At 56.4% G+C, this 55,118-nt stretch carries 61 protein-coding genes and 4 tRNA genes (1 of these 65 running past the window's edge); 57 read left to right on the forward strand and 8 right to left on the reverse strand.

Annotated features, from left to right (window positions below):
- Window positions 1–412: 412 nt before the first annotated feature.
- Window positions 413–1,780, reverse strand: coding sequence for an MFS transporter (locus C8D72_RS10990; RefSeq protein ID WP_115854507.1), 1,368 nt, complete (start codon window positions 1,778–1,780; stop codon window positions 413–415).
- 413 nt (window positions 1,781–2,193) lie between these two features.
- Between C8D72_RS10990 and C8D72_RS10995 the strand changes: the two genes are divergently transcribed.
- From C8D72_RS10995 to C8D72_RS11260, 54 genes are all read left to right on the forward strand, one after another.
- Window positions 2,194–2,469, forward strand: a complete 276-nt coding sequence (locus tag C8D72_RS10995) for a hypothetical protein (protein ID WP_115854508.1) — start codon at window positions 2,194–2,196, stop codon at window positions 2,467–2,469.
- A complete protein-coding gene (cyoA, locus tag C8D72_RS11000; RefSeq protein WP_115854509.1) occupies window positions 2,466–3,347 on the forward strand; it encodes a ubiquinol oxidase subunit II in 882 nt (293 codons plus the stop codon). Before C8D72_RS10995 ends, cyoA begins: the two co-directional genes overlap by 4 nt.
- Before the next feature lie 2 nt (window positions 3,348–3,349).
- Window positions 3,350–5,326, forward strand: a complete 1,977-nt coding sequence (cyoB, locus tag C8D72_RS11005) for a cytochrome o ubiquinol oxidase subunit I (protein ID WP_115854510.1) — start codon at window positions 3,350–3,352, stop codon at window positions 5,324–5,326.
- A 3-nt stretch (window positions 5,327–5,329) separates the two neighbouring features.
- The gene (cyoC, locus tag C8D72_RS11010) at window positions 5,330–5,959 is read left to right on the forward strand and encodes a cytochrome o ubiquinol oxidase subunit III (protein ID WP_115854511.1); all 630 of its coding nucleotides are present in this window, start codon (window positions 5,330–5,332) and stop codon (window positions 5,957–5,959) included.
- Window positions 5,959–6,294 carry a cytochrome o ubiquinol oxidase subunit IV gene (gene cyoD / locus C8D72_RS11015; RefSeq protein WP_115854512.1) on the forward strand — a complete coding sequence of 112 codons (336 nt, stop codon included), beginning with the start codon at window positions 5,959–5,961 and terminating at the stop codon, window positions 6,292–6,294. The genes cyoC and cyoD overlap by 1 nt, the downstream gene beginning before the upstream one ends.
- A gap of 13 nt (window positions 6,295–6,307) precedes the next feature.
- Window positions 6,308–7,216: a heme o synthase gene (gene cyoE, locus C8D72_RS11020; RefSeq protein WP_115854513.1), complete on the forward strand. Its 909-nt coding sequence runs from the start codon at window positions 6,308–6,310 to the stop codon at window positions 7,214–7,216.
- 195 nt (window positions 7,217–7,411) lie between these two features.
- The gene (locus tag C8D72_RS11025; protein WP_115854514.1) at window positions 7,412–8,818 is read left to right on the forward strand and encodes a cytochrome ubiquinol oxidase subunit I; all 1,407 of its coding nucleotides are present in this window, start codon (window positions 7,412–7,414) and stop codon (window positions 8,816–8,818) included.
- Window positions 8,819–8,832: 14 nt separating this feature from the next.
- On the forward strand, window positions 8,833–9,837 hold the full coding sequence (gene cydB, locus C8D72_RS11030) for a cytochrome d ubiquinol oxidase subunit II (RefSeq protein ID WP_115855094.1): 1,005 nt from the start codon (window positions 8,833–8,835) through the stop codon (window positions 9,835–9,837).
- Between the two features lie 142 nt (window positions 9,838–9,979).
- Window positions 9,980–10,960 (forward strand): biotin--[acetyl-CoA-carboxylase] ligase, encoded by a 981-nt coding sequence (locus C8D72_RS11035; protein WP_115854515.1) that lies wholly within the window; start codon window positions 9,980–9,982, stop codon window positions 10,958–10,960.
- Window positions 10,957–11,796 (forward strand): type III pantothenate kinase, encoded by an 840-nt coding sequence (locus tag C8D72_RS11040; RefSeq protein WP_115854516.1) that lies wholly within the window; start codon window positions 10,957–10,959, stop codon window positions 11,794–11,796. The genes C8D72_RS11035 and C8D72_RS11040 overlap by 4 nt, the downstream gene beginning before the upstream one ends.
- Window positions 11,797–11,910: 114 nt before the next feature.
- A tRNA-Tyr gene (locus C8D72_RS11045) sits at window positions 11,911–11,994 on the forward strand.
- 40 nt (window positions 11,995–12,034) lie between these two features.
- Window positions 12,035–12,108: transfer RNA gene (locus tag C8D72_RS11050), tRNA-Gly, on the forward strand.
- A 17-nt stretch (window positions 12,109–12,125) separates the two neighbouring features.
- Window positions 12,126–12,200: transfer RNA gene (locus C8D72_RS11055), tRNA-Thr, on the forward strand.
- Between the two features lie 115 nt (window positions 12,201–12,315).
- A tRNA-Trp gene (locus tag C8D72_RS11060) sits at window positions 12,316–12,391 on the forward strand.
- Window positions 12,392–12,458: 67 nt separating this feature from the next.
- The gene (gene secE, locus C8D72_RS11065; protein WP_115854517.1) at window positions 12,459–12,827 is read left to right on the forward strand and encodes a preprotein translocase subunit SecE; all 369 of its coding nucleotides are present in this window, start codon (window positions 12,459–12,461) and stop codon (window positions 12,825–12,827) included.
- An 8-nt stretch (window positions 12,828–12,835) separates the two neighbouring features.
- Window positions 12,836–13,369, forward strand: a complete 534-nt coding sequence (gene nusG, locus C8D72_RS11070; protein ID WP_115854518.1) for a transcription termination/antitermination protein NusG — start codon at window positions 12,836–12,838, stop codon at window positions 13,367–13,369.
- 82 nt (window positions 13,370–13,451) lie between these two features.
- Window positions 13,452–13,883, forward strand: coding sequence for a 50S ribosomal protein L11 (gene rplK, locus C8D72_RS11075; RefSeq protein ID WP_115854519.1), 432 nt, complete (start codon window positions 13,452–13,454; stop codon window positions 13,881–13,883).
- Between the two features lie 2 nt (window positions 13,884–13,885).
- Window positions 13,886–14,578 carry a 50S ribosomal protein L1 gene (gene rplA / locus C8D72_RS11080; protein WP_115854520.1) on the forward strand — a complete coding sequence of 231 codons (693 nt, stop codon included), beginning with the start codon at window positions 13,886–13,888 and terminating at the stop codon, window positions 14,576–14,578.
- Between the two features lie 234 nt (window positions 14,579–14,812).
- Complete coding sequence (rplJ, locus tag C8D72_RS11085; RefSeq protein WP_115854521.1) at window positions 14,813–15,322, forward strand: 50S ribosomal protein L10; 510 nt, start codon at window positions 14,813–14,815, stop codon at window positions 15,320–15,322.
- 66 nt (window positions 15,323–15,388) lie between these two features.
- On the forward strand, window positions 15,389–15,763 hold the full coding sequence (rplL, locus tag C8D72_RS11090) for a 50S ribosomal protein L7/L12 (RefSeq protein ID WP_115854522.1): 375 nt from the start codon (window positions 15,389–15,391) through the stop codon (window positions 15,761–15,763).
- Between the two features lie 252 nt (window positions 15,764–16,015).
- Window positions 16,016–20,092, forward strand: coding sequence for a DNA-directed RNA polymerase subunit beta (gene rpoB, locus C8D72_RS11095; protein WP_115854523.1), 4,077 nt, complete (start codon window positions 16,016–16,018; stop codon window positions 20,090–20,092).
- Window positions 20,093–20,175: 83 nt separating this feature from the next.
- Window positions 20,176–24,390 (forward strand): DNA-directed RNA polymerase subunit beta', encoded by a 4,215-nt coding sequence (rpoC, locus tag C8D72_RS11100; RefSeq protein ID WP_115854524.1) that lies wholly within the window; start codon window positions 20,176–20,178, stop codon window positions 24,388–24,390.
- A gap of 141 nt (window positions 24,391–24,531) precedes the next feature.
- Window positions 24,532–24,906: a 30S ribosomal protein S12 gene (gene rpsL / locus C8D72_RS11105; RefSeq protein WP_115854525.1), complete on the forward strand. Its 375-nt coding sequence runs from the start codon at window positions 24,532–24,534 to the stop codon at window positions 24,904–24,906.
- A 109-nt stretch (window positions 24,907–25,015) separates the two neighbouring features.
- Window positions 25,016–25,486 (forward strand): 30S ribosomal protein S7, encoded by a 471-nt coding sequence (gene rpsG, locus C8D72_RS11110; protein WP_086620797.1) that lies wholly within the window; start codon window positions 25,016–25,018, stop codon window positions 25,484–25,486.
- Window positions 25,487–25,534: 48 nt separating this feature from the next.
- Window positions 25,535–27,652, forward strand: a complete 2,118-nt coding sequence (gene fusA, locus C8D72_RS11115; protein ID WP_115854526.1) for an elongation factor G — start codon at window positions 25,535–25,537, stop codon at window positions 27,650–27,652.
- Window positions 27,653–27,682: 30 nt separating this feature from the next.
- On the forward strand, window positions 27,683–28,876 hold the full coding sequence (gene tuf / locus C8D72_RS11120) for an elongation factor Tu (RefSeq protein ID WP_115854527.1): 1,194 nt from the start codon (window positions 27,683–27,685) through the stop codon (window positions 28,874–28,876).
- A 171-nt stretch (window positions 28,877–29,047) separates the two neighbouring features.
- Window positions 29,048–29,359: a 30S ribosomal protein S10 gene (gene rpsJ, locus C8D72_RS11125; RefSeq protein ID WP_090130883.1), complete on the forward strand. Its 312-nt coding sequence runs from the start codon at window positions 29,048–29,050 to the stop codon at window positions 29,357–29,359.
- A gap of 142 nt (window positions 29,360–29,501) precedes the next feature.
- Entirely contained in the window at window positions 29,502–30,140 is a 639-nt protein-coding gene (gene rplC / locus C8D72_RS11130; RefSeq protein WP_115854528.1) for a 50S ribosomal protein L3, read from the forward strand.
- A 13-nt stretch (window positions 30,141–30,153) separates the two neighbouring features.
- Window positions 30,154–30,762: a 50S ribosomal protein L4 gene (rplD, locus tag C8D72_RS11135; protein ID WP_115854529.1), complete on the forward strand. Its 609-nt coding sequence runs from the start codon at window positions 30,154–30,156 to the stop codon at window positions 30,760–30,762.
- A complete protein-coding gene (rplW, locus tag C8D72_RS11140; protein WP_086620792.1) occupies window positions 30,759–31,055 on the forward strand; it encodes a 50S ribosomal protein L23 in 297 nt (98 codons plus the stop codon). Before rplD ends, rplW begins: the two co-directional genes overlap by 4 nt.
- A 16-nt stretch (window positions 31,056–31,071) precedes the next feature.
- Window positions 31,072–31,899: a 50S ribosomal protein L2 gene (rplB, locus tag C8D72_RS11145; RefSeq protein WP_115854530.1), complete on the forward strand. Its 828-nt coding sequence runs from the start codon at window positions 31,072–31,074 to the stop codon at window positions 31,897–31,899.
- 44 nt (window positions 31,900–31,943) lie between these two features.
- Window positions 31,944–32,219: a 30S ribosomal protein S19 gene (gene rpsS, locus C8D72_RS11150; RefSeq protein WP_008959165.1), complete on the forward strand. Its 276-nt coding sequence runs from the start codon at window positions 31,944–31,946 to the stop codon at window positions 32,217–32,219.
- Between the two features lie 14 nt (window positions 32,220–32,233).
- Window positions 32,234–32,569: a 50S ribosomal protein L22 gene (rplV, locus tag C8D72_RS11155; RefSeq protein ID WP_086620791.1), complete on the forward strand. Its 336-nt coding sequence runs from the start codon at window positions 32,234–32,236 to the stop codon at window positions 32,567–32,569.
- An 11-nt stretch (window positions 32,570–32,580) separates the two neighbouring features.
- Window positions 32,581–33,282: a 30S ribosomal protein S3 gene (gene rpsC, locus C8D72_RS11160; protein WP_115854531.1), complete on the forward strand. Its 702-nt coding sequence runs from the start codon at window positions 32,581–32,583 to the stop codon at window positions 33,280–33,282.
- Window positions 33,283–33,293: 11 nt separating this feature from the next.
- The gene (gene rplP / locus C8D72_RS11165; protein WP_115854532.1) at window positions 33,294–33,707 is read left to right on the forward strand and encodes a 50S ribosomal protein L16; all 414 of its coding nucleotides are present in this window, start codon (window positions 33,294–33,296) and stop codon (window positions 33,705–33,707) included.
- A complete protein-coding gene (gene rpmC / locus C8D72_RS11170; protein ID WP_086620788.1) occupies window positions 33,707–33,895 on the forward strand; it encodes a 50S ribosomal protein L29 in 189 nt (62 codons plus the stop codon). Before rplP ends, rpmC begins: the two co-directional genes overlap by 1 nt.
- Before the next feature lies 1 nt (window position 33,896).
- Window positions 33,897–34,163: a 30S ribosomal protein S17 gene (rpsQ, locus tag C8D72_RS11175; protein WP_115854533.1), complete on the forward strand. Its 267-nt coding sequence runs from the start codon at window positions 33,897–33,899 to the stop codon at window positions 34,161–34,163.
- A 46-nt stretch (window positions 34,164–34,209) separates the two neighbouring features.
- On the forward strand, window positions 34,210–34,581 hold the full coding sequence (rplN, locus tag C8D72_RS11180) for a 50S ribosomal protein L14 (protein WP_086620786.1): 372 nt from the start codon (window positions 34,210–34,212) through the stop codon (window positions 34,579–34,581).
- A 16-nt stretch (window positions 34,582–34,597) separates the two neighbouring features.
- The gene (gene rplX / locus C8D72_RS11185; protein ID WP_115854534.1) at window positions 34,598–34,915 is read left to right on the forward strand and encodes a 50S ribosomal protein L24; all 318 of its coding nucleotides are present in this window, start codon (window positions 34,598–34,600) and stop codon (window positions 34,913–34,915) included.
- 18 nt (window positions 34,916–34,933) lie between these two features.
- Window positions 34,934–35,473 (forward strand): 50S ribosomal protein L5, encoded by a 540-nt coding sequence (gene rplE, locus C8D72_RS11190; protein ID WP_115854535.1) that lies wholly within the window; start codon window positions 34,934–34,936, stop codon window positions 35,471–35,473.
- Between the two features lie 10 nt (window positions 35,474–35,483).
- Complete coding sequence (gene rpsN / locus C8D72_RS11195) at window positions 35,484–35,789, forward strand: 30S ribosomal protein S14 (RefSeq protein WP_115854536.1); 306 nt, start codon at window positions 35,484–35,486, stop codon at window positions 35,787–35,789.
- 20 nt (window positions 35,790–35,809) lie between these two features.
- Window positions 35,810–36,202: a 30S ribosomal protein S8 gene (gene rpsH / locus C8D72_RS11200; protein WP_086620782.1), complete on the forward strand. Its 393-nt coding sequence runs from the start codon at window positions 35,810–35,812 to the stop codon at window positions 36,200–36,202.
- A gap of 9 nt (window positions 36,203–36,211) precedes the next feature.
- Window positions 36,212–36,742 carry a 50S ribosomal protein L6 gene (gene rplF, locus C8D72_RS11205; protein ID WP_115854537.1) on the forward strand — a complete coding sequence of 177 codons (531 nt, stop codon included), beginning with the start codon at window positions 36,212–36,214 and terminating at the stop codon, window positions 36,740–36,742.
- A 9-nt stretch (window positions 36,743–36,751) separates the two neighbouring features.
- A complete protein-coding gene (gene rplR / locus C8D72_RS11210; protein WP_115854538.1) occupies window positions 36,752–37,102 on the forward strand; it encodes a 50S ribosomal protein L18 in 351 nt (116 codons plus the stop codon).
- A gap of 11 nt (window positions 37,103–37,113) precedes the next feature.
- Window positions 37,114–37,617: a 30S ribosomal protein S5 gene (rpsE, locus tag C8D72_RS11215; protein WP_115854539.1), complete on the forward strand. Its 504-nt coding sequence runs from the start codon at window positions 37,114–37,116 to the stop codon at window positions 37,615–37,617.
- A 5-nt stretch (window positions 37,618–37,622) separates the two neighbouring features.
- Window positions 37,623–37,808 carry a 50S ribosomal protein L30 gene (gene rpmD, locus C8D72_RS11220; RefSeq protein WP_115854540.1) on the forward strand — a complete coding sequence of 62 codons (186 nt, stop codon included), beginning with the start codon at window positions 37,623–37,625 and terminating at the stop codon, window positions 37,806–37,808.
- Window positions 37,809–37,813: 5 nt separating this feature from the next.
- Window positions 37,814–38,248, forward strand: a complete 435-nt coding sequence (rplO, locus tag C8D72_RS11225; protein WP_115855095.1) for a 50S ribosomal protein L15 — start codon at window positions 37,814–37,816, stop codon at window positions 38,246–38,248.
- Window positions 38,249–39,583: a preprotein translocase subunit SecY gene (gene secY, locus C8D72_RS11230; RefSeq protein ID WP_115854541.1), complete on the forward strand. Its 1,335-nt coding sequence runs from the start codon at window positions 38,249–38,251 to the stop codon at window positions 39,581–39,583.
- A gap of 240 nt (window positions 39,584–39,823) precedes the next feature.
- Complete coding sequence (rpsM, locus tag C8D72_RS11235) at window positions 39,824–40,180, forward strand: 30S ribosomal protein S13 (RefSeq protein ID WP_115854542.1); 357 nt, start codon at window positions 39,824–39,826, stop codon at window positions 40,178–40,180.
- 37 nt (window positions 40,181–40,217) lie between these two features.
- Window positions 40,218–40,604 carry a 30S ribosomal protein S11 gene (gene rpsK, locus C8D72_RS11240; protein ID WP_009723883.1) on the forward strand — a complete coding sequence of 129 codons (387 nt, stop codon included), beginning with the start codon at window positions 40,218–40,220 and terminating at the stop codon, window positions 40,602–40,604.
- Between the two features lie 12 nt (window positions 40,605–40,616).
- Window positions 40,617–41,237, forward strand: coding sequence for a 30S ribosomal protein S4 (rpsD, locus tag C8D72_RS11245; protein WP_115854543.1), 621 nt, complete (start codon window positions 40,617–40,619; stop codon window positions 41,235–41,237).
- 49 nt (window positions 41,238–41,286) lie between these two features.
- A complete protein-coding gene (locus C8D72_RS11250; protein ID WP_115854544.1) occupies window positions 41,287–42,285 on the forward strand; it encodes a DNA-directed RNA polymerase subunit alpha in 999 nt (332 codons plus the stop codon).
- A gap of 40 nt (window positions 42,286–42,325) precedes the next feature.
- Entirely contained in the window at window positions 42,326–42,712 is a 387-nt protein-coding gene (rplQ, locus tag C8D72_RS11255) for a 50S ribosomal protein L17 (RefSeq protein WP_115854545.1), read from the forward strand.
- A gap of 179 nt (window positions 42,713–42,891) precedes the next feature.
- Complete coding sequence (locus C8D72_RS11260) at window positions 42,892–43,596, forward strand: EAL domain-containing protein (protein ID WP_115854546.1); 705 nt, start codon at window positions 42,892–42,894, stop codon at window positions 43,594–43,596.
- 53 nt (window positions 43,597–43,649) lie between these two features.
- Here the strand turns inward: C8D72_RS11260 and uvrA are convergent, their stop codons facing one another.
- The gene (uvrA, locus tag C8D72_RS11265) at window positions 43,650–46,481 is read right to left on the reverse strand and encodes an excinuclease ABC subunit UvrA (RefSeq protein ID WP_115854547.1); all 2,832 of its coding nucleotides are present in this window, start codon (window positions 46,479–46,481) and stop codon (window positions 43,650–43,652) included.
- Window positions 46,482–46,791: 310 nt separating this feature from the next.
- On the opposite strand from uvrA, the gene C8D72_RS11270 reads away from it, so the two are divergent.
- Window positions 46,792–47,391, forward strand: a complete 600-nt coding sequence (locus C8D72_RS11270; RefSeq protein WP_115854548.1) for a single-stranded DNA-binding protein — start codon at window positions 46,792–46,794, stop codon at window positions 47,389–47,391.
- A gap of 79 nt (window positions 47,392–47,470) precedes the next feature.
- On the opposite strand, the gene C8D72_RS11275 is transcribed toward C8D72_RS11270, so the two are convergent.
- Together C8D72_RS11275 and C8D72_RS11280 are read right to left on the reverse strand one after the other, a co-directional pair.
- Window positions 47,471–48,559 (reverse strand): glycosyltransferase family 4 protein, encoded by a 1,089-nt coding sequence (locus tag C8D72_RS11275; RefSeq protein WP_115854549.1) that lies wholly within the window; start codon window positions 48,557–48,559, stop codon window positions 47,471–47,473.
- A 218-nt stretch (window positions 48,560–48,777) separates the two neighbouring features.
- On the reverse strand, window positions 48,778–49,782 hold the full coding sequence (locus C8D72_RS11280) for a DNA topoisomerase IB (protein ID WP_115854550.1): 1,005 nt from the start codon (window positions 49,780–49,782) through the stop codon (window positions 48,778–48,780).
- Window positions 49,783–49,982: 200 nt separating this feature from the next.
- On the opposite strand from C8D72_RS11280, the gene C8D72_RS11285 reads away from it, so the two are divergent.
- Together C8D72_RS11285 and C8D72_RS11290 are read left to right on the forward strand one after the other, a co-directional pair.
- Window positions 49,983–50,858, forward strand: a complete 876-nt coding sequence (locus tag C8D72_RS11285) for a sugar nucleotide-binding protein (RefSeq protein WP_115854551.1) — start codon at window positions 49,983–49,985, stop codon at window positions 50,856–50,858.
- Window positions 50,855–51,607: a lysophospholipid acyltransferase family protein gene (locus C8D72_RS11290; protein WP_115854552.1), complete on the forward strand. Its 753-nt coding sequence runs from the start codon at window positions 50,855–50,857 to the stop codon at window positions 51,605–51,607. The genes C8D72_RS11285 and C8D72_RS11290 overlap by 4 nt, the downstream gene beginning before the upstream one ends.
- A gap of 99 nt (window positions 51,608–51,706) precedes the next feature.
- Here C8D72_RS11290 and fabB read toward each other — a convergent pair whose 3' ends face one another.
- The 4 genes from fabB to C8D72_RS11310 form a co-directional block, all read right to left on the reverse strand.
- The gene (gene fabB / locus C8D72_RS11295; protein WP_115854553.1) at window positions 51,707–52,933 is read right to left on the reverse strand and encodes a beta-ketoacyl-ACP synthase I; all 1,227 of its coding nucleotides are present in this window, start codon (window positions 52,931–52,933) and stop codon (window positions 51,707–51,709) included.
- Between the two features lie 13 nt (window positions 52,934–52,946).
- A complete protein-coding gene (gene fabA, locus C8D72_RS11300) occupies window positions 52,947–53,462 on the reverse strand; it encodes a 3-hydroxyacyl-[acyl-carrier-protein] dehydratase FabA (protein WP_090131928.1) in 516 nt (171 codons plus the stop codon).
- A gap of 130 nt (window positions 53,463–53,592) precedes the next feature.
- Entirely contained in the window at window positions 53,593–55,008 is a 1,416-nt protein-coding gene (gene phrB, locus C8D72_RS11305) for a deoxyribodipyrimidine photo-lyase (RefSeq protein WP_115854554.1), read from the reverse strand.
- A gap of 67 nt (window positions 55,009–55,075) precedes the next feature.
- A protein-coding gene (locus tag C8D72_RS11310; RefSeq protein ID WP_115854555.1) for a MerR family transcriptional regulator crosses the window boundary here: on the reverse strand, window positions 55,076–55,118 show its 3' end. The gene runs 914 nt beyond the window's last position; the window shows 43 of its 957 coding nt (coding positions 915–957); its start codon lies off the right edge, out of view; the stop codon is at window positions 55,076–55,078.

Raw genomic sequence — 55,118 nt, forward strand, 5'->3', positions numbered from 1 at the left:
CCGATGGTAGTGTGGGGTCTCCCCATGTGAGAGTAGGTCATCGTCAGGCACCCCTTCCGAACCCCGGTCCTTAACAGGACCGGGGTTCTTTTATGTCCGCCGTCGGCCACGGTCACATGGCCGCCGCCGGCGCTGTCCCCGGCCCGGCGGTCACTGACGTGACCGCCGGGCGGATCCTCAGGACGCGGCCGGCAGCGCTTCCAGCGCCGCCACCAGTGCTGCCATCTCGGCCTCGGTGCCCACCGAAATCCGCAGCCAACTGAAAAAACTGCAAGAGCTTCCACAGGTCTGCGTACCAGACCAATGCTTTAATTGCATTGGATGTATTCGTCTTTTCTGGGTTGAAGGCAATAAAAAGGCACCCTGATGGATGCCTTTTTGATGAACAATCATTGTTGGGGCAAAGTTTGAATCACGATGATGTCTGCAACCATCGTGTCAGCGCTTCCCGGTCAATGGTGTCGCGATCAACCTTTAAATAAGCCACACCTTCTTCTTGGACCACCAGTACATCCTCGATGCCTGCAATATTTTTAAGCTGTTGGCTATATCCACTACTGTCAGTGATGTCTTTACCCTTTAGTGAAACAACTTCGCTTGAGAGATGTTTGGGGACAGTCATGTTTAAAATGGCCAGAAACCATAAGGCACCAAGTGCCGCAGCAAAAAGAAAGACGGCATCGATACCAAAATGACCGGCAATGGCACCGCCCAGGCCGCCTCCGACGCTGGCTCCCAGAAACTGACTGGTAGAATATACGCCCATGGCCGTCCCCTTGGCGCCGGCTGGGGAAAGCTTGCTGATCATGGAGGGCAACATGGCTTCCATAAGGTTGAAGCCGGTGAAGAAAACCAGCAACAATAAAATCAATACCCACCTTGTCTGCCCTGTTTCACCAAGAGCAAAAAGTGCCAGCGTCATCGCGGCAACGGCGCCCATGAATACGATTTTCATGTGGCGGTATTTCTCTGCTGCAATGATCAGCGGCACCATGGCAAAAAAGCCGGCCGCCATGACAGGCAGATATACCCAGCCATGATACTGAGCATCAATGCCGAGATTTTCGAGCCTGATGGGCAGGGCAATAAAACAGCCTGTCAAAATGGCATGAAGGGCGAAAATTGAAAAGTTCAGTCGCAGGAGTTCGCTCTGAAGCAGCATTTTTCTCAGCTGGTTTGGATCCACACCAACATCACGATGCTGTCGGGCCGGCGCTGAAGGAACCAGCCGCCATAGGATCAAAAGTCCCACAAGCGCCAGAAGAGCTGTGCTCCAGAATACGCCTGATAGACCAAAAGCCTCTGCCAGAAACGGTCCCAACGCCATTGCCAGACCGAAAGCTAGGCCAATGCTCATGCCGATGGCTGCCATGGCCGTCGTTCTGCTTTCTTCTCTTGTCTTGTCTGCCAGCAGTGCCATGAGTGCGCCAGCAATGGCACCGCTCCCTTGTAGACAGCGCCCGGCAATGACTCCGTAGATGGACGTGGACAGCGCTGCCATGACGCTGCCGGCAAAAAATAGCAGCAACCCAAGGGCAATAATCTGCTTGCGACCCAGACGATCTGAAAGGGTGCCAAAGGGAATTTGAAAAATGGCCTGCGTCAGGCCGTAGCCACCCAGTGCAATGCCGATCAGAAAAGGTGTTGCTCCCTCCAGCTCCCTTGCATAGAGAGCAAGTACTGGCAATACCATAAAAAGCCCCAGCATGCGAAAGGCATACAATATGCCCAGACCTGCGACTGCACGGTACTCGCCCGCATTTAGTGAAATGTGTTTCATGTTTCTCCGAAAACCTTGAGGCAGGACATCATTTTAACGATCTGATCGGTCTGCAGGAAATTTGTATATGATCTAATGGGGCATTGATAAAGCATTGGCATTCAGTAGGCGACATCGCCTATGCGAAAAAGAATCCCTCTGTGACGAATGGAATTGGTGAAAGGTTCCATGTATCATGCCGCGGTGTTTTGTCGCATTGTTGCAGCGCTGTTTGCCTGCCATTTTTAGCTTCTGTCCTTGTAGGATGCTTGCCATATATGGCCTTATGGCGAAGTGCTCACTTACCTAAAAGCCTTTTGGAGGCATGTGTTTTAATGCCAAGCTCTAAATAAGCTTTTGTCACAGCACTTGAAGTCAACAGGCGAAAAACTGAACAATAGCAATGGTAGCGTATAGCGCCATTCAGGACTGTCATGCTTGCCGCTTTCAGTCAGGGAGATGACTTTCATGTCATCTCCCTGCTGGAAGCCGTCACAGGCGGCAAGCATGTTTCCGGGACAGTCACTTCCAACGATAAAACCATCAGATACTCCTGCGATGTCAGGCTGTCTGGCGCGGTAAATGTCATCCGTGAACGTTGCTGTCAGACCGTGATCGGAAGCGGGCAGGTACCTGTCACGCATTTCCGGCCCCTCTGGTCGGACAAAAGCGAAGTGTTCAAGCTGGCCGTTCAAGAGAGCGTGAGATGAGAAAATGGAACTATCCAGACATTCTTAAAAGGGTGTCACTGCTTGCCGCTGTCGCATTTGTGCTCAGTGGTTGTACGGGGTCAAGTCTTCTCGATCCCAAGGGGCCGGTTGGCGCTGAACAGAAATACCTGATCATGACATCATTCTTTCTGATGATGATTGTGGTGATCCCCGTCATTGTCATGACACTCCTGTTCGCATGGCGCTACAACTACATCAAGAATGCAAAGTACTCGCCCAACTGGTCCCACTCCAACAAGATTGAAGTGGTGGTATGGGCTGTCCCGCTGGCCATTATCCTCCTGCTGAGTATTTTGACATGGCGCAGTACGCACGCCCTTGATCCGCATCGCGTACCGGAGTCTGACAGAGAGCCCATCGTCATTCAGGTTATGGCAATGGACTGGAAGTGGCTGTTCATCTATCCGGAGCAGGGCATCGCATCGGTCAATGAGCTGGCTTTCCCGGTCGACACGCCAGTCGAGTTCCGTGTGACGTCCAACAGTGTCATGAACTCTTTCTTCATTCCGCAACTTGGCAGCCAGATCTATGCCATGGCTGGAATGGAAAATACCGTTCATCTGTTAGCGACTGAAGAAGGCACTTATCCCGGGATGTCGGCCAACTACAGCGGCCATGGCTTCAGCGGCATGCACTTCAAGGCATTGGCAACATCGGATGAAGGGTTCCAACAGTGGGTCGACAGCGTTCGACAGGCTCCGGAAACCCTGCAGCAGGACAGTTTCAATGAGCTGGCCAAGCCCAGCCGAGACAATCCGGTCGAGTATTTCTCTGCCGTCACTCCTGGCTTGTACACCGATATTGTCAACAGTTACATCACGTCGAGTGATAGCTCGCATCACGGGGCTGAGGAGTAAATATGTTCGGCAAACTTACTATCGAAGCCGTCCCCTATCATGAGCCCATCGTCATGGTGGTTCTGGGTGTGGCGGCGCTAATGGGCCTGGCAGTAGTCGCGGCCATTACCTATTTCAAGAAGTGGGGATATCTCTGGAAGGAGTGGATTACTTCCGTTGATCACAAGCGTTTGGGCGTGATGTATATCCTCGTCGCAATCGTCATGCTGATACGCGGTTTTTCCGATGCCATCATGATGCGCTCCCAGCAGGCCATTGCTTCGGGTGGTGCAGAAGGGTATCTACCCCCCGAGCACTATGACCAGATCTTTACCGCACACGGCGTTATCATGATTTTCTTCATGGCAATGCCGTTCATGGTGGGTCTGATGAATATTGCCGTGCCGCTTCAGATCGGCGCCCGTGACGTTGCCTTTCCGTTTCTTAATTCGCTGAGCTTTTGGCTGACGATGGCTGGTGTCATCCTGGTCAACGTGTCTCTGGGTGTTGGTGAGTTCGCGGCAACAGGGTGGCTCGCCTATCCGCCGCTGTCCGATATTCAATACAGTCCAGGCGTTGGCGTGGATTACTGGATATGGAGTCTACAGATATCAGGTATCGGTACACTGCTGACCGGTGTGAACTTCTTCGTCACCATTTTGAAGATGCGTGCCCCCGGCATGACCCTGATGAAAATGCCGATGTTTACCTGGACGGCACTGTGCACCAATGTGTTAATCATTGCGGCCTTCCCCATTTTGACGGTCACCATCGCGCTGCTGACGCTTGATCGCTACATAGGCACCCATTTCTTTACCAATGATATGGGTGGTAACCAGATGATGTACGTTAATCTCATCTGGGCCTGGGGGCATCCTGAAGTCTACATTCTGGTACTGCCTGCTTTCGGTATCTTTGCCGAGGTTGTCGCGACTTATTGCAAGAAGCGTCTTTTTGGCTATACCTCCATGGTTTATGCCACTGTCGCCATTACCGTACTGTCGTTCGTTGTCTGGCTGCACCACTTCTTTACCATGGGCGCCGGTGCCAATGTGAACTCCTTCTTTGGTATTGCCACGATGATCATTGCGATCCCGACCGGGGTCAAAATCTTCAACTGGCTGTTCACCATGTATGAAGGCCGCGTGCAGTTCACCGTGCCGATGGCGTGGACGCTGGGCTTTCTTATCACCTTCACCATTGGTGGTATGACAGGTGTGCTGCTGGCCGTGCCGGGTGCTGACTATGTATTACATAACAGTCTGTTCCTGATTGCGCACTTCCATAACGTCATCATTGGCGGTGTCGTGTTTGGCTATTTGGCTGGCTTCACCTACTGGTTTCCGAAAGTGTTCGGATTCAAGCTCAATGAAAAGCTTGGCAAGGCGTCTGCCTGGTGCTGGATTGTGGGCTTCTTTACTGCCTTCATGCCGCTTTATGCACTCGGTTTCATGGGCATGACCCGTCGTCTGAACAGCTATGATAATCCGGACTGGCATTTCCCGTTGATCGTTGCCGCCATAGGCGCAGTAATCATTGCCTGTGGTATTGCCTGTCAGCTGCTGCAGCTCGTGGTCAGCATCAAGGATCGTCACAAGAATGTCGACGAGACAGGTGATCCGTGGGGCGGTCGTACGCTGGAATGGTCTATTCCTTCGCCGGCACCCTTCTACAACTTTGCACATACCCCTGTCGTTGAAGAGCGTGATGCCTTCTGGCACATGAAGGAAAATGGCGTCAGTGAACAGAAGCCTGCCGAATACCAGGATATCCATATGCCGAAAAATACCTCGGCAGGGTTCTTCATCGGCATGATTGCTTCTGTGTTCGGGTTTGCACTGATCTGGCATATCTGGTGGTTGGCGATCGTTGCAGGTGTAGGCATCTTCGTCACCATGGTGCTGCGTACCTTCAATGACGATATTGACTATTACGTTCCCGCTGCCGAAGTCGAGCGCATCGAAAGTCAGCGTTATCAAAAATTGTCAAATCAGGCGTAACACATGTCGACTCAATCAATGACCAATCAGGACGCTCATGCCCACGGGCATGAGCACGATGACCATGAGCATCATGATCCGGTAGCGACCAAGGTATTTGGTTTCTGGATCTATATCATGAGTGACTGCGTACTGTTTGCATCGATCTTTGCAACCTACGCAGTGCTTGGCACAAACTATGCGGGCGGTCCTACCTCGCATGAACTGTTCGAGCTGCCCTTTGTCCTGGTAGAGACCTTTGTCCTGCTGGCCAGTAGTTTCATGATCGGGCTGGCAACGCTGGCCATGAACAAGGGAAACAAGCAGGGCACCATGCTTTGGCTGGCACTGACCCTGATGCTGGGGGCAGTGTTTGTCGGCCTTGAAATCTATGAGTTCCATCATTTCATTGCCGAAGGTGCTGGTCCTCAGCGCAGTGCTTTCCTGTCATCCTTCTTTACCCTGGTGGGTACGCACGGGCTGCACGTCACTTCCGGGTGTATCTGGGCCATCGTCTTGTTGATTCAGATTGCCACCAAGGGTCTGACTGACATGAATCGATCGCGTCTGATGTGTCTGAGCCTGTTCTGGCACTTCCTGCACATCATCTGGATCTGCGTATTCACCATCGTCTATTTGACGGGGGCCATTTAATGTCCAATCAGCAACAATCCCAGGAAAGTCATGAGCATGGCAGTATCAAGTCCTATACTACGGGCCTGATTCTTTCCATTATCCTGACCATCATTCCTTTTGGTCTGGTCATGACCGGTGCGCTCTCGGGCGTGGCAACGCTTGCGATTATCATGATCATGGCGGTAGTACAGATTGTGGTGCAGGTAGTGTATTTCCTTCATCTAAATGAAGGTTCAGGGCCACGCTGGAACATGATCTCGCTATGGTTCACGATTCTTATCGTGGCCATTGTGGTAGTGGGCTCGCTGTGGATCATGTTCCATCTCAACCATAATCTTATGGTAGGGATGTAAGAAGTCTGTCCCGATGCTCAAAAGATATCTCCTGCTAACGAAGCCGGGCATTGTCTTCGGCAATCTGATCTCGGTAACAGGGGGATTCTTTCTGGCCTCGAGAGGAAGCATCGACCTGCTGTTGTTTTTCGCCACCGTTATCGGGGTGTCGCTGGTCGTTGCTTCCGGTTGTGTGTTCAACAATGTCATCGATCGCGACATTGACGAATACATGGCGCGCACGCAAAAGCGTGCGCTTGTCGAAGGCACGATCGATGTTCGCTCTGCGCTGATCATGGCGGGCCTGCTGGGTGCAGCAGGCTTTTTACTTTTATTGCTGGTTGCCAATCCGCTTGCCGCGGGTGTGGCCCTGTTTGGCTTTGTCATTTACGTGGGCGCCTATAGCCTCTGGCTCAAACGCCACTCGGTTCATGGCACACTGATCGGCAGCCTGTCAGGCGCCGCGCCACCGGTAATCGGTTATTGCGCTGTAAGTAATCAGTTTGACCTTGGTGCGTGGCTGGTGCTGCTGATCTTCAGTCTCTGGCAGATGCCGCACTCTTACGCCATTGCTATCTTCCGGCTGGAAGATTACCGGGCAGCCTCTATTCCCGTGCTTTCCGTGGCAAGGGGCGTGACTGCCGCCAAGCGGCAAACCGTTGCTTATATCGTGGCGTTCGGTGTGGCTGCCATGATGCTCACGTTCACGGGTTATACCGGCTACATCTACCTGGTGGTCATGACTGGCATAACGCTGTACTGGCTCTACATCGCTATTACTCGTTATCAAAAGGAAGATGATGGCCGCTGGGCGCGTCAGCTTTTTGGTATTTCGATTCTGGTAGTTACCGTGTTGAGTGCCGTCATGGCGATCGATTACCAAAAGCCCGTCTCCCAGGCTTCGACGGCGCAGATTGACCTGACCCCTTCTCTGCACGTCTAACCAATTCAATGCTGTATCGACGATACTTGTGTCGATCAGCATTGCCCTTTTGGTTGCTTCTGATTGTTTTCTTCTATCCAGTGCAGATCTGCCATCGTGCGACATGATGTCCCGAGGGTTTCACTTTATCGTGTGAATGCTCTAACTTCATAGATTCCGTGACTGTTCAGAACCCAAGGCAGGAGAGCCAAGCCAATGCTGGGGTTTGATGCTTTAGACCTGGCGCGCTTCCAGTTCGCCTTTACCGTTTCCTTTCATATACTTTTTCCCGCTTTTTCGATCGGTCTCGCCAGTTACCTGATGGTGCTGGAAGGGCTGTGGTTAAAAACGGGTAACGAGATTTACCATAATCTGTATCGCTTCTGGGTACGTATCTTTGCGGTGGTGTTCGGGCTGGGAGTGGTCTCCGGTGTCGTCATGGCCTATGAGTTCGGCACCAACTGGAGTGGCTTTGCCGAAAGGGCAGGAGATATTACCGGGGTATTGTTGACCTACGAGGTGCTGACGGCCTTTTTCATGGAAGCCGGCTTCCTCGGCATCATGCTGTTCGGTGAAGGCCGGGTCAGCAAAAAACTGCATTTCACGGCAACCTGCCTTGTGGCCGTGGGTACCCTGATTTCGATGACCTGGATTCTGATGTCCAACAGCTGGATGCAGACGCCAGCAGGCTATGAGGTCATCGATGGGCGTTTTGAGCCTGCCAACTGGCTCGAGATCATGTTTAATCCGTCGTTCCCCTACCGCATTGTCCATATGGGGCTGGCAGCCTTTATCTCGGTCGGTTTTGTTGTTGGTGGTGTAGGGGCTTATCACCTGTTGCGCAATCGTCGTGACCTGGCGGCACGCAAGATGTTTTCCATGGCGATGTGGGCCATTCTGGTTGCACTGCCGGTACAGATCATCGCTGGCGATATGCATGGGCTGAACACGCTGGAACATCAGCCTGCCAAGGTGGCAGCCATGGAAGGTCACTGGGAGAACGAGCCGGGGCAGAAAGGGATGCCGCTGGTGCTGTTTGCCCTGCCGAGTGTGGACGATGCTGCCAACCGGTTTGAGCTGTCCATACCTTATGCCAGTAGTCTGATTCTGACCCATACGCTTGACGGTCAGATTCAGGGGCTCAATGACTGGCCCCGTGATGAATGGCCCAACGTGCCGCTGGTATTCTGGAGTTTCAGAATCATGGTGGGGCTGGGCATGCTAATGCTGGGTATCGGCGTTCTGGGACTGTTCCTGCGCTGGAAAGGTCTGCTTTATGAGGCGCGCTGGTTCCAGCGTATTGCCCTGTTTACCACTCCGGTGGGCTTCATTGCCCTGCTGGCAGGCTGGATCACGACAGAGGCGGGGCGTCAGCCATGGGTGGTCTACGGCATGCTTCGAACTGCGGATGCCGTGTCATCGCATAGCGTAGCCAGCATGGTCGCGACATTGATCGGATTTATGGTGGTTTACGCGATCATCTTTGGCATCGGGATCTACTATATGCTCAAACTGATCAAGTCCGAACCCATGAATATGGTACCAGCCGGTGGCCCGGGGAATGAGCGCCAGCCCAAGCGCCCCATGTCGGCAGCCGATGACAGTTTCGAAGAGCAAAATTGATTGGAGACATGAGCATGACTATTGATCTACCAGTCATCTGGTATTTGCTGATTGGTTTTGCTGTCGCCATGTACGTCATGATGGATGGCTTCAGTCTGGGGGTTGGCATCCTGTTTCCCTTCATCAAGGGGGACGAAAAACGTGATGTCATGATGAACACCGTGGCGCCGGTCTGGGACGGTAACCAGACCTGGATGATTCTGGGAGGCGCCGGCCTGTATGGTGCCTTTCCGCTGGCTTATGCGGTTATTCTGCCTGCGATGTATCTGCCCTTGATCCTGATGCTGCTGGCATTGATTTTTCGCGGTATTGCCTTTGAATTTCGCTTCAAGTCCAACCGCTCGCGTAAATGGTTTGATCTTGCGTTCAGTGGCGGTGCCATGGTGGCCACCTTTAGTCAGGGAGTCGTACTGGGCGGCATCATCAATGGCCTGGCGGTATCGGAGCGTGCCTATCAGGGTGGAAGCTTTGACTGGTTCTCACCGTTTGCATTGTTTACCGGGCTGGCGCTCATGGCAGGTTATGCACTTCTTGGTGCCGGCTGGCTGATCATGAAGACAGAGGGTGATCTGCAAAAGCGCTTTTATCAGCTTTCGCGTCCTCTGACGATTTTGCTGGTAGCGTCCATGATCATCATCAGCGTATGGACGCCCCTCTCCAATGGACGTATTTCAGAGCGCTGGTTTACCTTCCCCAATATTGTCTGGTTTGCGCCGGTCCCCATTCTGGTCGCGCTGCTTTCCTGGAGTATCTGGCACGGGGTGACCCATGGGCATGAGCGTCGCCTTTTCTTCAAGGTGCTGGGGCTTTTCTTTCTTGGGCTTTCGGGACTGGTGATCAGCTTTTTCCCCTTGATCATTCCGCCGGATATTACACTCTGGGATGCTTCCTCGGCGCGGGCCAGTCAGACTTTCCTGATTGTAGGTTATGTAGTTCTGGTACCCGTCGTGCTTGCCTATACGGCTTACAGTTATTATATCTTTCGGGGCAAGGTCCGCGCCGGCGAAGGCTATCACTGAGATCAAATCCAGCGTTTGGAGATTACAAAGGGTACCCAAAGGGGTACCCTTTTTGTTTTTCATGCATTGGACAGGTGCGTAAAAAACAATGCTCGTCGCGATGCGGGTGGACACAAGGGTTCCAGGCCATGAATGTAATTCCATGAGTGTCAGCGATCTAATCAGACTGATGAGCGATGGTGCCTTCCATTCAGGAGAGGCGCTGGGCAGGGAAATCGGGGTGTCAAGGACAGCGGTATGGAAACAGCTGCGCAAGCTCGAAGGGCTGGGGCTCTGTGTCGAGGCCGCAAGGGGCTGTGGGTATCGTCTCCTCAACCCACCAGCGCCCTTTCGTGGCGCCGATATCGTGGCAAACCTGTCTCGGTCTGCGCGTCAGCACCTCAGGCATCTTTTTGTAGAGGATTCGATTGGCTCAACCAATACCTTCCTGCTGGATCGCTTCGGGCAGGGAGCTGGGCATGGTGAGGTCTGTCTTGCCGAGTGGCAGAGCGCCGGACGTGGTCGGCGTGGGCGATCGTTCTACAGTGAATGGGGGGGCAATATTCACTTCTCCATTGGCTGGCAGTTTGAAAGCGGGGTAGGGGCGCTGGAGGGCCTGAGCTTGGCAGTAGGCGTGATCATGGCAGAGCTGCTGTCGGAGCAGGGGGTGGATATTCAATTGAAATGGCCCAATGACCTGCTGGTATCGACGCCTTCGGGCCTGGCCAAGCTGGGAGGCATACTGGTCGAGGTCCGGGGGGATGCCGCCGGCCCCTGCCAGGTAGTGATCGGCGTCGGGATCAATATTCGACTTTCTGAACAGGGCAGGGCGGGTATCGAGCAGCCGATTGCCGCACTTGCTGATCTGTCCGCCGATATATCGCGCAATGCACTGGTCAGCGCCATGATCGAGGCACATATACAGATGCTGGAGCGCTTCGAGGAAACAGGATTCCCCGCCTGGCGCGATCGCTGGAACGCTTGCCATGTTTACCGGGATAGGGCCATCCGAATTTATCAGGGCAATACAGTGAGCGACGGTATCGCCAGAGGGGTTGATGATGCCGGCAACCTTATTGTCAGTGTTGGTGATGAACAGAAGCGATTCACGGGTGGTGAAGTCAGTCTGCGTGGTTGCCCATGATTCTGGATCTGGATATTGGCAACACACTGTCGAAATGGCGTCTGAAGGATCGCAGGACCAGTGAAATCCGGGCTCGAGGGGCCATGTGGACGCGTGATGAATGGCGTTCAGGGGCCGATATTCCGGATCTGGAAATTGTTGACGTCATTCGGATATCGAACGTGGCGCGTCAGGATGTGCTGGAAGACACGGTTCAACTTTTGAGGCGACGTGTTGATGCCATCCATATTGCGCACTCCACATCCGAGGCACTCGGCATTCGTAACGGATACGACGAGCCCGAGCGCCTGGGGGTGGATCGCTGGCTCGGGGTGCTGTCCGGTTATCAGCTGACCGGCGGATGCTGCACCGTGGACTGTGGCAGCGCCATTACCATGGACACGGTGCTCCCCGGCGGGCAACACATTGGCGGGTACATCCTCCCGGGGCTCAGGCTCATGAAGGAGAGCCTCAAGCTCGGCACTCGCAAGGTGGCGATCGACCCGGAACAGGATGCGCTGCAGATACTCTCGCCTGGTACCAATACCGTTGACGCGGTCAATCATGGGGTGTTCATGGCGGCGACCAGCGCCATAAACCGTCTTTACATGGAAGTCTGCGACAGTCAGCACACTGCCTTGCCACTGCTGATAACCGGTGGCGATGCGGCGCTTGTATCACGCGGGCTTCGTCTGCCGCATGCCCATTGGCCGGACATGGTCTATGCAGGCCTTGAAGCTCTTTTCCCGTTGACGCCAGCAGAAGAACAGGGCGCATTGGCAGGCATGCCCGAAGTGATCAGGCCGGCTGAATTAAAGGAAATACGCAGGGCGCTTGCTTTCACGCAAATGCTCTGACAGAATGCGCCGCGTTCCACAAGGCAGGAGATGTCGGCGCAAGAGCCGTGCATACCAGTCGAGGGGAAAAGACTTGACAAGTCTTTATGGGTCGGTATAATTTGCCGCCAAGTTGGAGGGATTCCCGAGTGGCCAAAGGGAGCAGACTGTAAATCTGCCGCGAAAGCTTCGGAGGTTCGAATCCTCCTCCCTCCACCAAGATTTTTTCCGGTCATGCAGTGATTGGAAGATTGGGTAAGCGGGCATAGTTTAATGGCAGAACCTCAGCCTTCCAAGCTGATGATGCGGGTTCGATTCCCGCTGCCCGCTCCAGTTGTATAAAGGGTTATGCTCATGTAGCTCAGGGGTAGAGCACACCCTTGGTAAGGGTGAGGTCGACGGTTCAATTCCGTCCATGAGCTCCATTCAGGGCGAGCCGAAGGGGGTCGCCCTTTTTAGTCTGATGTGTGGGTTGTCGTGCATCGGGCTTTTTGATATCGTGCACGCCGCTCGCAAAGGCGATCACGACGACAATGTTACAGGCCAGTGGCTCAATTGGCAGAGCAGCGGTCTCCAAAACCGCAGGTTGGGGGTTCGAGTCCCTCCTGGCCTGCCAGTCTTCCTCAGATTGGCAGCTTTTGTGTGTAAATCGATTGCCGCACTCCTGAGGAGTTTTCTTCCCCATGAAACAGACCGCCGAAGTGCAGGATACCCGTTTTGATGCGCTCAAGTGGGCTGCTGCCGTGGTGCTTGTCGCTGTTGCGGTAGCGGGTAATGTCTATTTTGCCGATCAGCCGATGATTTATCGTGTGGTCGGCGTTGTTGTGCTGGTAGTGGCGGCACTGGGCATTGCGCTGACGACCAGTCGAGGGCGTGAGCTGACTTCGCTCGCCAAAAACGCCAAGAAGGAAATTCAGCGTGTTGTCTGGCCGACGCGCCAGGAAACCTTTCAAACGACCGCTATCGTGCTGGGCGCAGTTGTCATCGTGGGCCTGTTGCTCTGGCTGATTGATATGTTTTTCGGTTGGCTGGTGTCGACTCTCATTGGTTAGGAGCTTGCATGACTAAGCGCTGGTACGTTGTCCACGCCTATTCTGGTTTTGAAAAGCAGGTCATGCGTTCACTGCTCGAGCGTGTGAAGCTTTACGAAATGGAAGATCATTTCGGCGAGATACTGGTGCCTACGGAAGAAGTCGTTGAAATGCGCGATGGGAAGCGCCGCAAGAGCGAGCGCAAGTTTTATCCCGGTTACGTGCTGGTTGAAATGGCGATGGATGACCGTAGCTGGCATCTCGTTAACGAAACGCCCAGGGTGATGGGGTTTATCGGCGGGACGCCCGAAAAGCCTGCTCCCATTACGCCGAACGAGGCAGAAGCCATCCTGCGTCGTGTGCAGGACGGTACCGAGAAACCACGTCCCAAGACCATGTTTGATGCTGGTGAGACCGTCCGTGTAGCCGATGGTCCCTTTGCAGATTTCAATGGCGTGGTTGAAGAAGTCAATTATGAAAAGAGTCGCCTGCAGGTCAGTGTTCTGATCTTCGGGCGCTCTACTCCCGTTGAGCTTGAGTTCTCGCAGGTCGAGAAGCTCTAGGCTCGAGGGTGCTGGTGGTGCAGCAGCGCTGCATCGATAGTCAGGGGAGCCGCAAGGCGCTATTACCCAATCGGAGTCCATCATGGCCAAAAAAGTTCAGGCTTACATCAAGCTGCAGGTTGCAGCGGGTAAAGCCAACCCCAGTCCGCCGGTAGGCCCGGCACTCGGTCAGCACGGCGTCAACATCATGGAGTTCTGCAAGGCGTTCAACGCAGAAACCCAGGACATGGAAGCCGGTCTGCCGACACCCGTGGTTATCACGGTCTATTCCGATCGCAGCTTTACGTTCATTACCAAGACGCCGCCGGCGCCGGTCCTGCTCAAGAAGGCTGCAGGTATCAAGTCCGGTTCTGGTGAGCCGAACAAGAACAAGGTTGGTACGGTAACGCGTGAGCAGATCGAAGAGATCGCCCGCACGAAAGAGCCTGACCTGACGGCTGCCGACCTTGAAGCTGCATTGCGCACCATTGCTGGTACTGCACGCAGCATGGGCCTGAACGTGGAGGGTCTCTGATCATGGCCAAGCTTTCCAGACGCATGAAGATGACGCGCGATCGCGTTAATAGCTCGCGCGTTTACAGTGTCGATGAAGCCACCGCACTGCTGTCCGAAATTTCTTCCGTGAAATTCAAGGAAAGTGTGGAAGTCGCTGTCAATCTGGGTGTTGATCCGCGTAAATCGGACCAGGTGGTGCGTGGCGCTACCGTACTGCCCAACGGCACCGGTCGTGATGTTCGCGTTGCGGTTTTCGCTCAGGGCGCGGCTGCTGATGCAGCTCGTGAGGCCGGTGCTGAAATCGTTGGCATGGATGACCTGGCCGCGGAAGTCAAAAAGGGCAACCTCGATTTTGACGTTGTTATCGCAGCGCCGGATGCCATGCGCGTCGTCGGCCAGCTGGGTCAGATTCTGGGCCCGCGCGGTCTGATGCCCAACCCCAAGGTAGGCACGGTGACGCCTGACGTGGCGACTGCCGTCAAGAATGCCAAGGCCGGTCAGGTACGTTTTCGTACCGACAAGAACGGCATCATCCATGCCGGTATCGGCAAGGTTGATTTCACGCCTGAAGCCCTGCGTGGCAACCTGGAAGCACTGGTCAATGATCTGAAGAAGCTCAAGCCCAGCACTTCCAAGGGGGTTTATCTCAAGAAGATTTCCCTGTCCACGACCATGGGTCCTGGTGTTACCGTCGATCACTCCTACATGAACTGATCGACATTTACCGATTGCTTTGCGGTCCCCGTGCCCGTGGTGGAGCGGGGCGCCGTCAAAGACCGCAGGTGTTGCCCTACGGGGCAGCTTAATTGTTTGCCCTGAGCGAATGGCCTGCGCAGATGGCGCCTGTTGCCAGCCGGCAACACGCCATCATCCACTCTGTTGTATGTTATCAACAGATGGTAACCACGATGGCCATCCTCCCGGATGGCCGGCACGAGGAGTGAAAATATGCCCCTGGGTCTTGAAGACAAGAAGGCAATTGTCGCTGAGGTCAGCGAAACTGCCGGACAGGCGCTCTCCGTTGTCGTAGCCGACTCTCGCGGGGTTAACGTTGGCGCCATGACGGCGCTGCGTAAAAAAGCCCGCGATAACGGTGTCCAGCTGCGCGTTGTACGTAACACGCTGGCCCGTCGCGCCCTGCAGGGCACTTCATGGGAGTGCCTGAACGAGACTTTTGTTGGTCCGTCTCTGCTGGCGTTTTCTCTTGAGCATCCGGGCGCCGGCGCGCGTCTGCTCAGGGACTTCGCTCGCGAACAGCCCAAGTTTGAAGTCAAGGCGCTGGCCTACGAAGGTGAGCTGATCGATGCGCAGGATATCGATCGTCTGGCAAGCCTGCCGACCTACGACGAAGCTATCGCCAAGCTGATGTCCGTCATGAAGGAAGCTTCCGCCGGCAAACTGGTACGCACGCTTGCAGCGCTGCGCGACCAGAAGCAGGGCGAAGAAGAAGCGGCCTGATCGGCGTATCAGTCAGGCAAATTTCATCGGGCAGTCATTTGCCCCGCAAAGTACAGGAATGCAATCATGGCACTGAGCAAAGAAGACATCATCAACGCTGTTGCTGAAATGTCCGTCATGGAAGTCGTCGACCTGATCGAGTCGATGGAAGAGAAGTTCGGCGTCAGCGCAGCTGCTGCTGTTGTCGCAGGTCCCGGCGGCGGCGGTGAAGCCGAAGTCGCTGAAGAACAGACCGAGTTTGACCTGATCCTGACAGCCGCTGGTGACAAGAAGGTCAACGTCATCAAGGTGGTTCGCGAGATCACTGGTCTTGGCCTCAAGGAAGCCAAGGGCGCCGTTGACGGTGCTCCGGCGACCCTCAAGGAAGCCATGTCCAAGGACGATGCTGAAGAAGCCAAGAAGAAGCTGGAAGAAGCTGGCGCTTCCGTGGAACTCAAGTAATCAGTGTTCTGCCTGAAAGCGTTATAGCATGACGGCTGGTGGCGGTCAGATGAGCTGACCGCCGCCGGCCTTTTTCTGTTGCCGGATGGGCTTAGCGTGCTTACAGACAAACCGCTAGTACGCTAAGGCGATCCGGAAAACTTCAAGCGGCGAGCTCTCCTCCGGGAAGCTTGCCGTTGGCGCCTGATGGAGCCAATCCGCTGGTGTACCGATCACGCCAGTCACTCATGGTGAACAAGCTGGGGATTACAGATGGCTTACTCATACACTGAGAAAAAACGCATCCGCAAGGATTTCGGCAAACTGCCCCAAGTAATGGATGTGCCTTACCTGCTGGCCATCCAGCTTGATTCCTATTATGACTTCCTGCAGCAGGATCGTGCCCCTGAAGGTCGCCATGATATTGGTCTGCATGCCGCCTTCAAGTCCGTGTTCCCGATTGAAAGCTTCTCGGGTAATGCGGCACTCGAATATGTCAGCTATCGCTTCGGCACTCCTGCCTTTGATGTCAAGGAGTGTCAGCTGCGAGGCGTGACCTATTCAGCACCCCTGCGTGTCAAGGTACGTCTGATCATCTACGATCGCGAGTCGTCCAACAAGGCGATCAAGGATATCAAGGAGCAGGAAGTCTACATGGGGGAAATCCCCCTGATGACCGAAAACGGTACCTTTGTGGTCAACGGTACCGAACGCGTTATTGTTTCTCAGCTCCACCGCAGCCCGGGTGTGTTCTTTGATCACGACAAGGGCAAAAGCCACTCTTCGGGCAAGCTGCTGTATTCGGCACGCGTGATCCCCTATCGCGGCTCGTGGCTGGATTTCGAGTTTGATCCGCGTGACAACGTCTTTGTACGCATCGACCGTCGTCGCAAGCTGCCGGCGACTGTGCTCATGCGTGCGCTGGGTTACAGCGCCGAGGACATTCTCGGCTATTTCTTCGACACTGATGTCTATCACGTCGAAAGAAACGGTTTTTCCGTGCAGCTGGTGCCTTCGCGTCTGCGTGGCGACACGGCAAGCTTCGATATCTCCGACAATGATGGCAATGTCATTGTTGAAGAAGGGCGTCGTATTACCCAGAAGCATATCCGTCAGCTTGAAAAGGCGGGTATCGAGCGTCTTGACGTGCCGATGGAGTATCTCCTTGGCAAGACGCTGGCAAAGGATCAGGTCGATCCCAATACCGGTGAGCTGCTGGTGGCCTGTAATACCGAGCTGACGCTCGAGATGCTCGAAAAGCTCGGGCAGGCCGGTATTACGACCATCGAAACGCTTTACACCAACGACCTTGATACCGGGTCGTTCATTTCCGACACACTGCGTGTTGATTCCACCGGTTCGCAGCTTGAAGCTCTGGTCGAAATCTATCGCATGATGCGCCCGGGTGAGCCGCCGACCAAGGAAGCGGCCGAATCGCTGTTCAATAACCTGTTCTTCAGCGAAGACCGCTACGACCTGTCCGGCGTGGGCCGCATGAAGTTCAACCGTCGCCTGCGTCGTGATAACGACGAAGGTCCGGGTGTTCTGACCCATGACGACATCATTGACGTGCTCAGGGAGCTCATCAATATTCGTAACGGCTTTGGCGATGTCGACGACATTGACCACCTGGGCAACCGCCGTATTCGAAGCGTTGGTGAAATGGCCGAAAACCAGTTCCGTGTTGGTCTGGTGCGCGTTGAGCGTGCGGTCAAGGAACGCCTGTCCATGGCCGAAAGCGAAGGCCTGATGCCGCAGGATCTGATCAACGCCAAGCCGGTAGCGGCGGCGGTCAAGGAATTCTTCGGCTCTTCGCAGCTTTCCCAGTTCATGGACCAGAACAATCCGCTGTCCGAGGTCACGCACAAGCGTCGTGTGTCCGCACTCGGGCCGGGTGGTTTGACACGTGAGCGTGCAGGCTTCGAAGTACGTGACGTTCACGCCACGCACTATGGTCGTCTGTGCCCGATCGAAACACCTGAAGGTCCGAACATCGGCCTGATCAACTCGCTGGCCACCTACAGCCATACCAACCACTATGGTTTCCTCGAGACTCCCTACCGCAAGGTAGAGAACCGGCAGGTCACCGATGAGGTTGTACATCTGTCGGCGATCGAGGAAGGCGATTTCATCATCGCTCAGGCTTCCGCCACGGTGGATGAAAACGGTCAGCTGATCGATGATCTGGTTCAGGTTCGTCACCGGGGTGAAACCACCTTCATGGCGCCTGACAAGGTGACTCTGATGGATGTGTCGCCGCGCCAGGTCGTATCGGTCGCCGCAGCCCTGATTCCGTTCCTCGAGCATGACGATGCCAACCGCGCCCTGATGGGTTCGAACATGCAGCGTCAGGCGGTCCCGACCCTGAAGGCGGACAAGCCGCTGGTTGGCACGGGCATGGAACGTTTCGTGGCACGTGACTCGGGCGTTTGCGCCGTGGCACGCCGTGGCGGTGTGGTCGACTCCGTGGATGCCAAGCGCATCGTTATCCGGGTCAATGAGGATGAAATCATCGGCGGTGAAGCCGGCGTTGATATCTACAATCTGACCAAGTACGTACGCTCCAACCAGAACACCTGTCAGAACCAGCGCCCCATCGTGCGCCAGGGAGACAAGATCGCCATCGGCGATATTCTGGCTGACGGCCCGTCGGTGGATACCGGTGATCTGGCTCTGGGTCAGAACATCCGTATCGCCTTCATGCCCTGGAACGGTTACAACTTCGAAGACTCCATGCTGATCTCGGAGCGTGTGGTCGAGGAAGATCGCTTTACCACGATCCATATTCAGGAACTGACCTGCGTATCGCGTGATACCAAGCTGGGCTCCGAAGAAATCACTTCGGACATTCCCAACGTGGGTGAAGCGGCGCTGGGCAAGCTTGATGAATCCGGCGTGGTCTACATCGGTGCCGAAATCAATCCGGGCGATATTCTGGTTGGCAAGGTAACGCCGAAGGGTGAAACCCAGCTGACACCGGAAGAGAAGCTGCTGCGTGCCATCTTCGGTGAGAAGGCCAGTGACGTGAAGGATACGTCGCTGCGCGCTTCCACCGGCATGCGCGGTACGGTCATCGATGTCCAGGTCTTTACCCGTGATGGTGTCGACAAGGATGCGCGTGCACTCTCCATCGAGCAGCAGCAGCTGGATGAAGTGCGCAAGGATCTGCAGGAAACCTATCGTATTGCCGAAAACGCAACCTTTGAGCGTCTGCAGCGCACGCTGTCCGGACAGCCGGTCAACGGTGGCCCGAAACTCTCCAAGGGTGATGTCGTCACCGATGAGTACCTTGAAGAGCTGCCGCGTTCCCAGTGGTCGAAGCTTCGCATGCAGGATGAAGCGCTCAACGAGCTGCTGCATCAGGCTGACGAGCAGCTGGAGACCCGTCGCAAGGAGATGGAGGAGCGCTTTGAGGACAAGAAGCGCAAGCTCACTCAGGGCGATGACCTGGCACCGGGCGTTCTGAAAATCGTCAAGGTCTACCTGGCCGTCAGGCGTCGTATCCAGCCCGGTGACAAGATGGCCGGTCGTCACGGTAACAAGGGTGTCATCTCGGCCATCATGCCGGTTGAGGACATGCCGTTTGACGACGAGGGGACGCCGGTCGATATCGTGCTCAATCCGCTGGGCGTTCCATCACGAATGAACGTCGGTCAGATTCTCGAGACCCACCTGGGGATGGCGGCCCACGGTCTCGGCGTCAAGATCGATCGAATGATGCGAAACGCTCGCGAACAGCAGCTCACCGAGATTCGTGAGTTCCTGCATCACGTGTATAACACCAGTGGCGGGCGCCAGGAGAATATCGACGAGTTGACCGATGAGGAAGTACTGGCTCTGGCCAAGAACCTCTCGGGCGGCGTGCCGATCGCCTCTCCGGTGTTCGACGGTGCGCATGAGCAGGAGATCAAGGGGCTGCTGCGTCTGGCTGATCTGCCGGATTCCGGTCAGATGGCGCTCTACGATGGTCGTACCGGTGAGAAGTTTGATCGTCCGGTGACGGTTGGCTACATGTACATGCTCAAGCTCAACCACCTCGTGGATGACAAGATGCATGCGCGCTCTACCGGTTCGTACTCGCTGGTCACTCAGCAGCCGCTGGGCGGCAAGGCCCAGTTCGGCGGCCAGCGCTTCGGTGAGATGGAAGTATGGGCACTCGAAGCCTATGGCGCGGCCTATACGCTGCAGGAAATGCTGACGGTCAAGTCCGACGATGTGGAAGGTCGTACCAAGATGTACAAGAGCATCGTCGACGGTGATCACAGCATGCAGGCGGGTATGCCTGAATCCTTCAACGTACTGGTCAAGGAAATCCGCTCGCTGGGTATCGACATCGAGCTGGAAGGCTAAGCGCCGCCTTTATCCTATGAAGGTCCGCGGGGTCCCGATAAACCGGACCCCGCTCATGACAACTCCGCAACGGAGCCGACCCCATGAAAGATCTGGTCAAAGTTCTTAAATCGCAGGCGCAGTCCGAAGAGTTTGATGCCATTCGGATTTCGCTTGCTTCTCCGGACATGATCCGCAGCTGGTCGTTTGGCGAGGTCAAAAAGCCCGAGACCATTAACTACCGGACGTTCAAGCCAGAACGTGATGGCCTGTTCTGTGCCAAGATTTTTGGTCCGGTCAAGGATTACGAGTGCCTGTGCGGCAAGTACAAGCGCATGAAGCATCGCGGCATTATCTGCGAAAAATGCGGCGTTGAAGTGACCAAGGCTTCCGTGCGTCGTGAGCGCATGGGCCATATCGAGCTGGCATCTCCTGTCGCGCACATCTGGTTTCTGAAATCGCTGCCGTCGCGTATCGGCATGCTGATGGACATGACGCTGCGCGATATCGAGCGTGTGCTCTATTTCGAGTCCTTTGTGGTCATCGATCCGGGCATGACAACGCTTGAGCGCGGTCAGCTGCTTAACGATGAGCAGTATTTCGAAGCGCTCGAAGAGTTTGGCGACGACTTTGATGCCCGCATGGGTGCTGAAGCCGTTCAGGCGCTGCTGTCCGACATCGATCTTGGCGAAGAGATCGAGCGTCTGCGTGAAGAGATTCCCCAGACCAACTCGGACACCAAGATCAAGAAGCTTTCCAAGCGCCTCAAGCTACTGGAAGCCTTCTATCGTTCGGGTAACCATCCGGGCTGGATGGTCATGGAAGTTCTGCCGGTGCTGCCGCCGGACCTGCGTCCGCTGGTACCGCTGGATGGTGGCCGTTTTGCCACCTCCGATCTCAACGACCTCTACCGTCGTGTGATCAACCGTAACAATCGTCTCAAGCGTCTGCTGGACCTGTCTGCGCCGGATATCATCGTGCGCAACGAAAAGCGCATGCTGCAGGAATCGGTCGATGCGCTGCTGGACAACGGTCGTCGTGGTCGTGCCATCACGGGCTCCAACAAGCGTCCGCTGAAGTCTCTGGCCGACATGATCAAGGGCAAGCAGGGTCGTTTCCGTCAGAACCTGCTGGGCAAGCGTGTCGACTACTCCGGTCGTTCGGTCATTACCGTGGGCCCGACGCTGCGTCTGCACCAGTGTGGTTTGCCCAAGAAGATGGCGCTTGAGCTGTTCAAGCCGTTTATCTATTCGAAGCTGCAGGGCAGTGGTCAGGCCTCTACGATCAAGGCTGCCAAGAAGCTTGTCGAGCGTGAGATGCCCGAAGTCTGGGATATTCTCGCCGACGTGATTCGCGAGCACCCGGTACTGCTCAACCGTGCGCCGACGCTGCACCGTCTGGGCATTCAGGCGTTCGAGCCGATGCTGATCGAAGGCAAGGCCATCCAGTTGCACCCGCTGGTCTGTGCGGCCTACAACGCCGACTTTGACGGCGACCAGATGGCCGTGCACGTACCGCTGACGCTGGAATCCCAGCTCGAAGCGCGTGCGCTGATGATGTCGACCAACAACGTACTGTCGCCGGCCAACGGTGATCCCATCATCGTACCGTCGCAGGATGTTGTTCTGGGTCTTTATTACATGACTCGTGAGCGCATCGGAGCGAAGGGCGAGGGCATGGCCTTCTCGGATCTCAATGAGGTCGAGCGTGCCTTTGGCACCCAGAGTGTGGCCCTGCATGCCCGCATTCGTGTTCGTCTGAGCGAATGGGCGCGTGACGAAGAGAGTGGCGAACTGGTCGAGCAGGTATCGGTCAAGGACACCACCGTGGGACGTGCGCTGCTGTATCGCATCGTGCCGCGTGGTATGCCGTTCGACATGGTCGATCGTGCGATGAAGAAAAAGGCGATCTCTCAGCTGATCAATGCGGGTTACCGTCTGGTCGGTCTGAAGGAAACCGTCATCTTTGCCGACCAGCTGATGTATACCGGTTTCCGCCTGGCGACCTGGTCGGGTGCGTCCATCGGCGTCAACGACTTCGTTATTCCTGATTCCAAGAAGGAAATCATCGAAGCGGCCGAGGATGAAGTTAAAGAGATCGAGGATCAGTTCTCCTCGGGTCTTGTCACCGCCGGCGAGAAGTACAACAAGGTCATCGATATCTGGTCAAAGGCCAACGACAAGGTGGCCCGCGCCATGATGACCGGCATCTCGAAAGAGACGGTCACCGATCGTGAAGGCAACGAGGTCGAGCAGGAGTCGTTCAACAGCGTCTTCATCATGGCGGATTCCGGTGCGCGAGGTAGCGCTGCCCAGATTCGTCAGCTGGCCGGTATGCGTGGCCTGATGGCCAAGCCGGATGGCTCGATTATCGAAACGCCGATCACGGCCAACTTCCGTGAAGGTCTGAACGTACTGCAGTACTTCATCTCTACGCACGGCGCACGTAAGGGTCTGGCGGATACGGCACTGAAAACGGCCAACTCCGGTTACCTGACACGCCGTCTGGTCGATGTGGCGCAGGACGTGGTCGTGACCGACACCGACTGTGGCACAGAAGAAGGCCTGACACTTCACCCGGTCATCGAGGGTGGTGACATCATTGTTTCGCTGGCCGAGCGCGTGCTGGGTCGTGTCGTGGCACGTGATGTTGTGGATCCGCAGAGTCAGGAAGTACTGATTCCGCGTAACACGCTGCTTGATGAAGCATGGTGCAACCGTCTCGACACCATGGGTGTCGACGAGATCGTGGTGCGCTCGACCATCACCTGTGAAACGGCGCACGGCGTCTGTTCCTCCTGCTACGGTCGCGATCTGGCTCGTGGTCACGTGGTCAACGTCGGTGAGTCGGTGGGCGTCATTGCTGCCCAGTCGATCGGTGAGCCGGGTACCCAGCTGACCATGCGTACCTTCCACATCGGTGGCGCGGCTTCTCGTGCCTCTGCCGTGGACAGTGTTCAGGTCAAGCATGGCGGCAGTGTACGCCTGCACAACATGAAGCATGTCGAGCGCAGTGACGGCAAGCTGGTGGTGGTGTCGCGCTCCAGTGCGCTCGCCGTGGCCGATGAACATGGCCGTGAGCGTGAGTACTACAAGCTGCCCTATGGCGCCGAGCTGTCCATCAAGGACGGTGCGCTGGTTGAATCCGGTCAGGTTGTGGCCAAGTGGGACCCCCACACGCATCCGATCGTTTCGGAAGTGGACGGACGCATCCAGTTCACGGACATGGAAGAAAACGTCACCATCAACCGAAGTGTTGATGAAATGACCGGCCTTTCCTCCATTGAGGTGATCGAGTCCGGTAACCGTCCGACATCGGGTCGCGACAAGCGTCCGATGATCATGCTGCAGGACGAGCATGGTGAAGCGGTATCGCTGCCCGGTTCCAACACGCCGGTACAGTACATGCTGCCGGGCAATGCGATCGTTTCCGTCGATGACGGCTCTGCGATCGGTATTGGTGAGGTGGTCGCCCGTATTCCGGTCGAAGCGTCCGGCAACAAGGACATCACCGGGGGTCTGCCGCGCGTTGCCGACCTGTTCGAAGCGCGCAAGCCCAAGGAAGCCGCGGTGCTGGCCGAAGCCACGGGTACCATTACCTTCGGCAAGGAAACCAAGGGCAAGCGTCGTCTGATGATTACGCCTGCCGATAGTGATCCGATCGAAATGCTGATTCCCAAGTGGCGTCAGATCGGTGTCTTCGAAGGTGAAACCGTCGAGCGTGGTGAGGTCATTTCCGATGGCCCCAGCAACCCGCACGACATTCTGCGTCTGCTGGGCGTGAGCGAACTGGCCAAGTACATCACGGCGGAAATCCAGGACGTCTATCGACTCCAGGGCGTTGGCATCAACGATAAGCACATCGAAGTTATCGTGCGTCAGATGCTGCGCAAGGTCGAGATTCTCGATGCCGGTGACAGCACGCTGATTCCGGGTGACCAGGTCGAACTGGTTCGTGTTCTGGCAGAGAATGCACGACTGCAGGAACAGGAGAAGTTCCCGGCCAAATACGACCGCGTGCTGCTCGGGATTACCAAGGCGTCACTCGCCACGGAATCCTTTATTTCAGCAGCTTCCTTCCAGGAGACCACGCGCGTACTGACCGAGGCAGCCGTAACCGGCAAGCGCGACTATCTGCGTGGTTTGAAGGAGAACGTGGTCGTTGGGCGTCTTATCCCGGCAGGTACGGGTCTTACCCATCATGCCGAGCGCCGTCGCAGGAAGGAGGGTGCCACGCGTGATCCGCATCCCTCGGCCTTCGATGTCGAGCAGCAGCTGGGCGAGCATCTGACGGCACTGGATGCAGACGACGATCTTTGAGGGACAATGGGTTCTGCGCCGGTTACGGCGCAGGACTTGACGCCCTTGCAGGCGAACCCTTAGAATTCGCAGCCTTTAACAGTAGGGGCAGGTGCGTCCTGTCCCTGCTGTTTTGTATCATCATCATTGGAGCGAGCCTTTATGGCAACGATTAATCAGCTGGTGCGCAAGCCCCGCAAGCGCCCGCAGGCCAAAAGCGACGTGCCTGCACTGCAGGCATGCCCGCAGCGCCGCGGTGTTTGCACGCGTGTTTATACCACCACGCCCAAGAAGCCGAACTCGGCCCTTCGTAAGGTATGTCGTGTTCGCCTGACCAACGGTTACGAAGTTGCTTCGTATATCGGCGGTGAAGGCCACAACCTTCAGGAGCACTCCGTGGTTCTGATTCGTGGTGGTCGAGTAAAGGACCTTCCGGGTGTGCGTTATCACACCGTTCGCGGTGCACTGGATACCTCGGGTGTTCAGAACCGTAAGCAGGCACGTTCGAAGTACGGTACCAAGAAGCCGAAGTCCTGATCGGTATCTACACAATTTACACGGTCTGATAAGAGTAAGGCCGGGCAGCGCACCATAAGGTGTTTGGTCCCGGGTTTACCTGAAAGACTCTTCTGACTGAGGGCTTATCATGCCTAGAAGACGTATTGCGGCGAAGCGCGACATCCTGCCGGATCCCAAGTTCGGAAGTGAGCGCCTGGCCAAGTTCATGAACCACCTGATGATCAGCGGCAAGAAATCCGTAGCCGAGCGCATCGTGTATGGTGCGCTGGATCGGGTTGCCGAACGCTCCAATGATGAGCCGCTGGACATTTTCGACAAGGCACTGGAAGCCATCCAGCCCATGGTCGAAGTTAAATCACGTCGTGTCGGCGGTGCTACCTATCAGGTACCCGTTGAAGTGCGTCCTTCCCGTCGTCAGGCGCTGGCCATGCGCTGGATGGTGGACGCAGCACGTAATCGTGGTGAAAAGACCATGGTACAGAGGCTGGCCGGCGAAATGCTGGATGCGGCTGAAGGCAAGGGTGCTGCTGTCAAGAAGCGTGAAGACGTACATCGTATGGCAGAAGCCAACAAGGCCTTCTCTCACTACCGCTTCTAATAGAGGCGCCTTCAGGCGAAGGCGCTTCCAACTACAGGATACGCTATCGTGGCACGCAAGACTCCTCTTAAGCGCTACCGCAATATCGGTATCTGCGCCCACGTTGATGCCGGCAAGACAACGACGACCGAACGCGTGCTCTTCTACACGGGTCTTTCTCACAAGATCGGTGAAGTGCATGAAGGCGCCGCTGTCATGGACTGGATGGAGCAGGAGCAGGAGCGTGGTATTACCATCACCTCTGCTGCGACCACCTGTTTCTGGAGCGGCATGAACCAGCAGTTCGATGAGCATCGCATCAACATCATCGACACGCCCGGGCACGTTGACTTCACCATCGAAGTTGAGCGTTCGCTGCGCGTGCTGGACGGTGCGATCGTCGTACTGTGTGGCAGCTCCGGTGTTCAGCCTCAGACCGAAACCGTCTGGCGCCAGGCCAACCGCTATGAAGTTCCCCGCATGGTGTTCGTCAACAAGATGGACCGTGCCGGTGCCGACTACTTCATGGTGGTCGAACAGATGCGCAAGCGTCTGGGCGCCAATGCCGTACCGATCCAGATCAACTGGGGTGCGGAAGATGAATTCAAGGGCGTCATCGATCTTCTCCAGATGAAGGGCATTCTCTGGAATGAAGGCGATCGTGGCATGACCTATGACCTCGTCGACATTCCGGCCGAGCTGCAGGATACGGCTCAGGAATGGTACGAGCATATGGTCGAGTCTGCCGCTGAAGCCTCTGAAGAACTGATGGAAAAGTACCTCGAAGAAGGTGAACTTTCCGTTGAGGAAATCAAGGCCGGTCTGCGTCGTCGTACGCTGGACAACGAAATCGTCCTGGTAACCTGTGGCTCTGCGTTCAAGAACAAGGGCGTACAGGCCATGCTGGACGCGGTTATCGAGTACCTGCCGTCGCCGACCGAAGTCAAGGCCATCGAAGGTGAGCTGGATGACGCTGCGGGTACCATCGAAACCCGTGAAGCTGATGACAGCGCCCCCTTCTCGTCACTGGCCTTCAAGATCGCGACTGACCCGTTTGTCGGAACGTTGACCTTCATCCGCGTATACTCCGGAGTACTCAATTCCGGTGACCAGGTATACAACTCGGTGAAGGACAAGAAGGAGCGTGTTGGTCGTATCGTTCAGATGCACTCCAACAGCCGTCAGGAGATCAAGCAGGTCTATGCGGGCGATATCGCTGCCTGTGTCGGTCTCAAGGATGTCACGACCGGTGATACGCTCTGTGATCCGAACTCGAAGATCGTGCTGGAGCGCATGGAGTTCCCGGAACCGGTTATTTCGGTTGCCGTAGAACCCAAGTCGAAGGCAGACCAGGAAAAGATGGGTATTGCGCTGGGCAAGCTGGCTCAGGAAGATCCCTCCTTCCGCGTCAAGACCGACGAGGAAACCGGGCAGACCATCATTTCCGGTATGGGTGAACTTCACCTGGATATTCTCGTTGACCGCATGCGTCGCGAGTTCAAGGTCGAAGCCAATATCGGCAAGCCGCAGGTAGCCTATCGCGAGACGATCAAGAAGAGCGTTGAGCAGGAAGGCAAGTTCGTTCGTCAGTCGGGTGGTCGCGGCCAGTTCGGTCATGTCTACCTGCGTATCGAACCGCTGACGGACGCAGACCGTGGTGATGATCCGGAAATGACCTTCAAGTTCAATTCCGAGATCGTGGGTGGTGTGGTACCCAAGGAATATGTGCCGGCAGTCGAGAAGGGTGCCTTTGAGCAGCTGCAGAACGGTGTCATCGCCGGTTATCCGATGATCAACGTCAAGGTTGCGCTGTATGACGGTTCCTATCACGACGTCGACTCCAATGAGAATGCCTTCAAGGTTGCCTCATCGATGGCAATCAAGGAGGGCGCACGCAAGGCCGGAGCAGTTCTGCTCGAGCCGGTAATGAGTGTCGAAGTGGTAACACCCGAAGATTTCATGGGTGATGTCATGGGTGACCTTAACCGTCGGCGTGGTCTTGTTCAGGGTATGGATGACACTACTTCCGGTAAGGTTATCCGTGCCATGGTGCCACTGGGTGAGATGTTCGGTTATGCGACCGATCTGCGTTCTCAGACCCAGGGCCGCGCAAGCTACTCCATGGAGTTTGCGAAGTACGATGAGGCACCGTCCAGCATCGTCGAAGCCGTCATTAACCAGAAATGATAACCGTTAGTCGACAGAGAGGTTATAGCAGTGGCCAAGGAAAAATTTGAACGTTCCAAAACGCACGTAAACGTAGGCACCATCGGTCACGTTGACCATGGCAAGACCACGCTGACTGCGGCCCTGACACGTGTTTCCGCCGAAGTATTTGGCGGTGACTGGCGCGAGTTTGCAACCATCGACAACGCTCCTGAAGAGCGTGAGCGTGGTATCACGATCTCGACAGCACACGTTGAGTACCAGTCCGAGCTGCGTCACTACGCGCACGTTGACTGCCCGGGACACGCTGACTACGTCAAGAACATGATCACCGGTGCTGCCCAGATGGACGGCGCTATCCTGGTCTGTTCTGCAGCTGACGGCCCGATGCCGCAGACGCGCGAGCACATCCTGCTGTCTCGTCAGGTCGGTGTTCCGTTTGTCGTTGTCTTCCTGAACAAGGCTGACATGGTCGATGACGAAGAGCTGCTCGAGCTGGTCGAGATGGAAGTTCGCGAACTTCTGTCCGAGTACGACTTCCCGGGCGATGACACGCCGATCATCATCGGTTCTGCTCTGATGGCACTGGAAGGCAAGGACGACAATGGCATGGGCACCACCGCCGTTGCCAACCTCGTTCGTGCCATGGATGAGTATATCCCTGAGCCGGAGCGTGCCATCGATCAGCCGTTCCTGATGCCGATCGAGGACGTCTTCTCCATCTCGGGTCGTGGTACTGTTGTGACCGGCCGTGTCGAGCGCGGTATCGTCAAGCCGGGTGAAGAAGTCGAGATCATCGGCCTCAAGGACACCGTCAAGACGACCGTTACCGGCGTTGAGATGTTCCGTAAGCTGCTCGACGAAGGTCGTGCCGGTGAGAACGTTGGTGCCCTGCTTCGTGGTACCAAGCGTGATGACGTCGAGCGTGGTCAGGTTCTGGCCAAGCCGGGCAGCATCAAGCCGCACACCAAGTTCGAGTCCGAAGTCTACATCCTGTCCAAGGAAGAAGGTGGTCGTCACACGCCTTTCTTCAAGGGCTATCGTCCGCAGTTCTACTTCCGTACCACTGACGTCACTGGTACCTGTGAACTGCCGGAAGGCGTAGAAATGGTCATGCCGGGCGACAACGTCAAGATGGTTGTTACCCTGATCGCTCCGATCGCCATGGAAGACGGTCTGCGCTTCGCCATTCGCGAAGGCGGTCGTACCGTTGGCGCTGGTGTTGTTGCCAAGATCGTCGAGTGATTTCATTGCTCGAAATCTAAAGGGGCCTCCGTTGGGAGGCCCCTTTGTCATATGCATGTTTGACTCTGAGCGAGTGCCTGCCTATAATGCGCATCCTTTTGAGGCGTGCGTAGGCGGTCAGGCGCCCATCGGCGTCCGACATCGTCTTGAATTTCCCTGGAGTCCCGGGTAATGCAGAACCAGAAGATTCGCATTCGCTTGAAAGCCTTTGATCATCGTCTTATCGATCAGTCTGCACAGGAAATTGTGGATACTGCCAAGCGCACTGGTGCACAGGTACGCGGTCCGATTCCGCTGCCGACCAAGCGTGAACGCTACACCATCCTGATTTCACCGCATGTCAACAAGGATGCGCGTGATCAGTATGAAATTCGTACTCACAAGCGTGTGCTGGACATCGTTGAGCCGACCGAGAAAACGGTTGATGCCCTGATGAAGCTTGATCTGGCAGCTGGTGTAGACGTACAGATCAAGGTTGATTAACCCAACACTAGTCACTCATGCGGCACTTCGGGCACTGGCCCAGCCGCTCACGCCGGGATGGCGTCACACAATGTGCTAGTGGAATGCTCTGGAAAGGGCAGCCATAGCGGGTGATAGCCCCGTACACTAAAGGAGACTGAACATGTCTATCGGTTTAGTCGGTAAGAAGAGCGGTATGACCCGTATCTTCACCGAAGACGGTGCCTCCGTGCCCGTAACCGTTATTGAAGTCGAGCCTAACCGCGTCACGCGCATCAAGACCCTCGAGTCTGATGGTTATCGTGCCGTTCAGGTTACTGCAGGCTCGCGCAAGGCCAAGCACCTCACCAAGGCGATTGCCGGGCAGTATGCCAGCGCAGGTGTCGAGGCCGGTCGTTTCCTGGCGGAATTCCGCCTTGCCGAAGGCGAGGAAGATCCGCAGTCCGGAAGCGAGCTCACCGTATCCCTCTTCGAAGCAGGCCAGCTCATTGACGTCACTGGTACGTCCAAGGGCAAGGGCTTCCAGGGCGCAGTAAAGCGCTGGAATTTCCGCACGCAGGACAATACCCACGGTAACTCTCTGTCGCATCGCGCGCCGGGTTCCATCGGCCAGTGCCAGACGCCGGGTCGCGTCTTCAAGGGCAAGAAGATGGCCGGTCAGATGGGTAACGAGCGTGTCACCGTTCAGAGCCTTGAAATCGTCCGTGTTGACGCCGAACGCAATCTGCTGCTGGTCAAGGGTGCCGTACCTGGTGCTGCCGGTAGCGATGTGATCGTGCGCACCGCTGTCAAAGCTCGCTGAGGGGTAGGTAACGATGAATCTCAATCTTGCAGGTGCAGGAGCCGGAGCCGTCGAGATTTCCGACGAGACCTTTGGCAAGGAATTCAACGAGGCGCTGGTTCACCAGGTCGTGACTGCTTATCTGGCAGGCGCGCGTCAGGGAACCCGTGCACAGAAAAACCGTTCTGATGTCAGCGGTGGCGGCAAGAAGCCGTGGCGTCAGAAGGGCACCGGTCGTGCTCGTGCCGGTACCATCCGTTCGCCGATCTGGCGTACCGGTGGCGTGACCTTTGCGGCGCGTCCGCAGGATCATTCCCAGAAGGTCAATCGCAAGATGTACCGCGCTGCCATGCGCTCCATCCTTTCGGAGCTCGTGCGTCAGGAACGTCTGGTCGCCGTTGATGCCTTTACCGTGGACAGCCCCAAGACCAAGCAGCTGGTTGGTCGTCTTTCCGAGCTCGGTCTGGAAAAGGTGCTGATCGTGACTGACGAGCTGGATGAGAATCTTTATCTGGCCGCTCGCAATATCCCCAACGTGGACGTGATCGAAGCGTCGAGCGCGGATCCTGTCAGCCTGATTGCCTATGACAAGGTGCTGATGACCGTACCCGCCCTCCGCAAGTTCGAGGAGAAGCTGGCATGAATCAGGAACGCGTATTCCAGGTGCTGCTTGGGCCGCACATGACCGAGAAGGCTGCTTACGCTGCAGAGCGTAACCAGTACGTTTTCAAGGTCGCCAGTGATGCTACCAAGCCCGAAATCAAGAAAGCTGTTGAAGCGCTTTTTGAGAAAAAGGTCGACAGCGTCCAGGTCCTGAACATGAAGGGCAAGGTCAAGCGCAACGCTCGTGGCGAAGGTCATCGCAGCGGTTATCGCAAGGCCTACGTCACCCTGGCTGCGGGCGAAACGCTCGAAGACTTCACCGGCGCCGAGTGAGGCAGGAGAACGGATCATGGCAGTAGTCAAGACAAAACCAACGTCCGCCGGCCGTCGCCACAAGGTGAAGGTCGTTACCAATGGGCTGTACAAGGGGCGTCCGCATGCGGCGCTGACCGAAGCACAGTCGCGTTCGGGTGGACGTAACAACAACGGTCGTATCACTACCCGGCACGTGGGTGGTGGCAATCGCCAGCACTATCGTCTGGTAGACTTCAAGCGCAACAAGGATGGCGTGCCTGCCATCGTCGAGCGTCTTGAATACGATCCGAACCGCAGCGCACACATTGCACTGCTGAAGTATGTGGACGGTGAACGCCGTTACATCATTGCCCCCCGGGGTGTTGCAGAAGGCGATCGCCTGGAGTCGGGTGTCAACGCACCGATTCGTCAGGGTAACGCTCTGCCCCTGCGCAATGTTCCGGTTGGTTCGACAATTCACTGCATCGAGCTCAAGCCCGGCAAGGGTGCACAGCTTGTACGCAGCGCCGGTACCAGCGCTCAGCTGGTCGCACGTGAAGGTAACTATGCCACCGTGCGTTTGCGTAGCGGTGAAATGCGTCGCATCCTGGCTGAATGTCGCGCCACGCTGGGCGAAGTCGGCAACTCCGAGCACAGCCTTGGGCAGCTCGGCAAGGCCGGTGCCAAGCGTTGGAGAGGCGTGCGTCCGACTGTTCGCGGCGTCGCGATGAACCCGGTTGATCACCCGCATGGTGGTGGTGAAGGTCGTACCAGTGGTGGCCGTCATCCGGTAACCCCCTGGGGTATTCCGACCAAGGGTCACAAGACGCGCAAGAACAAGCGTACCGACAAGCTTATCGTGCGTCGTCGCAAAGCCAGATAAACGGTGCCGCAAGGCCAAACATCAGTATTTAAGGGGTAACGGCTGTGCCACGTTCACTTAAGAAAGGTCCCTTCATTGACCTTCATCTTTTGAAGAAGGTTGAGGCGGCTGTGGAAAAGAGCGACCGCAAACCGATCAAGACCTGGTCGCGTCGCTCGATGATCCTGCCCAATATGGTAGGACTCACCATTGCTGTCCATAACGGTCGCCAGCATGTACCGGTACACGTCTCTGAAGAGATGGTGGGCCACAAGCTGGGCGAATTTGCTGCCACCCGCACCTATCGCGGTCACGCGGCTGACAAGAAAGCCAAGCGGTAAGGGAGAGGACCACAATGGAAGAAGTAGCTGCTAAATTGCGCGGCGCTCGCCTGTCCGCCCAGAAGGCACGTTTGGTGGCAGATCAGGTGCGGGGCAAGCCGGTCGCAGAAGCACTGAATATCCTGGCATTTTCGCCCAAAAAGGCGGCTGTGCTGGTGAGAAAGGTACTGCAATCCGCTATCGCCAACGCGGAAGAAAATAACGGCATGGACATCGACGAGCTTCGCGTCTCGACCATCTGTGTCGATGAGGGCATGACGCTCAAGCGTATTCTGCCGCGTGCCAAGGGCCGTGCGGATCGCATCATGAAGCGTACCTGCCATATCACCGTCAAGGTAGCCGAGAAGTAGGAGTCGACCAGATGGGTCAAAAAGTCAATCCAGTCGGTATTCGCCTCGGGATCGTCAAGGACCACACTTCCGTGTGGTACGCCGAGCGCGGTGCTTATGCCGACAAGCTTAATAACGATCTCGAAGTTCGCAGTTTCCTGTCCGAGCGTCTGAAAAGCGCCTCTGTCAGCAGGATCCATATCGAACGTCCGGCCAACAACGCCCGCATTACCATTCATACTGCCCGTCCGGGTATCGTGATTGGCAAGAAGGGTGAAGATGTCGAGCGTCTGCGTCGTGATCTGACCAACCTCATGGGCGTGCCGGTGCACGTCAACATTGAGGAAGTTCGCAAGCCTGAACTCGACGCTGCGCTGGTAGCGCAGAACGTTGCCGGTCAGCTTGAACGTCGCGTCATGTTCCGTCGTGCCATGAAGCGTGCGGTACAAAACGCCATGCGTCTGGGCGCCAAGGGCATCCGGATTCAGCTCTCCGGTCGTCTTGGTGGTGCAGAAATCGCGCGTACGGAATGGTATCGCGAAGGCCGTGTTCCCCTTCACACCCTGCGTGCCGATATCGATTACTCGGTTTACGAGGCGCACACCACTTACGGTGTCATCGGTGTCAAGGTGTGGATCTTCAAGGGCGAAATTCTTGGTGGGATCGAAGAAGTCCGTGCGAAGCAGAATAATTCGCAGACTGGCGCTCCCGGCAAGAAGAAAGGTTCCAAGTAAGGGGATAGTCGATGTTACAGCCCAAGCGTACCAAATTCCGCAAGCAGCAGAAGGGCCGCAACCGCGGTCTGGCGCATCGCGGTAGTAGCGTGAGCTTCGGTGAGTACGGCCTCAAGGCGACCGGCCGCGGTCGTATCACTGCTCGTCAGATTGAAGCCGGCCGTCGTGCTATCACGCGTCATGTTAAACGTGGCGGCAAGATCTGGATCCGTGTTTTTCCGGACAAGCCGATTTCCGAAAAGCCGCTCGAAGTCCGTATGGGTAAGGGCAAGGGTTCTGTCGAATACTGGGTCGCTCAGATTCAGCCGGGCAGGGTTCTTTACGAAATTGAAGGCGTATCGGAAGAGATGGCGCGCGAAGCGTTCAGTCTCGCGGCTCAGAAGATGCCCGTTGCCACTACCTTTGTGAAACGGACGGTAATGTAATGAAAGCTCAGGAACTTCGTGACAAGTCGACCGAAGCGCTCAATGAGCAGCTGTTCGAACTGCTGCGCGAGCAATTCAACCTGCGGATGCAGAAGGCTACCGGTCAGTTGAGCCAGAACCATCTGCTCAAACAGGTTCGCCGCGACATCGCGCGCGTGAAGACTGTGCTCAACGAGAAGGTGGACTGAAATGGCCGAAGAACAGGCAAACAAAGCACGCAGGCTCACCGGACGTGTGGTGAGTGATCGGATGGAAAAATCGATCGTTGTCATGATCGAGCGTCGTGAGCGCCATCCGATCTACGGAAAGTACATGAAGCGCTCCACCAAACTGCATGCGCACGACGAAACCAATCAGGCTCACATCGGCGATCTGGTTTCCATCGAAGAGTGTCGGCCGCTTTCAAAGAAAAAGGCATGGACTCTGGTTGAAGTCGTCGAGCAGGCCAGAGGGTAAGGCAGCTGCCTAAACCCGTGCATCAGTTCAGGTTTGGAGAAAACCGATGATTCAAACGCAAACAATGCTGGATGTCGCCGACAACAGCGGAGCGCGCAGGGTCCAGTGCATCAAGGTCCTGGGCGGCTCTCACCGCCGTTACGCCCGTGTTGGTGACATCATCAAGGTAACGGTCAAGGAAGCGATTCCGCGTGGCCGTGTCAAAAAGGGCCAGGTGCTCAAGGCCGTTGTTGTACGCACACGCAGCGGGATTCGCCGTCCGGATGGTTCTCTTATCCGCTTCGATGGCAATGCGGCGGTTTTATTGAACAACGCCAACGAGCAGCCGGTAGGCACTCGTATTTTCGGGCCGGTAACCCGCGAACTTCGTACCGAGAAGTTCATGCGGATTATCTCCCTGGCGCCCGAAGTGCTGTAAGGAGCGAGGCGGAATTATGCGCAAGATCAAACGTGATGATGAAGTCGTCGTCATCGCCGGCAAGGACAAGGGCAAGCGCGGCACCGTCAAGCGGGTTCTGCAGGACGGGCGCTATGTGGTTTCTGGTGTGAACATGATCAAGCGTCACACCAAGCCCAACCCGATGGCCGGCAATCAAGGGGGTATCGTTGAGCGTGAGGCTCCGATCCACGGTTCTAACGTTGCCATCTTCAATACGGAGACCAACAGGGCGGATCGGGTCGGCTTTCAGATGAATGACGACGGTACCAAGATCCGTATCTTCAGGTCGACGCAAAAGCAGATCGACGCCTAACGCGATTCGGGTGGCAACATGGCGAACTTGAAACAGCAGTATAAAGACGAGGTGATGGCCAAGCTCACTGAGCAATTTGGCTATGCCAACGTAATGCAGGTGCCCCGGATCACCAAGGTGACCCTTAATATGGGCGTCGGTGATGCGACCAGCGACAAGAAGCTGATCGACAATGCCGTGGCTGATCTGGAAAAGCTTTCCGGCCAGAAGCCTGTCGTGACCCTGGCACGCAAGTCAGTTGCGGGCTTCAAGGTGCGCGAAGGCTGGCCGATCGGCACCAAGGTAACCCTGCGCAGTGAGCGCATGTGGGATTTCCTTGACCGTCTGGTAAACATCGCGATCCCGCGTGTTCGTGACTTCCGTGGCCTCAATGCAAAGTCATTTGATGGCCGTGGTAATTACTCGATGGGTGTGCGTGAACAGATCATCTTCCCCGAGATCGAATACGACAAGGTTGACCGTGTTCGCGGGCTGGATATCACCATCACGACGTCTGCCGGCACCGACGAAGAAGCTCGTGCACTCCTGAGTGCGCTGAACTTCCCCTTCCGGAAATAAAGGTGTAATCATGGCAAAGAAAAGCATGGTTGAGCGCGAGCGCAAGCGCGCCGAGCTGGTAGACAAGTACGCAGCCCGTCGTGCCGAGCTCAAGGCGATCGTCCATAACGTCAATAGCTCGGATGAAGAGCGCTTTGATGCGCAGCTGCAGCTGCAGAAACTGCCGCGCAACTCGAGCCCGGTACGCCAGCGCAATCGCTGCCGCGTGACCGGTCGGCCGCACGGCTATTACAACAAGTTCGGACTTGGGCGCAATAAACTGCGCGAAGCGGCCATGCGCGGCGATGTGCCCGGCCTGACCAAGTCCAGCTGGTAATCGCATCAGGAGCGTTATCGATGAGCATGCAGGATACACTCGCGGATATGCTGACTCGTATCCGTAATGCGCAGATGGCGACCAAGGAGACGGTCACCATGCCGTCGTCCAAGATCAAGGTCGAAGTCGCGCGTGTTTTGAAAGAAGAAGGTTACATTGCCGACTTCTCCGTTGAAGGCGACGTCAAGGTTGACCTGACGATTACCCTCAAGTACTTCGAAGGCAAGCCGGTTATCGAGCACATTCAGCGTGTTTCGAAGCCTTCCCTTCGCAGCTACAAGGGCAAGGACGAACTGCCGCGCGTAGCAGACGGTCTGGGTGTGGCCATCGTGTCCACGTCCAGAGGTGTCATGACCGATCGTGCGGCGCGCCAGGCAGGCGTCGGCGGTGAAGTCATCTGCACCGTATTCTAGGAGTCTATGATGTCCAGGATTGCAAAATACCCGGTTAAGCTGCCCAGCGGTGTGGAAGTCACGCTCGAGGAAGGCAGGCTGACCGTCCGGGGCGGTCAGGGGCAGCTGGAAATGAACGTTCACAACGATGTTGTGGTTGGTCATGAAAATGATCAGCTGACGTTCGAGCCCAGCGCTTCAGCCAAGAATTGGGCCATGGCCGGGACTACCCGCGCTCTGGCCAATAACATGGTCGTTGGTGTTTCCGAGGGCTTTACCCGTTCGCTGGAAATTACAGGCGTAGGGTATCGTGCTCAGGCCAACGGGCAGACACTTAACCTGACACTTGGTTTCTCTCACCCGATCGATTACAAGGTGCCTGAAGGCGTGGTTGTTGAAACGCCCAAAAACACCACAATCGTTCTCAAGAGCGCTGACAAGCAGCGTCTTGGTCAGGTGGCTGCCGAGATTCGTGCGTTCCGTCCGCCGGAGCCCTACAAGGGCAAGGGTGTTCGTTACAGCGATGAACGCATCCTTCGTAAAGAAGCCAAGAAGAAATAAGGCAGGGTTATGAACGCGAAGAAAGAAGCTCGTCTCCGTCGTGCCCGCCGCACGCGCGCCAAGATCCGCGAACTTGGTATCAATCGTCTGAGTGTCAATCGCACACCGCGTCACATGTACGCTCAGATTATTTCCGCAGACGGTGGCCAGGTACTGGTCAGCGCCTCTACGCTCGACAAGTCGATGCGTGAAGATGCGACCGGTAATGCTGATGCCGCTGCTCGCGTTGGTACACTGCTGGCCGAGCGTGCAAAGGAAGCGGGAATTACTCAAGTTGCCTTTGACCGTTCCGGGTTCAGGTACCATGGTCGGGTCAAGGCCCTCGCTGATGCCGCGCGCGAAGGCGGCCTGCAATTCTAAAGGGTTCTACGATGGCGAATAATGAACAGAGGGGCAACGGCGATCTGCAGGAAAAGCTTGTTCAGATCAACCGTGTTGCCAAAGTGGTCAAGGGCGGCCGTATTTTCGGTTTCACCGCTCTGACTGTCGTAGGTGATGGCAATGGTCGTATCGGCTTTGGCCGTGGCAAGGCACGTGAAGTGCCTGTCGCGATCCAGAAGGCGATGGATCAGGCGCATCGCAATATGATCAAGGTCGAGCTGCGCGGTCACACGCTGCAGTATCCGGTACGTGCCAACCATGGCGCTTCCAAGGTCTTCATGCAGCCTGCCTCTGAAGGTACCGGCATCATCGCAGGTGGTGCGATGCGTTCGGTGCTGGAGCTGGCAGGTGTTCATGACGTACTGGCCAAGTGCTATGGCTCGACCAATCCGGTCAACGTCGTGCGCGCAACCGTCAAGGGCCTCGCTTCCATGCGTTCTCCCGAGGACGTTGCGGCAAAGCGTGGCCTGTCCGTTGAAGCGATTACGGGGTAAGCGCCATGTCAGCCACAATCAAGGTTACTCAGGTACGCAGCACGATCGGCGTACTTGAAAAGCACAAGGCCACCATGCGCGGACTGGGTCTTCGTCGTATCAACCATACGGTTGAACTCGAAGACACTCCGGCCGTTCGTGGCATGATCAACAAGGTCAACTACCTCGTTCGCGTTGAAGGAGCTCAGTAATGACCATGAAACTGAATAGCCTGAGTCCGGCGCCGGGTTCCAAGCACGCTGAGAAGCGTGTGGGTCGCGGTATTGGTTCCGGCCTGGGCAAGACCGCTGGTCGCGGTCACAAGGGTCAGACCTCGCGCAGCGGCGGTTCCATCAAGCCGGGGTTTGAAGGCGGTCAGATGCCGCTTCAGCGTCGTCTGCCCAAGTTCGGCTTTACGTCTGCCAAGTCGTTGGTCAGTGAAGAGGTTCGCCTCAACGAACTGGCTAACGTCGAAGGTGACGTGGCAGATCTGACCAGCCTGAAAAAGGCTAACGTACTGAAGAATGCGACGCGTTTTGCAAAGGTTGTGATGTCCGGCAATCTCGATCGCGCTGTTACCGTACGTGGTCTGAAAGTCACCAAGGGTGCACGGGCTGCCATTGAAGCCGCCGGTGGCAAGGTAGAGGACTAAATGGCCAAGTCAGGAAAAGTACCGGCTAACAATCAAAGCGGTCTGGGCGAGCTCTGGGCTCGCCTGAGGTTCGTTTTTATCGCAATCGTGGTTTACCGTATCGGTGCCCACATTCCAGTCCCCGGTATCAATCCTGACCAGCTCGCTGCCTTGTTCAGAGAAAACCAGGGCACCATCCTGAGCATGTTCAATATGTTCTCGGGTGGCGCTCTGGAGCGCATGAGTATTTTTGCACTGGGCATCATGCCCTACATCTCTGCATCAATTATCATGCAGCTTCTGACCGTGGTTTCGCCGCAGCTAGAACAGCTGAAGAAGGAAGGCGAGGCCGGCCGTCGAAAGATCAGCCAGTACACTCGCTACGGCACGGTGTTACTGGCACTGATCCAGGCGATCGGCATGTCAGTAGGGCTTGTCAGTAACGGGGTCGCGTACAGCGCCGATTTCAGCTTCTACTTTACGGCAGTCACTACCTTTGTGGCAGGTGCCGTGTTCCTGATGTGGCTGGGCGAGCAGATTACCGAGAAGGGCATCGGCAACGGTATTTCGCTGATTATCTTTGCCGGTATCGTGGCCGGTTTGCCCGGTGCTCTTGGACAGTCGTTCGAACTGGCACGTAATGATGGTGCCTGGAACGTGCTGCCGCTGCTGGCACTTGGCGTACTGGGTATTGCAACAGTGGCCTTTGTGGTCTTCATCGAGCGTGGGCAGCGCCGTATTACGGTCAACTATCCACGTCGCCAGGTTGGCAACAAAATGTATGCCGGCCAGAGCAGCTATCTGCCGATGAAGGTCAATATGGCCGGCGTTATCCCGCCCATTTTTGCCTCGAGCATTCTGCTTTTCCCGGCCTCGCTGGGTCAGTGGTTCGGTCAGGGTGAGAACATGGGGTGGCTGTCGACCATTTCCCAGGCACTGGGTCCGGGTCAGCCGTTGTATATTCTGCTGTTTGCTACTGCTGTCGTTTTCTTCTGTTTCTTCTACACCGCTCTGGTTTTCAACCCGAAGGATGTAGCTGACAATCTCAAGAAATCAGGAGCATTCCTGCCCGGTATTCGCCCCGGCGAGCAGACGTCGCGTTATATCGACAAGGTCATGACGCGTCTTACACTGTTTGGCGCACTTTACATTACGCTGGTCTCGCTGATGCCCCAGTTCCTTATGGTGGCATGGCAGGTACCCTTCTACTTCGGTGGCACCTCGCTACTGATCGTGGTGGTGGTCGTCATGGATTTCATGGCGCAGGTTCAGTCTCATCTGATGTCCAGTCAGTATGAGTCCGTAATGAAGAAGTCAAACCTCAAGGGTTATGGCAGCGGCGGCGTCATGCGCTGACATTTCCCGGTAATGGCAGGCTGCCAATGGGAGCCTGCCGTTTACCTTTCAGACCGCAGGGTCTGATCATGCCGTCATACAGTTTTACTGTGATAGCGGTACCGGCAGGAAGCTCCTGCTTCATTGCCAAAGAGACAGGCTGCAACGCATACCCCTTGCCATGACTTATCAGGGGAGGTATTCTATTGCGCCTTTTACAGACGATTAACCGAGCAAGCCGCTCAAATTCGGAGAAAGCTGATGGCCCGTATTGCAGGCGTCAATATCCCGGACAACAAGCATGCGGCGATCTCGCTGACCTACATCTACGGTATTGGTCGCACCCGCGCTAAGGAAATCTGTGCGCAGGTGGGTATTGCACCCGACGTCAAGGTTGGAGATATCTCCGCCGAGAAACTCGACGAGGTGCGTACTGCAGTTGGCCAATATGCCGTGGAAGGTGACCTTCGCCGTGAGCTTACGCTGAATATCAAGCGTCTCATGGATCTGGGTTGCTACCGTGGTCTGCGCCATCGTCGCAGTCTTCCGATGCGCGGACAGCGCACGAAGACGAATGCGCGTACCCGCAAGGGCCCGCGTAAACCGATTCGCAAATAAACGCATGTCCGGCGTTTAGAATTCAGGAACATCAAACATGGCTAACCCGCGCAGTAACCGTAAAAAGGTTAAAAAGCAGGTCGTGGATGCGGTTGCCCACATCCATGCCTCTTTTAACAATACGATCGTGACGATCACAGACCGCCAGGGCAACGCTCTTTCATGGGCCACTGCCGGTGGTTCGGGTTTTCGTGGTTCTCGCAAGAGCACCCCGTTCGCTGCCCAAGTGGCAAGTGAACGTGCAGCAACTGCTGCAGCCGAGTATGGTGTGAAAAACGTCGACGTACTGGTCAAGGGCCCGGGGCCCGGCCGTGAGTCCGCCGTGCGCGCATTGAATGCCGCCGGTTTTCGCGTGCAGAGCATTACCGACGCGACACCCATCCCGCACAACGGGTGCCGCCCGCCGAAAAAGCGTCGCGTTTAAGGAGACACACTCATGGCACGTTATACTGGTCCGAAGTGCAAGCTCTCTCGTCGCGAAGGCACCGACCTCTTTTTGAAGAGTGGTGTTACGGCGTTCGAGAAGAAGTGCAAGTCAGAGACTCCCCCGGGTCAACACGGTCAGCGCCGTCAGCGTCTTTCCGAATACGGCTCGCAGCTGCGTGAAAAGCAGAAGGTCCGTCGTTATTACGGCGTACTGGAAAAGCAGTTCCGCAACTATTACAAGGAAGCCGCGCGTCAGAAGGGAGCCACGGGTGAAGTCCTGCTTCAGCTCCTCGAGACCCGCCTCGACAACGTCGTCTATCGCATGGGCTTTGGCTCGACTCGCAGCGAAGCTCGTCAGCTGGTCAGTCACAAGGCTATCGCCGTTAACGGTCGTACCGTCAACGTGGCGTCCTACAAGGTCCGTCCCGGTGATGTGGTCAGCGTTCGCGAGAAGGCCAAAAATCAGTCGCGTATCCAGCAGTCGCTCGAACTGGCTGGCAACCGTGGCGATGTAAGCTGGGTCGACGTTGACTCGAAGAAGATGGAAGGCACTTTCAAGGCTCTGCCTGAGCGCGGCGACCTGTCTGCCGACATCAACGAAAACCTGATTGTCGAGCTGTACTCCAAATAAGCATTGAGCTTTTTTGGATTAACCGTTTGGCAGCCTGATAGGTGTTCATATGCAGCGTTCAGTGACAGAGTTTCTAAGACCTCGTGATATCAAGGTCGAAGAAGTCAGCGCGAATCATGCAAAGATCGTGCTCGAACCTTTCGAGCGCGGCTTTGGTCATACTCTCGGGAACGCCCTGCGTCGTATTCTGCTGTCATCCATGCCCGGGTGTGCGATTACAGAAGCAGAAATCGAAGGCGTTCTGCATGAGTACAGCGCAATCGAAGGTGTTCAGGAAGATGTCATCGAGATCCTCCTGAATCTGAAGGGCGTGTCCATCAAGATGCATGGCCGCGATGACGTTGTATTAACGCTGAACAAGCAGGGCCCGGGCATCATGACAGCCGGCGACATCGCCGCTGATCATGACATCGAGATCGTCAATCCGGATCATGTCATTGCTCATCTCAATGATGGCTGTGAACTGAAAATGCAGCTGCGCGTTATGCGTGGCCGTGGCTACGAGCCTGCAGACGTCCGTGCCGAGCGTGATGATGAATCGCGCGCCATCGGTCGACTTCAGCTCGACGCGACGTATACACCAGTTCGCCGCGTTTCCTATGCGGTCGAAGCGGCACGTGTTGAACAGCGTACCGACCTCGACAAGCTGGTCATTGATCTGGAAACCGATGGTACCCTGGATCCCGAAGAAGCCATCCGCCGCTCTGCAACCATTCTGCAGGAGCAGCTGGCTGCCTTCGTTGATCTTGAAGCCGAGAAAGAGCAGGAAGTAGAAGAAGAGGAAGATCAGATTGATCCGATTTTGCTGCGTCCTGTCGACGATCTCGAATTGACTGTCCGAAGTGCCAACTGCCTCAAGGCCGAGAATATCTACTATATCGGTGATCTGATTCAGCGCACCGAGGTAGAGCTTCTTAAAACACCCAATCTCGGCAAGAAGTCGTTGAACGAAATCAAGGACGTTCTCGAGGCCCGGAATCTTTCACTCGGCATGCGGCTGGATAACTGGCCGCCGGCGAGCCTGAAAGATGACAAGGCCTCTGCCTGAACGGGTGACTCGCGCCCCAGATTGGTAAGGAATCTTATCCATGCGTCATCGTAAAACCGGTCGTCATCTAAGCCGTAACAGCTCGCACCGCAGTGCCATGTTTCAGAACATGTGCATTTCGCTGGTCGAGCATGAAATGATCAAAACCACGCTGCCCAAGGCCAAGGAACTGCGTCGCTACATTGAGCCGCTGATCACGCTGGCGAAGAATGATAGCGTTGCCAACCGTCGTCTGGCGTTCAGTCGTACCGGCTCCAAGGATACGGTCGGCAAGCTCTTTAATGAGCTGGGTCCGCGCTACAACGCCCGCCCGGGTGGTTATGTTCGCGTACTCAAGTGTGGCTTCAGAGCCGGCGACAATGCGCCCATGGCGTATGTCGAGCTGGTTGATCGCCCGGTAGCGGCAGAAGCCAGCGGCGAAGAATAAGCTGCGCTTCCTGCTATCGTCAGAAAAGCCGACCTTTGGGTCGGCTTTTTTTATCTCTAAACAAGGCAGACATGATCCATACTGATGATCCAATCAGCTTTTGAGTATCTGCCGTGGGATGCCATTACGTTAATGGAGAGTGTGAGAACTGCCAGCGCGACCTGCCTTTTCCTTTTACCATGGCCTTTCAGCCTATCGTGGATCTCGAAACCCGCAGTGTTTTTGCGCACGAAGCGCTGGTCCGGGGCGTCGACGGCGAGTCCGCTTGGTCAGTGCTGTCACAGGTAACGCCAGAATACCTTTACGCCTTTGATCAGGCCTGTCGTGTCCGTGCCATCGAAATGGCCAGCCAGCTTGGCATGACCTCAAGACTCTCCATCAATTTTTTGCCCAATGCGGTATATGAGCCCCGCGCCTGTATTCGTGCCACGCTGGAGACGGCGCGGCGCGTAGGCTGGCCATTCGAGGCTCTGATCTTTGAAATTACCGAAAACGAGCATGTGGTTGATCGCGACCATTTGCGTCATATCGTTGAGCAGTATCGTGAGATGGGCTTTACCGTGGCGCTGGATGATTTTGGTACAGGGCATGCCAATCTGGATCTGTTGACGACGCTCACGCCGCATCACCTGAAACTGGACCGGGTCCTGATCACCAATATTGGGCAGGATACGAGACGCCAGAAGCTGGTGCGTCATATGTGCTCAATGTCTGAAGCGCTGGGAATGGGGCTGGTCGCTGAAGGTGTCGAAACGCTCGAGGACGCGCGCTGGCTGTACCAACAGGGCATCATGCGCCATCAGGGCTATTACTATGCAAGGCCTGCCTTTGAAGCCTTGCCAGGGATTGATCCGGCCTGCGTCAGCGCCGTTATCACTGCATGAAAAGGCCGGAAGCGATAACGCTTCCGGCCTTTTTGTGAGGGCTGATGGGCAGGTTAGTAGCCTCGGGCCAGCAGCGGCTTTAAAAAGCGTCCGGTATGAGACACTTTCTGCTCGCTGACCTCCTCGGGCGTGCCTTCAGCGATGATACGTCCGCCGCCGGAGCCGCCTTCGGGACCCAGATCGATGATCCAGTCGGCCGTCTTGATGACATCCAGATTGTGTTCAATGACCACGACCGAGTTGCCCTGCTCGCGCAGGCGATGCAGTACGCCCAACAGCTGTCGAATATCCTCGAAATGCAGTCCGGTAGTCGGCTCGTCCAGAATATAGAGCGTCTTGCCGGTATCGCGTTTGGCGAGCTCACGTGCCAATTTGACGCGCTGTGCTTCGCCACCGGAAAGGGTTATGGCGCTCTGGCCCAGCTTGATATAGGAAAGCCCTACATCCATTAACGTTTGCAGGCGGCGCGCCACGGCAGGTACCGGACCGAAGAATTCGACGGCTTCTTCGATCGTCATCTCCAGCACGTCATGGATGCTGTGTCCCTTGTAGAGGACATCGAGTGTTTCCCGGTTGTACCGCCGACCCCCACACACGTCACAGGGCACATAGATGTCCGGCAGAAAGTGCATTTCCACCTTGATCATGCCCTCGCCCTGGCACGCCTCACAGCGCCCGCCCTTGACGTTGAAGGAGAAGCGTCCGGGCTTGTAACCGCGTGATCGCGCCTCGGGCGTGCCGGCGAAAAGCTCGCGAATCGGTGTGAATATGCCGGTGTAGGTCGCCGGGTTGGAACGCGGCGTTCGCCCGATGGGACTCTGATCGATATCAATGATCTTGTCGAGCTGGTCGAGACCTTCAATATCCTTGAACGGCGATGCTGTCAGCGTTGTGGCCTTGTTGAGCTCGCGGGCTGCCACGGGCATCAGGGTGGCATTGATCAGGGTGGATTTTCCCGACCCCGAAACGCCGGTCACACAGACAAAGAGTCCCAGCGGCAGGGCGAGATCCACGTTGTCCAGATTGTTGCCGCTGGCCTGTGTCAGGCGCAGCATTTTCTCTGGATTGACTGGCGTGCGCGGCGAGGGAATCTCGATGCGTCGGGTGCCGGAGAGATACTGACCGGTCAGCGAGTCCTGACTGGCTTCGATCTCCTCAGGGGTGCCCTGAGCAATGATCTGCCCGCCGTGGACGCCGGCCCCGGGGCCAATATCGAGTACGTGATCCGCGGAGCGAATGGCATCCTCGTCATGCTCGACCACGATGACGGTGTTGCCCAGATCGCGCAACCGGGTCAGGGTCTGCAGCAGGCGGTCGTTGTCGCGCTGATGAAGGCCGATGGAGGGCTCGTCGAGAATATACATGACGCCCACCAGGCCGGCGCCGATCTGGCTGGCCAGTCGAATGCGCTGTGCCTCGCCGCCCGACAGGGTATCGGCGCTGCGCTCCAGCGTCAGATAGTCCAGCCCGACGTTGACCAGAAATTCGAGGCGACTGGTGATTTCGTACAGGATGCGCTTGGCAATCTCGCCCCGGCGGCCGGGAAGATCCATGGCGCCAAAAAACGCCCGGGCCTCGCCGATCGGCTTGGTGACTACTGACGGCAGCGAATGCTCGTCCACGAACACATGGCGCGCTTCGCGACGCAAACGACTGCCATGGCAGGTCGGGCAGGGGCGTACGGCCAGATGGCGCGACAGGTCATCGCGTACCGTGCTCGAATCGGTTTCCCGATAGCGTCGCTCCATGTTGGGCAGCACGCCTTCAAAGGCATGCTCGCGTGAGACCTTCTTGCCGCGGTCGTTAACGTAGGAAAACGATATCGACTCTCGACCGCTGCCGTGCAGAACGACATCACGCACACGCTGCGGAAGCTGCTTCCACTGCGTCTCTAGCTCGAAGTTATAGTGTGCAGCGACAGCTTCCAGCTGATTGAAATAGTAGATGCTGCGTCTGTCCCAGCCCTTGATGACGCCTTCCGACAGCGATAGATCGTCCTGACGAATGAGCTTGTCGGGATCAAAGAACTGATGCACGCCGAGCCCGTCGCAGCTGGGGCAGGCGCCCGCCGGGTTGTTGAAGGAGAACATGCGGGGTTCGAGCTCGGCGATCGAGTAGCCACAGATGGGGCAGGCAAAGCGCGAGGAGAAGATCATGTCTTCGCGGTCGCCATCCATGAAGTACAGCACCGCGGCACCGTCGGAAAGCCCCAGGGCGGTTTCAAACGACTCTGCCAGACGCTGCTCGATGTCTTGGCGAATCTTCAGGCGATCGACCACGACACTGATGTCGTGCTTCTTGTTCTTGTCCAGGGTCGGCAGCTCGTCGAATTCGTACGTCTGGCCATCGATCTGTACCCGCACAAACCCCTGGGTGCGCAGTTCGGTCAGCGCCTGCTGATGCTCGCCCTTGCGGCCCTTGATGATGGGCGCCAGCAGCATTACCCGGGTGCCTTCCTCCAGTGTCAGCGTCTGATCCACCATCTGCGAGACGGTCTGGGCTTCTAGATCGAGCTCGTGATCGGGGCAGCGCGGCGTACCGGCACGAGCATAGAGAAGACGCAGATAGTCGTATATTTCGGTGATGGTGCCGACGGTCGAGCGCGGATTGTGCGACGTGGATTTCTGCTCGATGGAAATGGCCGGCGATAACCCTTCGATGTGATCGACATCGGGTTTTTCCATCATGGAGAGAAACTGACGTGCATAGGTCGACAGCGATTCGACATAGCGCCGCTGTCCTTCAGCATACAGGGTGTCAAAGGCCAGAGAAGACTTGCCTGATCCGGAGAGCCCGGTAATGACAATCAGCTTGTCACGGGGCAGCTCGACATCAATGTTCTTCAGGTTGTGGGTGCGGGCCCCACTCACCGAAATACGATCCATACCTACCTCATCGCCGGCGTCGGAAAGACACTATAGAAGGAGTTGAAAGCGAGGCGCAAAATGCAGTGCACAGCGTTTTCCATGTGGTGCGCAGCCCGGTAAAATGATGGCTGCACGCCCTGAAGGGCAGGTGCCCCTCAGGGCGCATAAAAAGCGGCCGCTTGAAGGGTAGCTTTTGTCAGTTCAGCGGTATACGTGGCAAGGCCTGCATTGCAGTGAATATCCATACAGTTATTATAGACGATCATGTCAAGGCAATGTCCCTGGCAGCCCATTCGTTTAAACATGCCAGCCGGCAATGGAGAGAAACATGGCCCGTGGGGTAAACAAGGTCATACTGATCGGTAATCTGGGTCAGGACCCGGAAGTACGTTTTCTGCCCTCCGGCAGTCCTGTCTGCAATCTGCGTCTGGCAACTACCGATACCTGGACCGATCGTCAGAGCGGTCAGCGTCAGGAGCGTACCGAGTGGCACAGCGTTGTGATGTTCAACAAGCTGGCCGAAATTGCGCAGCAGTATGTCAAAAAGGGCTCTCGACTCTATATCGAGGGCCGACTGCAGACCCGCAAGTGGCAGGGACAGGACGGGCAGGACCGTTACTCGACCGAAATCGTGGCCAACGACATGCAGATGCTGGACAGCCGTAGTGGCGGTCAGGGTGGCGACTTTGGTGGCCAGGGCGGTGGCTATGGCCAACAGTCCGGTGGCCATGATCAGCAGGGTGGCAGTGCTCGCCAGAATGCCCCCGCAGGTGGCCAGAATCAGGGTGGCTACGGCCAGGGCCAGAACAACTATGGCCAGAATTCTCAGCAAAATGGCCAGGGCAACCAGCAGGGCGGCCAGAATCAGGGCGGCGGCGCGCCCAATCCCGGCAGCTTCGATGATTTCGACGACGAGATTCCGTTTTAGAAATTCGTCTGTCATGTGGTCATAAAGTAGAAACGATAATGCCTTCCATCCGGAAGGCATTTTTTTACCCTGAAACCCTTTAAATGGAGGCGAAAAGCTGTTTCCAGTGGTTGATGATTTCCTGGCGGTCAAAGCGTCTGGCATTTTGAGCCGCGGCTGAGGACAGGTCTGCATATTTGTCAGGCGCGATCGCGTTTTCGATGGCGTCAGAAAACTGCTGCTGATCAAAGACAGGGACCAGATAGCCATCCTTGCCGTGAGTCACAATTTCTCGTGGCCCTGTCTCACAATCGAAGGCAACGATAGGCAGCGCATGGCACTGTGCTTCTATGAGAGACATTGGCAGTCCCTCGAACCGTGAAGGCATCAGCATGATATCGGCACGCTGATACAGGTCTCCGATATCGTGACTATTGCCATGAAGCTCGCAGTGATTTTCCAGTCCGTTCTGTTGAATCAGGGATTGCAGTTTGGGACGGTCTTCTCCTTCTCCTGCAATAACGAGCTTCCAGTCAGGGTGACGCGATATAAAGTCTTTCCAGGCGGGAATCAGTAAATCGAACCCTTTTTGATAGGTCAGCCGCCCTACGCCAATGGCAATCCTGCTGGAAGGGGCCGTTCTGGCGTCTGAAATTTCCGTAAAAGGAGACGGGTTGGGAATATATAAAAGTTTTGAGCGTTTGCTGAATTGCTCGACATCCCTTGAGGTTAAAAAGATGACCCGGTCATAGCGAGGCAGTGTGATACGTTTGAGTCTCAGCACCATGCCCGAGTGGCTGCTAAAGGCGATGTGTTCACAGGCAATATGACGTGTCCGGCGAGAGAAACATCGATCCTTTACTATAAACGGCGCGGCAAAAACGGTTAGTCGTCCCATACTGGGGTAAAGCACAATGTCCGGACGATCCTTTTTTACAAGTTTAAAGGCTTTCGATAGCAGCTTTAAATAACCAGCCTGACCGGACAGATTGTCCTTGTTCAGAGCAACGATTTCGATATCAGGAAAATGATAGGTCGTGTGCAGATCGTGATCGAGCAGACCTATAATCTTTACATCTGCCTCCTGGGCCAGCAAAGGCAGTATAACGCTACATACACGCTCGATACCGCCGCCGGTTGTTATATTGTCGATAATGACGTGAATTTTTTTGCCGGCTATATCATTCATCAAAATGTTCCTGAAGCGATGTAGACAAAATAAATATTTCAATAAATGACGAGCGATTTACCCAGTATGGCCGGAGGCAGGTCAGCTCTGTTATTGAAACGATATTGATCGGTGTAGCAGTCGGATGCTTTCGACTCATGAGACAGGAGCCACTAAACAGATCGACAAGCCTACTACTCGCCTTGAGTGGAGGCTATGCAGATGCAGTGTCGATTTTCCTATTTTCCTCCTTTCAGCCGCGCCTGGAGAAGTTTCAGGATGGCGCGCTCTTCAGGACCTGTCAGATCATCATAATCAAGCGCTTCCTCGATCTGCTCCAGAAAATGTCGTAACAGCCGGCCATCAAGATAGCTTTCGATGATTCGCGGGTCGATATAGCTTGCGCGGGCAATGCTGGGGGTGTTGCCCAGTCGGGCGGCCACACGCTCTACCGCCTCACGGATATATTGCTGGCTGGCATCGTCATCATCGCCAATGCCCAGTTCATCCAGCGCCAGAGCCGCGATGGAGGTGCCCGCCCAGGTGCGAAAATCCTTGGCACTGAAGCGCTCGCCCATGACGTCGTGGATATAGTCGTTGAGGTCGTGGCTGTCGACGCGAACCTTGTGCCCGTCGTCATCGAAGTACTTGAAGATTTCGTAGCCGGGAATATCGTCAAGCTCTTCGACAATCCGTGCCAGCTTTTCATCCTCGACCACCTTGTGCTGTTGCTGGCCACTCTTGCCCTGGTAGTCGAAAATCAGTTCGTCACCATTGATGGTCAAGTGGCGGGAACGCATGGTGGTCAGGCCGTAGGACTCATTCTGCTCGCTGTAGCTTTCGTTGCCGGGGCGAAAGTAGGCCGTATCCAGCAACCTGACCATGCAGGCCAGTACCTTTTCACGCGGCATGCCGTCGCGCGCCATGTGCTGACCGGTGATGCGTCGCATGGTCGAAAGCCGCTGGGCAAAGTCGACAATGCGATCAAACTTCATCTTCTCTCGCTGCTCACGCCACTCGCTGTTATAGATATACTGCTTGCGCCCGGCACTGTCCCGGCCCGTGGCGTGTATGCGGGCATCGACGTCCAGCATGACTACCACGTTCTGCCAGGCTGGCGGAATGGCCAGCCCCTTGATCCACGTGCGCCATTCGCGGTCCTGGAAGGTCCTGCCCCGCTCATCACGATAGGTAAACCCCTTGCCACAGCGATGGCGGGTAACGGTTGTTGCTTCTTTTGTCATGCGGACAGGCTTCTTTGATGTTGAACGTAACGGTGGTCCCTGATCAAGAATAGACGATTGTGCCCCGCCCCTGCGGCAGGATCGCCGGCATGACGCAAGGCTGGAGCAGTGCAACCCATGAGAATTTTTTGTAAAGTGTCGGGCCTGCCGCGTCACTGCCCGCCGAGAGTGACGTCATTTTCTGCCGGGCCGCAAAATCAATGAAATTACTACTGCTTGATGCCGATCACTGCCTTGGCCGGGCGTTGATCGATGAAAGTGCATCGCGAAGCGATGTTGAGCTGATCGTTGAACGTTCCCGTCAATGCTCGTCGTCGCAGCTGGGATCATGGGCGCCGGATGCCGTCATTTTTCCGCCGTTGCTGTGTCCGGCCAGTGTCGACTACGCCGAAATGGTTGAGCATGTCGATCAGGTGGAAGCCATCATGACCGCCTGTCACGCACAGGCGGTGCCACTGGTCTGGTTTGTCAGCGATCAGATCTTTGATGCCGGGTCGGATATGCCCATCGAGGAGAGTGTGCTGCCGTCGCCGCGTGATGAAGGCCTGCAACGTTTGCTGGAAACGGGCAACCGTCTTCGATCAAGGCTGGCCGAGCACTTTATTGTCCGTATCGGACCGCTGATGGCGCTGGAAGGGCGCAACGCCTGGCTGGCACAAATGCTTGAAGCCATGGTCGATGGCAGGCCCCTGCGGGCGGCGGAAGACGAGATTGTCTGTCCGACCCCGGTACAGGCCGTGGCACGGGCCGTGATCGGTATGCTGGCCCAGCAGTTTTCAGGCGCCAATGCCTGGGGCGCCTATCATCTTGCCGGCGTTGAGCCGGTCAGCCTCTACACCTTTCACGGCGTCGTGCGTCACCAGCTGGAAATGCAGCTGGAAAGGCGACATATCAATCTGATACCCGGTGAGATCCAGCCATTGCACCATCATCATGATCAGCCGCTACGACGCGTACTCAATTGTCGTCAGATGCTCGAGACCTTTGGCGTGCATCAAAAGCCCTGGCGGCTGGCGCTGGATGCCATGCTCGAGCAGTGGTGTCAGATGCGCTTTGACGAGGAGAAGAGGCCGTGAAGGCGCTACGTAGTCTTTTGTTTTATACCGGCTATCTGGTGGCCATTATTGTCAGCGCGGTAACTCTGGTGCCGCTGGCATTTTGTCTGCCGCTCAACGGCCGCTTTTGGGTGCTGAATCTTTACAATCACTTCATCGTGTTCTGGTTCCGGCTCTGCTGTGGCGTGCGCTATCGTGTTGAAGGTCGTGACCACGTTCCGGATACTCCCTGCGTGCTGCTGGCCAACCATCAAAGCGAGTGGGAAACCCTGTTCCTTCAGACCATCAAGTCGCCCATGTGTACGGTACTCAAGCAGGAGTTGCTGAAAATCCCTGTCTTCGGGTGGGCGCTAAGGATGCTCAGGCCCATTCCGCTGGATCGATCAAAACCATCCCGCGCGCTCAGAATGGTGCTGAAGGAAGGGGCCGACAGGCTTGCCTCCGGACTGTCCGTACTGCTGTTTCCTGAAGGGACCCGGGTGCCGCCCGGCGAGCGCCGCCGCTTTAATAAAAGCGGCATCCATATGGCCTGTCGGGCGGGGGTGCCGATATTGCCGGTGGCCCACAATGCCGGCGAGCACTGGCCGAGCAAGAGCTTTATCAAAATACCGGGGCAGATCAACGTCGTGATTGGTGAGCCCATTGCCACAAGGGATCGCACACCGGATGAGGTCACCAGGGAGGTCGAGCAGTGGATCGAACAGCAGCTGTCACGTATTTCAAGTGTGCCCAGGCCTGCCCTGGAAGAGGCTTCTGCCAGCGCCCTGTGATCAACGCCCTGTTAATAGGCAATGTGCTAAAAATTGAAAGCAGACATGAAAAAGGGCGCCCATCAGGGCGCCCTTCCTTTTGATCCAATAGCACCGCTATCAGGCGTTTTGATCCGCCATGCGCTGGAAAATCAGGCAGGCGTTGGTCCCGCCAAACCCGAAGCTGTTGGACAGCACGCGATCAAGGCGCACGCCGTCACGACGGCTGGTCACGATATCCAGATCCCTGGCTTCCGGATCGATTTCATCAATGTTGGCTGACGCGCAGATGAAATCGTTTTGCATCATGAGAAGCGAATAAATGGCTTCCTGTGCACCGGTAGCGCCCAGAGAGTGCCCGGTCAGTGACTTGGTCGAGGAGAGTGCGGGGACCTTTTCGCCAAAGACATCACGCAGCGCCTTGATCTCGCACATGTCGCCGACCGGCGTTGAGGTGCCGTGCGTGTTGATATAGTCGATGTCACCGTCAACGGTGGCCAGTGCCTGCTGCATGCAGCGCGCACCACCTTCACCGGAAGGGGCGACCATATCGTGGCCGTCAGAGTTGGCACCGTAGCCCACGACTTCACCATAGATCTTCGCGCCGCGCGCTCTGGCGTGCTCAAGCTCTTCGAGCACCAGCATGGCGCCGCCACCGGCAATGACAAAGCCGTCACGGGCCGTATCGTAGGCGCGAGAGGCCTTTTCAGGGTGGTCGTTGTAGCTGGTGGACAGTGCGCCCATGGCATCAAACAGGCACGACAGGGTCCAGTGCTCTTCCTCGCCACCGCCGGCAAAGACGATGTCCTGCTTGCCCAGCTGGATCTGCTCGACAGCGCTGCCGATACAGTGGGCCGAGGTCGCACAGGCGGAGGAGATGGAATAGTTGACGCCCTTGATACCAAAAGGGGTGGCCAGACAGGCTGACACGGTGCTGCCCATGGTACGGGTCACCCGGTAGGGCCCGACCCGGCGCAGTCCCTTGTCACGCAGGATGTCGGCGGCTTCTACCTGGTTTGCAGAAGAGGCGCCGCCCGAGCCTGCAATCAGCCCGGTACGCATGTTGGACACATCATTGGGCGCAAGCCCGGCATCCTCGATGGCCTGCTGCATCGACACATAGGCGTAGGCGGCAGCGTCGCCCATGAAGCGGCGCTGCTTGCGGTCGACCAGAGCGTCCAGATCGATGTCCACGACGCCGGCAACATGGCTTCGCATTCCGCGCTCGACATACTCGTCGCGAAAGCGAATGCCCGAACGGCCTTCCTTCAGGGATTGAAGTACCTGATGCTGATCGTTGCCCAGGCAGGAGACAATGCCCAGGCCAGTGACTACCACTCGTCGCATGGGAGCCTCCCCATCAGAAATTCGCAGTGGAGGTGAACAGGCCAACGCGCAGGTCGTTGGCTTCGTAGATATCGCGGCCGTCCACGGACAGGACGCCATCGGCGATGCCAAGGATCAAACGCCGCGTGATCACCCGCTTGATATGGATATGGTAGGTGACCTTCTCGGCATCCGGAAGGATCTGTCCGGAGAACTTGACCTCGCCACATCCCAGCGCGCGGCCACGGCCGGGGTTACCCAGCCAGCCAAGATGAAAACCTACCAGCTGCCACATGGCATCAAGGCCCAGGCAGCCGGGCATGACAGGGTCGCCCGGGAAGTGACACTGGAAGAACCAGAGGTCAGGGTTAATATCCAGCTCAGCGATCAGCTCGCCCTTGCCGTATTTGCCACCTGCTTCCTGAATATTGGTGATGCGGTCAAGCATCAGCATGTTCGGTGCCGGCAGCTGAGCATTTCCAGGGCCGAAAAGCTCGCCCTGGCTGCATGCAAGCAGCTGATCACGGTTAAAGGAGTGTTGCGTGGTCACTGACATGTTCCGGAAATCAAAGGAATAGGTACTCCTGATGGAGCGCGCCTAGTTTACTGATAGAGGTGGCGAAATGCACGCCAGCGCCGGTGCGCAGGCCCAGAGGCCCCGCATCGCTCTTCAGCTACGTTTAACTCAATGCCTTGAAGGCGTCCAGCGCTCGCTGACGTGCCACGCGATGATCTACCATCGCCACCGGATAACCCGTCTGCTGGCAGGTGGTTTCATCAGGCGCATGGCATTTTTTGGCGTCAACGTTTGCCAGTTCGGGCACAAACTCTGCAATAAATGTGCCTTCCGGGTCAAAGCGTCTGGACTGGGTGGTCGGATTGAAGATACGAAAATAGGGTGATGCATCCGTTCCCGTAGAGGCCGCCCACTGCCAGCCGCCATTGTTGGCGCCCAGCTCACCGTCCACCAAATGCTGCAGGAAAAACGCTTCTCCCCAGCGCCAGTCTATCAACAGATGCTTGCTAAGAAACATGGCCGTCACCATCCTTAGACGATTGTGCATCCATCCGGTCGTGGTTAACTGGCGCATGGCAGCATCGACCAGCGGATACCCCGTGTTCCCTTCGCACCAGCGTTGAAAGTCTTCTTCGCTGTGGCGCCAGACCATTGCCCGGGTATGTTCCTGAAACGGCTGATGGCAGCTGACGCGGGGAAAGCCGACCAGCACATGCTGGTAGAACTCGCGCCAGACGATCTCACTGATCCAGCTTTGCAGGTTACTGTCACCATCACCCAGATGTCCGCCATTTCTGGCCGCTGCAGCGTTGATGCACTGACGCCAGGAAATCATGCCCAGTGCCAGCCAGGCGGAGAGTCCGCTGGTGGCCGTCATGGCCGGGAAATCGCGTCCCTCGTCGTAATGATGCGCCCTTTTCTGAAGAAAGCGGGCCAGACGGTCCTGCGCGGCCTCTTCTCCGGCGGGCCAGTCAGCGGCGTTGATCACGGTTTGGCTGGTGTCGAGTTCAGGCACGGCATCATCGATCACATCGTCGAGCGCGGCCTGGGTGGCGGGGGCATCGAACTGCTGAAGCTGGTCGGCGCCGATGTTTTTAAGCCAACTCTTGTAGAAGGGTGTAAAAACACTGTAGTAGCGCCCGTCGCCTGTTTTAAGCTCGCCGGGCGTAAAGGCGACCTGATCGGTATAACGATGCACCTCCAGCGCACGCTGGTGAAAACGCTCGCTGACCTGCCGGTCGCGCCGTCGTTCGTTGAGGCCATATTCATCGTTGAAATGCAGGGCAGGACACGCCAGTGTCTCTGCCAGCTCAAGAAGCTGATCGGGCAGGGTGTCAAAGTGCTCGGCTTCAATGATCTTCAATGGAATATTGAGCCTGCCAAGCTGCTCTGACAGCGCTGCAACCCCACGTCGCCAGAAATCGAGCTTGTTGTCGCCGTGGCCGTGCTGTCGCCACTGCTGCGGCGTCCAGCAAACCACGCCGATGACAGGGCCGCGCTGCGCTGCATGATGAAGCGCCGTGTTGTCTTCGCATCTCAGGTCGGTTCGAAACCAGACCAGCTGACGCCCGGTGGTCATACCCCTGTTCCTTTCGCAAGCGACCCGCCTTGAGGCGGGTCGCAGTCATTCAATAACGTGGTCGGCCTCAGCCATGACGTGCAGTGGCGAGTCTCAGCTGTGCGATGGCA

This window comes from Kushneria indalinina DSM 14324 (genome assembly GCF_003385845.1).
Taxonomy (GTDB): Bacteria; Pseudomonadota; Gammaproteobacteria; order Pseudomonadales; family Halomonadaceae; genus Kushneria; species Kushneria indalinina.

What these genes read in the sequence shown, in the direction of transcription:
- C8D72_RS10990 (WP_115854507.1), bottom strand. Translation starts at nt 1,780, where the DNA reads ATGAAACACATTTCACTAAATGCGGGCGAGTACCGTGCAGTCGCAGGT.
- C8D72_RS10995 (WP_115854508.1), top strand. Translation starts at nt 2,194, where the DNA reads ATGCTTGCCGCTTTCAGTCAGGGAGATGACTTTCATGTCATCTCCCTG.
- cyoA (WP_115854509.1), top strand. Translation starts at nt 2,466, where the DNA reads ATGAGAAAATGGAACTATCCAGACATTCTTAAAAGGGTGTCACTGCTT.
- cyoB (WP_115854510.1), top strand. Translation starts at nt 3,350, where the DNA reads ATGTTCGGCAAACTTACTATCGAAGCCGTCCCCTATCATGAGCCCATC.
- cyoC (WP_115854511.1), top strand. Translation starts at nt 5,330, where the DNA reads ATGTCGACTCAATCAATGACCAATCAGGACGCTCATGCCCACGGGCAT.
- cyoD (WP_115854512.1), top strand. Translation starts at nt 5,959, where the DNA reads ATGTCCAATCAGCAACAATCCCAGGAAAGTCATGAGCATGGCAGTATC.
- cyoE (WP_115854513.1), top strand. Translation starts at nt 6,308, where the DNA reads ATGCTCAAAAGATATCTCCTGCTAACGAAGCCGGGCATTGTCTTCGGC.
- C8D72_RS11025 (WP_115854514.1), top strand. Translation starts at nt 7,412, where the DNA reads ATGCTGGGGTTTGATGCTTTAGACCTGGCGCGCTTCCAGTTCGCCTTT.
- cydB (WP_115855094.1), top strand. Translation starts at nt 8,833, where the DNA reads ATGACTATTGATCTACCAGTCATCTGGTATTTGCTGATTGGTTTTGCT.
- C8D72_RS11035 (WP_115854515.1), top strand. Translation starts at nt 9,980, where the DNA reads ATGAGTGTCAGCGATCTAATCAGACTGATGAGCGATGGTGCCTTCCAT.
- C8D72_RS11040 (WP_115854516.1), top strand. Translation starts at nt 10,957, where the DNA reads ATGATTCTGGATCTGGATATTGGCAACACACTGTCGAAATGGCGTCTG.
- secE (WP_115854517.1), top strand. Translation starts at nt 12,459, where the DNA reads ATGAAACAGACCGCCGAAGTGCAGGATACCCGTTTTGATGCGCTCAAG.
- nusG (WP_115854518.1), top strand. Translation starts at nt 12,836, where the DNA reads ATGACTAAGCGCTGGTACGTTGTCCACGCCTATTCTGGTTTTGAAAAG.
- rplK (WP_115854519.1), top strand. Translation starts at nt 13,452, where the DNA reads ATGGCCAAAAAAGTTCAGGCTTACATCAAGCTGCAGGTTGCAGCGGGT.
- rplA (WP_115854520.1), top strand. Translation starts at nt 13,886, where the DNA reads ATGGCCAAGCTTTCCAGACGCATGAAGATGACGCGCGATCGCGTTAAT.
- rplJ (WP_115854521.1), top strand. Translation starts at nt 14,813, where the DNA reads ATGCCCCTGGGTCTTGAAGACAAGAAGGCAATTGTCGCTGAGGTCAGC.
- rplL (WP_115854522.1), top strand. Translation starts at nt 15,389, where the DNA reads ATGGCACTGAGCAAAGAAGACATCATCAACGCTGTTGCTGAAATGTCC.
- rpoB (WP_115854523.1), top strand. Translation starts at nt 16,016, where the DNA reads ATGGCTTACTCATACACTGAGAAAAAACGCATCCGCAAGGATTTCGGC.
- rpoC (WP_115854524.1), top strand. Translation starts at nt 20,176, where the DNA reads ATGAAAGATCTGGTCAAAGTTCTTAAATCGCAGGCGCAGTCCGAAGAG.
- rpsL (WP_115854525.1), top strand. Translation starts at nt 24,532, where the DNA reads ATGGCAACGATTAATCAGCTGGTGCGCAAGCCCCGCAAGCGCCCGCAG.
- rpsG (WP_086620797.1), top strand. Translation starts at nt 25,016, where the DNA reads ATGCCTAGAAGACGTATTGCGGCGAAGCGCGACATCCTGCCGGATCCC.
- rpsJ (WP_090130883.1), top strand. Translation starts at nt 29,048, where the DNA reads ATGCAGAACCAGAAGATTCGCATTCGCTTGAAAGCCTTTGATCATCGT.
- rplC (WP_115854528.1), top strand. Translation starts at nt 29,502, where the DNA reads ATGTCTATCGGTTTAGTCGGTAAGAAGAGCGGTATGACCCGTATCTTC.
- rplD (WP_115854529.1), top strand. Translation starts at nt 30,154, where the DNA reads ATGAATCTCAATCTTGCAGGTGCAGGAGCCGGAGCCGTCGAGATTTCC.
- rplW (WP_086620792.1), top strand. Translation starts at nt 30,759, where the DNA reads ATGAATCAGGAACGCGTATTCCAGGTGCTGCTTGGGCCGCACATGACC.
- rplB (WP_115854530.1), top strand. Translation starts at nt 31,072, where the DNA reads ATGGCAGTAGTCAAGACAAAACCAACGTCCGCCGGCCGTCGCCACAAG.
- rplV (WP_086620791.1), top strand. Translation starts at nt 32,234, where the DNA reads ATGGAAGAAGTAGCTGCTAAATTGCGCGGCGCTCGCCTGTCCGCCCAG.
- rpsC (WP_115854531.1), top strand. Translation starts at nt 32,581, where the DNA reads ATGGGTCAAAAAGTCAATCCAGTCGGTATTCGCCTCGGGATCGTCAAG.
- rplP (WP_115854532.1), top strand. Translation starts at nt 33,294, where the DNA reads ATGTTACAGCCCAAGCGTACCAAATTCCGCAAGCAGCAGAAGGGCCGC.
- rpmC (WP_086620788.1), top strand. Translation starts at nt 33,707, where the DNA reads ATGAAAGCTCAGGAACTTCGTGACAAGTCGACCGAAGCGCTCAATGAG.
- rpsQ (WP_115854533.1), top strand. Translation starts at nt 33,897, where the DNA reads ATGGCCGAAGAACAGGCAAACAAAGCACGCAGGCTCACCGGACGTGTG.
- rplN (WP_086620786.1), top strand. Translation starts at nt 34,210, where the DNA reads ATGATTCAAACGCAAACAATGCTGGATGTCGCCGACAACAGCGGAGCG.
- rplX (WP_115854534.1), top strand. Translation starts at nt 34,598, where the DNA reads ATGCGCAAGATCAAACGTGATGATGAAGTCGTCGTCATCGCCGGCAAG.
- rplE (WP_115854535.1), top strand. Translation starts at nt 34,934, where the DNA reads ATGGCGAACTTGAAACAGCAGTATAAAGACGAGGTGATGGCCAAGCTC.
- rpsN (WP_115854536.1), top strand. Translation starts at nt 35,484, where the DNA reads ATGGCAAAGAAAAGCATGGTTGAGCGCGAGCGCAAGCGCGCCGAGCTG.
- rpsH (WP_086620782.1), top strand. Translation starts at nt 35,810, where the DNA reads ATGAGCATGCAGGATACACTCGCGGATATGCTGACTCGTATCCGTAAT.
- rplF (WP_115854537.1), top strand. Translation starts at nt 36,212, where the DNA reads ATGTCCAGGATTGCAAAATACCCGGTTAAGCTGCCCAGCGGTGTGGAA.
- rplR (WP_115854538.1), top strand. Translation starts at nt 36,752, where the DNA reads ATGAACGCGAAGAAAGAAGCTCGTCTCCGTCGTGCCCGCCGCACGCGC.
- rpsE (WP_115854539.1), top strand. Translation starts at nt 37,114, where the DNA reads ATGGCGAATAATGAACAGAGGGGCAACGGCGATCTGCAGGAAAAGCTT.
- rpmD (WP_115854540.1), top strand. Translation starts at nt 37,623, where the DNA reads ATGTCAGCCACAATCAAGGTTACTCAGGTACGCAGCACGATCGGCGTA.
- rplO (WP_115855095.1), top strand. Translation starts at nt 37,814, where the DNA reads ATGAAACTGAATAGCCTGAGTCCGGCGCCGGGTTCCAAGCACGCTGAG.
- secY (WP_115854541.1), top strand. Translation starts at nt 38,249, where the DNA reads ATGGCCAAGTCAGGAAAAGTACCGGCTAACAATCAAAGCGGTCTGGGC.
- rpsM (WP_115854542.1), top strand. Translation starts at nt 39,824, where the DNA reads ATGGCCCGTATTGCAGGCGTCAATATCCCGGACAACAAGCATGCGGCG.
- rpsK (WP_009723883.1), top strand. Translation starts at nt 40,218, where the DNA reads ATGGCTAACCCGCGCAGTAACCGTAAAAAGGTTAAAAAGCAGGTCGTG.
- rpsD (WP_115854543.1), top strand. Translation starts at nt 40,617, where the DNA reads ATGGCACGTTATACTGGTCCGAAGTGCAAGCTCTCTCGTCGCGAAGGC.
- C8D72_RS11250 (WP_115854544.1), top strand. Translation starts at nt 41,287, where the DNA reads ATGCAGCGTTCAGTGACAGAGTTTCTAAGACCTCGTGATATCAAGGTC.
- rplQ (WP_115854545.1), top strand. Translation starts at nt 42,326, where the DNA reads ATGCGTCATCGTAAAACCGGTCGTCATCTAAGCCGTAACAGCTCGCAC.
- C8D72_RS11260 (WP_115854546.1), top strand. Translation starts at nt 42,892, where the DNA reads ATGGCCTTTCAGCCTATCGTGGATCTCGAAACCCGCAGTGTTTTTGCG.
- uvrA (WP_115854547.1), bottom strand. Translation starts at nt 46,481, where the DNA reads ATGGATCGTATTTCGGTGAGTGGGGCCCGCACCCACAACCTGAAGAAC.
- C8D72_RS11270 (WP_115854548.1), top strand. Translation starts at nt 46,792, where the DNA reads ATGGCCCGTGGGGTAAACAAGGTCATACTGATCGGTAATCTGGGTCAG.
- C8D72_RS11275 (WP_115854549.1), bottom strand. Translation starts at nt 48,559, where the DNA reads ATGAATGATATAGCCGGCAAAAAAATTCACGTCATTATCGACAATATA.
- C8D72_RS11280 (WP_115854550.1), bottom strand. Translation starts at nt 49,782, where the DNA reads ATGACAAAAGAAGCAACAACCGTTACCCGCCATCGCTGTGGCAAGGGG.
- C8D72_RS11285 (WP_115854551.1), top strand. Translation starts at nt 49,983, where the DNA reads ATGAAATTACTACTGCTTGATGCCGATCACTGCCTTGGCCGGGCGTTG.
- fabB (WP_115854553.1), bottom strand. Translation starts at nt 52,933, where the DNA reads ATGCGACGAGTGGTAGTCACTGGCCTGGGCATTGTCTCCTGCCTGGGC.
- phrB (WP_115854554.1), bottom strand. Translation starts at nt 55,008, where the DNA reads ATGACCACCGGGCGTCAGCTGGTCTGGTTTCGAACCGACCTGAGATGC.